Origin of the sequence: Acinetobacter sp. Ac_3412 (genome assembly GCF_013072675.1) — a bacterium.
Taxonomy (GTDB): domain Bacteria; phylum Pseudomonadota; class Gammaproteobacteria; order Pseudomonadales; family Moraxellaceae; genus Acinetobacter; species Acinetobacter higginsii.
On record NZ_LXUJ01000007.1, the window covers coordinates 748,028 to 805,698 of the forward strand.

Genomic DNA, 57,671 nt, shown 5'->3' on the forward strand with positions numbered 1-57,671 from the left:
TGATTATATTAACTATGCTGTAGATTTGTTTTTAAAAGCCCACCAAAAGGTCTAATTCTTTTGCTTTTTTTTGCGCGTATAGTATAGTATTCAATTCCTTTTTTTCTACACCCATTAATCATCACTTAATTATTGTTTTTATTCAATAATTATTGGGGGAGCAAATATGGCGCTTCGGCATTTTCTTACTTTACGAGACCTATCCTCTTTAGAATTGCAGCGTATTTTAGATCGCGCACAAGAACTTAAACGCATGCAACATAGCAATACGGTCTATCAACCTTTTGCTGGTAAAGTTTTGGGAATGATTTTCGAGAAATCGAGCACACGTACGCGTATTTCTTTTGAAGCAGGTATTTGCCAATTTGGTGGTAACGCAATTTTTCTTTCACCACGCGACACGCAATTAGGCCGTGGTGAACCAATTGAAGATTCTGCACGTGTCATTTCGAGCATGCTGGATATCGTGATGATCCGTACTTTCGGTCACGATATTGTAGAGCGTTTTGCATCTTACTCGACGGTACCTGTCATCAATGGTCTGACTGATGATCACCACCCTTGCCAGTTACTTGCTGATTTGCAAACATTCCAAGAACACCGTGGCAGCATTGAAGGTAAAACTGTTGCATGGATTGGTGATGGCAACAATATGTGTAACTCATATATTGAAGCGGCACATATGATGGGCTTTAAACTTAAAATCGCATCACCTGAAGGTTATGAACCACAAGCAAGATTCCTCACCGAGTTTGCTGATTGCGTAGAAGTCTTTAATAAAGCTGAAGATGCAGCTGTCAATGCAGATCTCATCGTTACTGATGTCTGGGCTAGCATGGGTCAGGAAGAAGAACAGAAGTTACGTGAAAAAGCATTCTCAGATTTCCAAGTCAATGAAAAACTTATGGACTTGGCACACCCTGATTGCTTATTCATGCACTGCTTGCCTGCACACCGTGGTGAAGAAATTTCTGAACACATGTTAGACCACAAAAATGCTGTGGTTTGGGATGAGGCAGAAAACCGTTTGCATGCACAAAAAGCGTTGATGGAATTCTTACTGAATGAGAATCTGAAAAAAGACTAAGTTTAAAAAAACAGCATCATTCGATGCTGTTTTTATTTGTGCGTTCTAAATTGAACACTGAAATAAAAACACTTATAGTAAGACAAGCCCATTAGATTAAGTTTCTCATGATATGAGAACTTCACTCAATACACAGCGGACGTTATGACTTCACTTGAACAAGCCCTATCTCAAATACCAAGCTTTTCTTTGGTGCATGAACATCTGTTTAGCTCTGCTCAACCGACTGCTGAGCAACTGCAACAGATCAAAGAATATGGTTGCAGTACTGTCATTAATCTTGCGACCAGCAAATCAGATAACCATCTATCTGAGCAAGATCAAATTTGTTTAGACTTGGGTTTAAACTACATTCACATTCCAATCGGTTGGGATGTACCTTGCTCTGAACAATGTCTTTTTGTTTTGGATCTCATTGATCATCTAGTGCAAAACGAGATCCTTTGGTTACATTGTGACGACAATATGCGTGTCAGTAGCTTGATGTACCTCTATCGCCAATTCTATATGAATATTGACCTACCAATTGCCCAAGAACTTTTACACCAAATTTGGGAACCGAACGAAACTTGGACAGGCTTAATTCATAGCATTACTTTACAACTGCAAGGCCGTAAAGCAACACAAGAACTAGAACAATCATTAATTAACAGCAATCACTTTGCTTGATGCGAAATTAACACCGTTGCCGTTGCCAAGATACCTTCTTGGCGACCAGTAAATCCCAATTTCTCAGTTGTTGTGGCTTTAATACTGATTTGAGTCACATCAACATCTAAAACATCTGCAATGCTTTGGCGCATCTCTAGATTATGCTTCGCTAATTTAGGACGTTCGCAAGCAACCGTGATGTCTGCATTATTAAGCTGATAACCACGATCCAAAATCAATTGATAAACATGTTTGAGTAACAAACGACTATCTGCACCTTTATATTCAGGGTCTGTATCTGGAAAATGCTGACCAATATCACCGAGTGCCAACGCGCCCAACAAGGCATCACTCAGCGCATGTAATACCACATCCCCATCCGAATGTGCCTTTAAACCATGCGTATGTGGAATTTGAACACCCGCCAAAGTAACAAAATCACCTTCTTCGAACGCATGTACATCCATCCCTTGTCCAATCCGAATTTGAGCAACCATATGATTTTCCTTTTACAATATACCGAACAAATCTTGTATTCAGGCTTTCTATTTCGCTATAGTACGTTGAGCAAATTAGACTGAAAGTATAAGTGATTATGCTGTTTAACACTGTAAGAAATCAATTAAAGAAATCTGGCTACATCATCACATTGAGTTGTTTTTGCTCAACATTTGCCTATGCGGAATCAATTGACTGTACGAGCAAGGATTTGGAAGCGCAAAAAATCTGCGCTAAGCAATATAAAGAGCAGCGTCTGAAGCTCAATGCCAAGTTTTTAACCGCTTATTTGGTGACCGATGCTCCATTACAGTTATTACATGACACCCAAACCTTGTGGCTGAATCAAGTACAGCAATGCAAAAGCAAAAGCTGTTATCAGCAGCAATTTGATGCACGTTTGGATGATTTGAATTTTTATACCTCAATGAACCAAACCTTGACACAGCATTATTTGAAATATGAACACGGTAAACTAGCAACTCAACCGGTGCATTTACAGATCCATCAGCTGGATAAGGATAAACTCAAAATAGAAGGCACTGCATACCGCAATCCCAATAATCGTCTAGAAACTCAAACCCTATCTTTATTGGCATATAGTACGCCTGAACAAAAAGGCCAAATCATTGATAATGAAAAAAAATGCCAGTATCAGCTTGATTTTCAAAAGGCCTTATTGATTATTAAATCTACGCAGAAAGATTGCGGCAGATTTACTGGGATCTATCGTTTGTACGATTAATGCTCTTAAGATTTAAAAGCCGATGTTTTTACATCGGCTTTTTTGATTCAGCTTGGGAATTTTTCTGCAATCTCTTGGCTAATCAATACCGCTGTTGCCGCAGACAAAGTCCAGCCTAAATGCCCATGACCAGTGTTATAAAACACTCGTGGTTGCTTACCCTGTTTTACCACAGGTAGCATATTCGGCATCATTGGACGCAAACCTGCCCATGGCACAACATGCTCAGTTGAAATCTCAAAGTTTTGGTTGACCCAATTAATTAAAGGCTGAATACGATCTGCACGAATATCACGATTATATCCATTAAATTCAGCCGTACCCGCGATACGTAGACGATCAGCGCCGAGGCGAGACGTCACAATTTTGGCACTTTCATCCAGCAAACTCACCCACGGCGCATTTTTTACACTACGCTCATCTTTAAGCTGCACCGTAATTGAATAGCCTTTGACGGGATAGACATTCACACTATCACCGAGCATGTCGGCTAATTGGTAGCTTCCTACACCACCACAAACCAAAATTAAATCGGCAATAATTTCCGTGATTCCATCCGCACTTGGATTGACATTTTCGGAACTGTTTTTACAGTGGACAATCGCTTTGTCTTGCGTAAATTTGACATCAACAACATCTAAGCCAAAACGATATTTCACACCATTTTGCTGAGTTTTTTCAGCCAAGCCAACAGAGAATTTATGAATATCTCCTGTTGCATCCCCAGCCGTGTAATATCCCCCAAAATAATCACCTGTTAGCGTAGGTTCAATGGCTCTCATTTCGTCAGGTGTGATCGCATTTCGTTCAAGTTTTCCTTCAACCAACACATCATTGACCTTTTTGGCAATCTCATAGTCTTCCTTGGTGTGATACATATGTAAAATGCCACGCTTTTCCAAGTCAAACGAGATACTTTCTTTTTCTGCAATATCAAACAAGCGTTGTCTTGCCAAAAGTGCCAAACGTACGGTCTCAATGGTATTGGCTTTATAATTTTTAATATGTGTTAAGAATTCGATCAACCAGCGATATTTGTGTGCGCTAAAGGATGGATTGAGCAATAAAGGTGCATCCTTTTTACTCATCCATTTAATACCTTTAAGTACGGTTGCCTTTTGATTCCAAACCTCGGCGTTACAGGCAGACAACTGTCCGCCATTGGCAAAAGAGGTTTCCATGGCTGGAAAGAGATGGCGATCGATCACCGTCACTTCATAGCCTAATTTATTTAATTCATAAGCAGACGTTACACCCGTAATCCCCGCACCAATGACAACAACATGTGGCATAGCAAACTCCTAGAAATGCATAACATTTCTTAATGCATAGCCCCATCTGTCATGGTACCTGAGAGTTTCGGCAGATGATTACCAATTAATCATTGAGCCTTCCCCTTCGGTGAGTGTTTATCATAGAAGAAAAAAGTTGTTAATTTCTACAAGTTGAGCACTGCTCTCCAGATTGTATTTCTATTATTACAGTCCTTCTGCCTGAGAGTTTCCGGGGTCGTTGCTCCTTCGGCGAGTTCATTGAAGAACTTCTCTCCCGCAATAATATTTATATCCTTATATGCAATATATATGCCGCCTAAAAATACCGACACTAAATTCTTGTAATTGTTTGTAGGCGAAGAAGTGTTCTATTTCAAGTTACTTAAGCCATAAAAAAGCAGACTCAAAGTCTGCTTTCAAATATTAAAATTTACATTGCAAAATCTGATCTGAGAACTGACCTTTCCAGAGTTCGCGTAATGTTGGTAAATAGAATTTTTCACCAATCATCACCAACTCTGCATCAATCTGTGCATGAATTTCATGCATCAACACATAATCTAAAGCAATGAGTGATAATTGCGGCTGACTTTGGGTAATTTGCTTACGTCTAACTTGTGCTTTTTTTACCAGTTCATTGGCAAAATTTTTGTCTTTATAGGTGGTGATCGCACTTAAACGCAGCTCGATAATGCCCCAACCTTCCAATAATTTTTTAAATGTCTCAAAGTCTTTTGATGTTGCTTCCCATGTCACATTTTCTAAATTACTGTCTTCAGGTAATATGGGCAATAATAAATCTGCAGTGCTAGGAAAGATTTTCTTTAAATTCAACAGAAACTTAACAGGATTTTCATTCGGAAGATCAGAAAATTGGATGTTGGTTTGGGTATCTGTTAAATAGATAGAGAGCATCAAAAAAATCCTAAGGTAAAATACTGTTTTATATAAACTTAATTTCAGCTCTGCGCAGTGTTGGCAAAACAAAAAAGATAAAAACAGAAGAAGTTGATCATTCTAACAATTATGACAATTTATTCAATGTTAGTTTCGCAAAGACTTTCCTCTACATATTAAGTAGCTCCCACAAAATCAGAATCTCAAGCGTAAAACATAGTCAAAGAGAGATCTCTGACCTTAACCAACTGCCTAACACATCATGGAGAATAATTATTTACATCATCATCGTGTAGCAGATACATAAAAGTTTGCTATCCGTTCTCTACCTTTGGAATAATAGAACTGACCATGCAGGTCAGTTCAAAATTACTCATTTCACAGCTTTTTGAAGATTAAAAAACATGTGAAATATCTATTAATTCAATAGGCTTTAAAACAACGGACATCATTTACTGATTATCTTATGTCCGTTCTGAATAGGCTTTGTAGGAGTTAATCAAAGTGATTAAGATCAAAGAATTGATAATGTCTGAACGTATAGTCTTAGATAAATCAAAACTATTAGATACATTAGACAGCACATCCATTTCATTAAAAAATAAACTTGTATTTCTACCTTTTATCGCCCATTTCGTTATGAACTTTGGTGACTTTAATAAATATGTATTGCCATTTAAAGCACCAACAAATGAATTGGAAAATCTCGTAAACATACATGCAGCAGAAGATGCCGAACATTGGATTTGGTATGTGCATGATTTAGAAAAACTAAGCTATGATCTTCCTGAAAAATTTACGACAACTTTAAAAAAATTATGGTCAAAAGAAAATGAAGAAAACCAAATCCTTTTTTTCGAGTTAGTCCATTTAGTTCACAACCAACCAGCCAATATTCGACTTGCAATTATCGAAGCAATCGAGATTACAGGTCATATCATCTTTTCAAAATTGAGAGATATCACCCAACATTCTAATTACCAGTTAAGTTATTGTGGAGACATCCATTATCATAAAGAAACAGGTCATACCATTGGAGCTGAAGAAAAAATCATTGATCAGCTAACCTTCTCAACATATGAAAGTGAGATTGCAACTCAATCCATAAAACAAGTCTTTAAAGCATTTAATCGCTGGTATCAGTACTTGGATTTCCTTATTTGTACGCATCATAGATCCTGACCAACTATAGTACTTGATATCTCTATTTTATAAAGAAATCCCTCTATTAAAGAGGGATTTTTTATTCACGAATCAAGCTTACTTACTATTTGGAGAAACCATATTTTCAGGCTTAACCACTTCATCAAATTGTTCAGCAGTCACTAAACCAAGTTCAACCGCGACTTGCTTTAAGGTTTTATTTTCCTTATAAGCCGTTTTCGCAACTTTGGCAGAGTTTTCATAGCCAATCACAGGATTCAATGCAGTGACCAACATCAATGAGTTATGCAAGAAATGATCGATCTTGTCACGATTTGGTTCAATACCCACTGCACAATGATCGTTAAAGCTATTACAAGCATCGCCCAACAACTGAATCGATTGCAGTAAGTTATAAGCAATCACGGGCATAAATACATTGAGCTCAAAGTTACCTGAAGCACCCGCTACATTAATTGTGGTGTCATTCCCTAAAACTTGAGCAACAACCATGGTCATCGCTTCGCTTTGGGTCGGATTAACTTTACCTGGCATGATACTTGAACCAGGTTCATTTTCTGGAATACGAATTTCACCAAATCCGCAGCGAGGGCCACTTGCCAACCAACGAATATCATTGGCGATTTTATTTAAGCTTGCAGCAAGTGTTTTTAATGCACCAGATGCAAACACAGCGGCATCACGCCCAGCTAATGCTTCAAATTTATTCGGTGCGGTCACAAATGGTAGGCCTGTTAATTCAGCTAATTGCTCCGCTGCTTTAACCGCATAATCTGGATGTGCATTTAATCCAGTACCAACCGCTGTCCCACCTAAAGGCAATTCATATAAACCAGACAGTGCTTGTTGTAAACGCTTCAAGCCATGCTCTAATTGTGAAACATAACCACTAAATTCTTGGCCCAAGGTCAAAGGTGTCGCATCTTGTAAATGGGTACGGCCAATTTTGACGATATCATCAAATTCTTCTGACTTACGCTGTAAAGTCTCTTTCAGCTTCGCAACGGCTGGAATAAGTAATTCATTAATTTGAATACTTGCAGCCACATGGATTGCGGTTGGAAACGAGTCATTAGTTGATTGTGCACGATTGACATGATCATTCGGATGAACTGGTTTTTGTGCACCCAATACTTGGCCTAATTTCTGATTGGCGATATTGGCAATCACTTCATTACAGTTCATATTACTTTGCGTACCTGAACCAGTTTGCCAAACCACCAATGGAAATTGTGCATCCCATTGTCCAGCAATTACCTCTTCAGCAGCACCAACGATATATTGGCTTAAATCTTCAGGAAGTTGTTTTAATTCAGCATTGGTAATGGCAGCAGCTTTTTTCACCAAACCCATTGCTCGAATCATGGCTCGTGGCAAGCGTTCTTGACCAATCTTAAAGTTTTGTAAACTTCGTTGCGTTTGCGCACCCCATAAGGCTTCATTCGGGACCTCAATGTCACCCATTGTGTCGTGTTCAATTCGCATTTGCATAAACAACCTCTACTCTATTTGGTTAAAGTTCTCACGGGCTGAAGCAAAGTGATGCTTTGGCTAGTTGCCGTTATCCTAATCAAAGCAGATATAATTGTAAATAAGAATCATTATCTCAATTACCTTTTAAGGTATTCAGATAAAAGCGCCATTCATCTTCAATCATCTGAGCTAAAGGTCGTTTTGGTGACCAGTTAAGAATCTTCCCTGCCTTGTCAATTATTGCACCTAATTGTGCAATCTCATCATGCTGAAATACTGCGGGCTGCACATGCACTTTCGCCTGAGTCACTTTCTCAATTTCATTTAATAAGTTTTGAATTGAGGTCAATTGTGAATGTGCGATGTTGAATGACTCCATACAGTTGTTCTGCGTACTTAACCAATTTAGAGTCATTAAAATGGCATCACATGCATCTAAAACATGCAGAAAGCTTCTCTCAACAGTTCCATCAGCAGTTGCGGCCTGATTCTGCAATTCAATACATTCACGCTGCATAGCAGCAACTTGTAAAGCTAATGGCACGATATTCTTAGGCAGCTGAGTGACAAACTCACCTAACACACCATGCTCAAATGCACCAACAATATTAGACAACCGCAGATTTACAATCCTCCACTCAGGATCGACACGATAAGTATCTGCAATAATATCTTCAACCATTTGCTGAGATCGAACATAAGGATTCGAATATTTATAATTAAATTCAGTCTCTTCCTTAAGCTCAGTACTTGATTGGCCATAAACCGCCAGACTGGACAAATTGATTAACTGTCTCACCCCCATGCGTTGCATGGCTCTTAACAGGCTCATGATGCTGCTAACATTGTCATTATAATATTCAAGAGGTTTTAAAGTAGATTCTTCTAATGATTTAAAACTGGCAGTATGAATCACAGTGTCGATGGAATATTGTTCAAAAACTTTATTAAGTGCTGGTGTATTTCGAACATCAAGTTTCGCAAATGGAATATACATTCCTGAGATATATTCTAAACGTTCTAAAGTTTGTAAGGTCGAATTGGCTAAATTATCCACAATGACGATTTCTTGCCCGTGAGCCAAAAGGCTCAAAGCAATATGTGAACCAATAAAGCCTAAACCACCTGTCAGCAAAATCATTGTATACTTACCTTCCTTTATATCTGTCCATCATTTTTTTGCCAATTATGACCATAGTGAATATTCCATGAGCACACTATTGCTAATTACTTCCTCTCCTACGTCGATTATGGCTTGGCATGCTTTTGGTCTAGCTCAAGCGCTTCAAAATAAGGATGAAGAAGTTCGTGTCTTCTTTTACCAAGATGGTGTTCTGGTTGCGAATGACTTACAGTGGTTTCCCGATGATCAACGCAACTTAAAACAAGAATGGCAAAAGCTTGGCATCCGACTCCCTGTCTGTGTCAGTGCTGCCCTTGCTCGGGGTATCACTGATGCGGACAATGCAAAACGTCATTCACTTCAACATCACAACTTAGCCAATGGCTTTGAACTTGTGGGTCTCGGAGAACTTGCTGACGCAGTACAAAGCTGTTCTCGTTTAATTCAATTTTAATTAAAGTTCTTTACTAGAGTGTTGCTTTGAAAAGGTAAATTGTGTGAAATCTGTACTCGTCATTCTAACTCAACCTAACTTAACAAGTTTGCAAATCAATGAAAGCTTGTCCGCTACTATGGTTTTAGCAACCTTTGGTATTTCTGTCAAAGTATTATTAAAATGTGCAGCAATTAACTTATTGGATAATAAATTAGAATTTGATCAACTTTTACACGAGTTTAAAATTGCATCCAACTTGGTTGAAAGTTTTGAGTTCTATGATTTAACCCCAATTTTAATTGAATCAAAAAATCAAGAACTTAACGCTGTTAAAAATACAGAACAGGAAATTGAATTTGTTGATCTCTGTCCTGAATTTACTCAATCATTTGATCATATAATGTACTGGTAAGGCCACTCCATGCAAGCAACAACACTGTTCCTCGTGCAATCTAATGCTGATCAAATTTGGTCGGATTTAATTAAAATGGCACAATCTGATGACTATATTGTGATTATGGGTAATGCGGCAATTCAAATACCGAGCGCGATTACAGCAACTTATTACAACATTTATTGTTTAACAAATGAGCACAACTTACTTGATGATGAAATTAAATCTCGGATTCAAGCGATCGATTATGCACAATTTGCGGATTTAACTCTAAAATTCAAACGTTGCGTTTCTTTGAAATAAGACATCTTCAATTCATTTTAAATTTGTTAGGCTATTTTATGCAGTTAGAGTTAGACCAAGACGGCCATTTAGTTGATTACACCATTTGGAATCAAGACGTTGCACAAGAATTAGCGAAGTCTTTAGATTTGCAGTTAACCGACTGGCATTTTGAGATTCTTTATGCAGTACGCCAGTTTTATCAGCAATTTGGACATTCACCCGCAACACGTCCGCTGATTAAGTTTTTAATGAAAACCGTCAGTCCTGAAATTGATAATGCAGCATTGCAGCAGAAATTTAATACAGGTTTAGTCGCTCGACATTTAAGTCGTTTAGCTGGCGTACCTAAACCTGCAAATTGTTTATAATTTTTTATTTAGGCAAATTTCTTGGCACAAGCAACACAGGCAATTACTGCAATCGTGACGCCAAACATGGTTGGACTTACTTGTTCATGTAATAAGACTGCAGCAATCGCCAAACCAAAGATCGGTTGCAATAGCTGGAGTTGCCCAACAGTTGCAATCCCACCTTGTGCCAAGCCCTTATACCAAAAGAAAAAACCAATCAGCATACTAAATAAAGACACATAGGCCAGACCAAGTTTTGCCGATGTTGAAATTTGTGCAAAGCTCACAGGCATATACAGATATGAAATGAGTAGCATGATCGGCAATGTAATAATCAATGCCCAGCAAATCACCTGCCAACCTCCCAAATGTTTAGAGAGTTTTCCGCCTTCGGCATAACCAAAACCACAGAATATAATTGCCAATAACATGAAAATATCACCATAGTTAAAGGCCCAACTCCCTGTTTGGACTAACATATACCCAAAAACCAGTGAAGCACCTAAAACTGCGAATAACCAAAATACGAAATTCGGTCTTTCTCCACCTCGTAGCACACCAAAAATAGCAGTCGCCAAAGGCAATAAGCCTACAAAGACAATCGTATGTGCAGCACTGACATATTGAAGTGCTAATGCTGTAAATAACGGAAAGCCAACTACAACCCCAATCGCAACATAAAATAATGGCAACCAATCTTTTCGTGTTGGTAATTGCTGACGTGATAATAAAATCAAGGCCAAACCAAGAAGACCCGCGATTGCGGCACGAGCAGCAGTTAAAAAGGTAGGGCTAAAATCCATAACCGCAACGCGTGTGGCTGGTAGTGAACCGGCAAAAATAATCACACCGATCAGACCATTCATCCAACCACTACTGAAAGTTTTCATTTAAATTCTCCAAATCTATATGAAGAATTTAAACTGTGATATGGTTTAAGCACCATACACAGTACAGTACAATTCTAAATAACTGTATTGGCTTACTAACCCATACAGTTTAAAGATAGATCGAGATGAAAAGTACAAAAATTGATTTCGTGATCCAGCACATTCAGGAACAAATCAAGACCCGTTCATTGCTGCCAGGTTCACGTCTCCCCTCGGTACGAGCTTTAGCAGGTGTTCTCCATTTATCAGTTTCAACCATTGTTGAGGCCTATGAACGTCTTGCCTCTCAAGGGATTATTGAAGCCAAAACAGGTTCGGGCTTTTTTGTTGCAGGACCACTTGCACCTTTGTCTATCTCTGAAATCCACCCAAAGATTGATCGAAGTATTGATCCACTCTGGATTTCTAGACAAGCCTTGGAAGCAAAGCCAGATGTTTTAAAACCAGGATGTGGTTGGTTACCTGATGACTGGATGCCACACGAAAATATCCGCAAAGCCATCCGTAAAGTATCCAAAGCTCATGCTAGCATTTTGACTGATTATGCAACGCCTTTAGGCCTAGCACCTTTACGTGAATTACTTTCAAGAAGAATCTTGAGCAAAGGCATTGAAGCGCGTCCAAATCAGATCTTATTGACAGATTCAGGTACGCAGGCAATCGATTTAATTTGTCGTTATTTTCTCAAGCCGAATGATGTGGTTCTGGTTGATGATCCCTGTTATTTCAACTTTCATGCCCTACTCAAAGTTCATCAGATTCAAATCATCGGTGTGCCTTATACGCCGACTGGACCTGATCTTGAAGCATTTTCGCAGGCGATCCAAAACTACAATCCACGCCTCTACATTACCAACTCAGGCATTCATAATCCAACAGGTGCTGTGTTAACGGCATCAACGGCTTATCAGGTGTTAAAACTGGTTGAGCAATCTAATTTGATTGTCATTGAAGATGATATTTTTGCAGATTTAGAGCTGCATACCGCCCCTCGTCTCGCAGCTTTGGATGGCTTGTCTCGTGTCATTCATATCGGCAGTTTTTCAAAAACTTTATCTGGCTCAGTTCGTACAGGATATATTGCAACTAAAACGGAATGGATTGAGGATTTAACTGATATCAAAATCGCGACTTGCTTTGGAGGGAGTAATTTATCTTCAGAAATTTTGTATACAGCATTAACTGATGGAAATTATCGTAAATATCTTGAAGAATTGAAGGTTCGTTTGTCTAAAGCAATGGATGCAACAATCAAACAACTTGAGAAACTAGAAATCAAAATCTGGGTTAAACCCACTGCTGGGATATTTGTATGGTGTGAATTACCACACCACTTCGATACAGCACGTATTGCACAACGCTGCTTAGACAATGGCGTGATTTTGGCTCCAGGAAATGCATTTAGCCAGAGCCAAAATTTCAAAAACTTTATTCGTTTTAATGTGGCGCAATCACTGCAACCCAAAGTTTTTGAGGTTCTATCTCATGCCATTCAACAAGAGACAGAACGACAAAATTTATAAATCAAGCACTTTGCTTTTTTTGCTCGATAAAAGCGAAATAACCAGGCCCAGCCGCGACACGAACATCTTTGGCTTGAATCGGTTCATCACATTCAGAACACACCACTTTGGGGTTGATTTTTCTGCCACAGGTTTTATGGGTAAATTCAACAGGTTTGCCCAGTCCCATATCCATCCATTTATCGGCCCACTGCACCATCGAGAGAATAATTGGATAAAGGTCTAAGCCCTTGTCTGTCAATTGATATTCAAAACGCTCTTGACGATCAACATACGGTACTTTAGTCAAAATCCCATGTTCGACCAAACGCTTTAAACGCTCTGAAAGCACATGACGTGTCAGTCCTAAACTACGCTGAAAATCATCAAAACGGCGTATACCCATAAATGCGTTACGTAAGATGAGCATTGTCCAACGATCACCCAATACTGAAAGCGTCCTCGCCACTGAACATGGCTGGTCGCCAATTTCGTCCCATTTCATTATTATCACCTAGTCATTTTTTTAAAGTTTTATTTAAAAGACATCTATGTCTTGAACCGTCATGTTTAGAAACTAAACAATATAAAATATACACTAAACCACCTTATCCATCAGATGCAATATTGGTACTTGGCTAAAAATACCAATATTCAGTCATTTTACATAAATTCATCAAAACAATTTAGTTGTAAATGAATAGCCCAGAAAGGATTTGTCCTGCTTCCAATTTCGTATTGGCTGGGATACGTACCAGACTATTTGCTTGCATTAAGTTGCTCAGCATATGCGATTGCTGCTTCGCCAAGCTTTGTAGCTTAAGCTGCCCTTGATCAAAATAAGCATGCATTCTTAAAAAACGTTCTCGTGCGTCTGACTTCAAATCATGGGTCAGTACACCACTTAACCATTGCAAAGGTTGACGTTGGTTTTGCAGAGCATCTAGCAAAGCTTTGCCATAGACTTGCATACACACATACACGGCGGCAGGATTGCCGGGTAAACCTAACAAATAGCAACGATGATCTTGCTGTGTGTATTCGGCAAAGAATAATGGCTTGCCTGGTTTTTGTTTTACCTTCCAAAAGATTTGTTCAAAACCTGTTTCAAACGCGCATGGGCGAACAAAATCATAATCGCCAACGGAAACACCACCCGTGGTTATGATCAGATTATATTGTTGTTTTAAGCGCTCAAAACACTGTGTCACTTCTGCCGCTTCATCTACAATATGTAAGATTTCTGCATCTATCCCATAGTCTTGCAACCAAGCTTTCAGTAATGGGCCATTGGCATCAAAAACTTTCCCTGCCTGCAAGTCCTCAGGGGTTTCAGCAACTTCATCCCCTGTAATGACCACAACCACTTTAGGTGATTGAAAAACATCAATGCTGTGTACACCCGCCATACTTAGTGCTGCCAGTGCACCAATATTGATTCGTTGTCCAACATCCGCCAATTGCTGACCCCGTTGCACTTCTTCACCGACAAAACGAATATCCGCTTGAGGCTGAATGTGCTCAGTCAAGCGAATGCTTTGATTGGCTTCAACGACGACAATTTCTTGTCGAGCAACATGCGTTGTGCCCTCAGGTATTTTTCCACCTGTAAAAATACGAATCGCTTGCCCATCTTTGAGCTGATAATCAGATTCACTACCTGCTTTAATTTCACCAATCACGTCAAAGACTAAATCTTGCAGATGATCCGCAGCACTATTCAATGCATAACCATCGACTGCACTTTGTGAGAAACTCGGTAGATCGACATTTGAACAGACAGCTTTGGCTAAATAGCGATTCATACTATCGGCTAAAGCCAATGTCTCAACTTTTAAAGCTTTCGGTTGGGTTTGCACCAACGCTAATGCCTCATCAATACTGATCAAACCCTTTTCAGCACCACATCCTGACATTATTCATAACCTCCCGGATGTGGTAAGTCCCGACATACATCAAAAATATGGACGAGCGCTGGTAAAATGGCAGCCATCGATTCACTCGCCCCGCCACGACTTCCCGGTAGAGTCACCAACAATGAGCGATCAATAAAGCCTGCAACACCACGCGACATAGCTGCATATGGCGTGCGCTTCTGTCCAAATGAACGTGCCGCTTCCATTAAGCCGTCGAGTTTGCGTTCTAATAGTGGTTCTAAAGTATCCACGGTGATATCGCGCTTACCAATACCAGTACCTCCGACCGTCATAATGCATGCATAAGATTTGGTCAGTTCTAACACTAAATCTTTGAGCTGATCTGCTTCATCAGGCAAAATTTGATAATGAATCGGATCAAATCCTGCTTCAGTCAAAGTCTCAACCACCGACTTACCTGCAGTATCGGGTTTACGGCCCGCTGCAACCGTATCTGACAGTACAATTACAGCCGCTGAAACAGATTGGCGTAAAGTACGTTTAAAGTGTGATTTCCCACCCTTTTTCTTCAGCAATTTACACTGATCTAAACACAGCTCTTCAGGCTCACAATGCGGTTTAAGCATGTCATATAAGGTTAAGCCCGCTAAGCTCGCAGCCGTTAGAGCTTCCATTTCCACGCCTGTTGGGCCAATGGTTTCAACTGTGGTCAGAATCACCACATGGTCGTCATGTAGATCATAATCGACATCGGCACGATAAATTGGTAATGGATGACAGAGTGGAATCAGCTCGTCCGTACGTTTAGCTGCCAAAATACCTGCGATACGTGCAGTTTTTAAAGCATCACCTTTTTCGGTATTACCGTCTCGCAATAACTGAATACAATGTGCTGGTGCATGTAAAATCGCTTGCGCTTCTGCAACACGATAACTCTCGGGTTTCATCCCAACATTTTTCATTTTAACTTCCTGACGCTTTATTCGCGTGTATGCTCATGGCTACAATTTTCATGGTGATGCTCGGGTAAATCCCTCTTTAATAAAGGGGGACTTAGGGGGATTTTCGCTTGAACATTATCGGTTTGATCTTTACGAATACAACAGCCTTCTACATATTGACTGGTGCCATCCATAAAAAATTCTTCTTTCCAGATCGGCACTTCATGTTTGACCCGCTCGACTGCCTCTTCACAGGCTTGAAAGGCTTCACGGCGGTGTGCTGCATAGGCAATCGCAATAATCGCGGTTTCACTCACATCCAAATAACCGATCCGATGCATGACACGTACATAAGAAACCTGATATTTATCTTTGATTTCCTGTTCAATTGCGCGAATCATCTTTTCTGCGACAGGTGTATAAGAGGTATATTTCAGTGCTTTAACCGCTTTTCCTTCATGGTGATTACGCACAGTTCCAATAAAAATATCAACCCCGCCGCATTCAGGAAATGATTGAATCGGATCAAAGTAATCGAGGCTTAAAGCCTGATCTTGGACGCGGGCAAATTCACGCATATTTATCCTCCCGCCACTGGCGACAACAAAACTAAAGTACAGGATCTATCTAATGCGGTTTGACGTGTCACGATATCTTCACCAATCGCACAGGCACATTTTTCCATCGCTGGGCTGGCATCTGGATAAAGATTGGTAATATGTGACAGTACATCTTTGACCATTTGATCTTTTGCAAACTCAAATGCCAGCACTTTGGGTAATAACCGTTCAATTGCGCCAAAGGCTTCTATTTTTATCTCAATGGTTTGCATATCTTCTCCAAACAACTTTCCTCACTATCCACCAAGCATGTGCATACTAATTTTACGCGCTTGTTGATGTTGTATTGCATGATAACCCTGCGCTTTCTTCCAAATATAAGGCTTAATTTTTTGATCAAGTTGATGAAATGCTAACGGCTTGAGTTCAGCTTTTTGTTTGATTACTTGTAGTAGATCGGGTTTTATATTTAAGCCTTGTCTTGCAAATAAACAATTATATAATTCACCTTGAGCCGTCAGTCGAATTCGATCACAGTCCCCACAAAATGAATGGGTAATGGTTGAAATAATACCGAGTTTATATTGGCCATCAAGCTGATAGAGGCGTGCAGGTTCATGCTGTTGTTCTAAGACCTGAATGTCATAATGCGCTGAGAGCTGCTTTAAGATTTCCGCTTCACTGACCACGGCTTGATCTGTCCAGTGCTGATCACCATCCAGCGGCATAAACTCGATAAAACGCAACGGAATATTATGCTGTTTGGCCCATTTCACCATCGGCACAATTTGGTCATCATTCTGGCCTTGCATCAATACACAATTAATTTTGAATGGCAGACCAACTTTTGTTGCGGCTTCAATACCTGCAAATACAGGGGTAAGTTCTTTTTTAGTCAGTTGTTTAAATTGAAGCGGATCAAGGCTATCCAAACTAATATTGAGATCGTCCAAACCTACCTGCTTCAATGGCTCAGCATACTTCGCCAAATAATGACCATTGGTTGTGATTGAAATACGTTTTAGCCCCAAAGCTCTTAAACTTTGCAAATCACGGATAAAATGCACCACACCTTGACGCATCAACGGTTCACCACCAGTAATACGAATATTCTCAATGCCCTGTCCAACCATGTATTGACAGAAAATAAACAATGCCTCGAAACTGAGTAGATCTTGTTTTTTCATCCATTCGGGATGTTCAGGCATACAGTAAATGCATTTGAAATTGCAACGGTCTGTCACGGAAATCCGTAACTTGCGCTTAATACGACCATACTGATCTTGAAGGATCGGTATACTCGTGTCGTCTATTTCATGCTTCATCATATGCACTCATATTGTGAATCTTTGAACTGGGTTTAGCACAAGTTCTGTGCGTCCTTGTTTTACTCATCACAGTGAATTGTTTTTATTACAGCAATAATTATTCCAGTTTTACCCTATTCGTGTTGCCGATGCTGCTTATTCATTCAAACGAGCAACTCTTTCAATCTATAAACAAAAATAGGTTTTGTCCTGAGTATTTTTGTTCAAATTACTTTGCACCATCCCACGGCATGTTTTATTTAATATGCAATAAGATGGTGCAAATATCTGATTAAATCAACTCACCGATCGTCTAAGTACTTAAGCGTTCCAATCGAACGGGTACATATTTATGATATGGCGTCTTTGACAAAGGATCACAATGCTGGGTAGAGGTCAGACGATTCAATTGCGGCCCTATTGGCTCGCCACCGCGATAACGTAAGCCATAACCATGTGGTAAAGACACCACGCCCTTGCGCATTCCTTCATCAAGTTCAACTATGACCTGAATCTTGCCATGCTCAGAAATACATTGCAGCGCATGACCTGTTTCAACGCCAAAACTCAATGCATCTTCAGGATTCATTCTCAAGCGACCTTCGGCATCAACTTTACGCCATGCAGGATCACGATAAATTTGATTGGCGTTATAACTACGGCGTTCACCCGCAAGCAAAATGAAGGGATATGCATCGTTTAAAGTCAAAGATTGCTGTTTTAACTGGGCTAACTCGATAAACATCTCAGGAATTGCCAATCGAATTTTCTTGTCTTTATAGGCAATCAAGCTCCACACATCAGCATAGTCATGTTGTGATAACACCACACCCGACCGTTGCTGCAAAATGGTCTGGAATAATTTTACCCCCAGATTAAATCGATTACCTTCGTATCCTGCTTGCTTAACCGCTTTATAGTGCTGAGCCGCATATTGCATACATAATGGAAGTAATAAGGCTGTAGAGGCGGCATCATTTGGCAAAGTCTTACCCAAGGTGCGATATACAATCGATGCCGCAAATGGAATCTGCTTCTTATTTTTCGCAAAGTTTGCACCAAGTGCAGCAAAATAAGCGAGATAAGCCGTATGTGCAGAATCCTTTTTCGCAATTTTACTTAGAATAGGAAACTGTTTCGGCATCACTTGCATAGCTTCCAGCAAACGTGTGTAGATCTCGGCTTCAGGCAGGCTATTACCTTGTGCTTTAAAAAGTGGATGGCGTAAATGAAAGCCATTCTTCGGAAATTCCAGATTAAAGCCTGTGAATTCCCACTTTTCAAATTGGCTATGCGCAGGCAACACATAATGCGCCATGCGTGCTGTTTCAGTCATGGCCACATCGACCACCACCAATAGCTCAAGTGACTGGAATGCTTGCTCATATGCTGCGGTATCAGGATAGGTCAACAAAGGATTACAGCTGTCCACAAACACCGCACGAACCCGTTTCTCGCCTGCTTTTAAGATTTCATCGGGCAATATATTCGGTGGAAAGAAACCTGAAATCGGGAACATTTTATGATGTACGGTACGGCGATATTTAGGATTACGCTCATCTGTATTACTTAGGATCGGAATAAACATGGTATGTAGATTATTAGCACCTTGTTTACCAAAATTTCCTGTGAGTAAATATAAAAGCTTTTCCAAATAACCATTTAAAGTAGTATTTAAGGTGTGTTGAATACCAAGGTCAATCCGGACACAAGCACGTTGCGCTTTAGCAAAATCACGGACAATCTGGTAAATCAGTTCAACTGGAACATCGGCTTTTTGGATATATTCTTCAATCGGAACAGCCAAGAAAGCTTGTTTAACCTGATCGAAACCATGGGTATGCTGCTGAATAAATTGCTGATCGTATAACTCTTCTTGCAGCATGATCGCGATCATAGCCGACATCAGATAAGCATCGGTACCTGGCTTTAATTGCACATGAATATCAGCTTGTTTAGCCGTTTCCGTCACGCGTGGATCAAACACCACCATGGTTCGGTTTGGATCTTTTTTGATATGTTTTAAGGTATCTCTTGCATTTGGAATGCCATGCGCCTGAAAAGGATTGGTTCCGATAAACAGCACATAATCTGCATATTCCACATCTTCGGTGGTATGACAAACTTGACTCCCAAATAGACGTCCATTCACCCAGAAATCACCTGTTTTTTCCTGCGCCAAAGAGTTGTAGGCATAGAAGCTTTTCATGGCGTAAAGCAACTGACGGCCATAGGCTGCACCCAAGTGATTGCCCTGTCCACCACCACCAACCGATGCAAATGCAGTTCCACCATGGGTATTTCGAATTTGTACAAGCTGCTCAGCAATTTCCTGAATAGCTTGATCCCAACTAATCTCTTGATAGGAACCGTCTGACTGACGTTTTAACGGAGTGGTTAAACGATCAGCATGTTGTTGATAATGCTGTAAACGTGCGGCTTTTTGACAGATATAACCTTGCGAGAAAGGATGGTCATCATCGCCTTTGATTTTCTTGAACTGATTATCTTCAATTTCTACGCTTAAGCCGCAATTACGTGAACATAAAATACAAGCGGTTACATCCTGTTTGATTGCTGTGGCAGTCGTCATTTTTCTCACCTTATTATTTTATGAATATTGACCCATTAAACAGATTTGCCCTGCCGAACCAACAACACGGACATACTTTTGCATCTGCTCAGAACTAATTTCCACTCGGTTATGTTCTGAAGGAAGTTTGACTGGTTTTAGAAATCGAATATCGATTTGCTGTATTGTTTCAGGCAACAATTCAAAGCTACGCGCAAACACACCAAAGCCATGCAGCACTTTTTGACCAAAGTTTGATAGTTTGGCTAATGGTGTAATCCAATGAATCGGATTAAAGTCGCCTGTTAATAAGGCAAATTTCAAACCATCATCTGCTGTCGCAGACCATTCACCTAAATGCTGCCAAGTTTTATGGTCAGCTATTTCTGTACGTTTAGTTTTCTCAAAATGCGGCAGAATAAATGCCATATGCAGCACTGTTTCGACTAATTCGGGTTGTGTAATCGTACCTGTAGTAATTTGCACAGAAACGCGCGCCAATCCATTACGTTCATCTACATTGGCAATCTTGGCTTGGATGAGCAGCTTTTGATCTCGTGGAAGCTTGCCATGAACCTTGAGACTTACGCCTTGATTGATGACTTGACTCAATGGATAGTTGGTTTGTAACAGCAAACGTGTTGCAAATGACAATCCCCATTGCGACACCATATGCGGTGGAATTGAAGTTTGATATTTACTCGGCTCAGCACCACTCCAACGTACATAGTGGTCTATCAATTCAAGGCTTGGTGGGTCAATCACTTCATTCATCGATGCTAATGACTGCCAGTCAACTGGAGCAATCTTTGTTTTTTTAAGACTACGTAAGCCTATTTTTCCAAGCCCTGTTAAAGTTGCCTGATGTTCAAATAAAAATTGCAATGGAATCTGTTGGTAACGAATCGCAAACATATGAAACTCCTGTTCCTTTTATTTTTCTCAGTTCTCAAACCATAGTTGGGTTAATTCTAGTCCTGATTAGACAAGCCTGATATGGTCAAAAATCAATTAAGTTCCAAAATAGAACTCATTTTAATAAAGGTCAAGCACATTGGTCAGAAATTAATAATAAATAATCGTTCGATACTACAATTTATTTTCCTAAACATTGATATGGAGTAGCATCTCATAAGCCACTGTTTTTTCATTTTCAATTATATTTTTATTTACTTTAAATTCATGTTTTTTATAAAAATTTACTGCCGTTAAAGTAGATTCCAAACATATCATATGAATATTATTCTTTTTGCAATATTCAATCAGATGCTTCAGAAGCTTTTCACCAACGCCCTGATTTTGGAACACTGGCAATATATAATTTAGAAATAAGTTCCCATGCCTAGACATACATATAAATCCAACCACTTTTCCTGAAAAACAGTATAAAAAACAAATATTATTTTTAATCCATTCGCTTACATTCTCTTCTGTTTTATTTTCTAACCAATCATGAATAATCGTGGTATCACCCTCATGATCAAGCGTGCACGATAAAATACTTTCTTTTATAACATTAAGAACTTCAAGTGAATGTTCAGCTTTAGCAGGTATAATCACTATTCACCCTCTTACTATCCTATCTATAATAAGATGTATGACTTTGACGAAATACATGAACAATACAACACCAAAAGTAAAGTTTTCTAGGCTGTACAAACCAACCTCAATTTAAACTTTTTGAGCACCTGTATGCAATCAGATCAAATCCAAAACCTTGTTACACACTATCCTATTGTTAAAGACCTGATTGAACTTAAAGAGACAATCTGGTTTAACCCGTCATTCACCATGCTTGAGCAAGGCTTGCCCTATGTTGGGTTGACGCAAGCTGATATTGATGATGCTCGTGACCGTTTACAGCGTTTTGCACCCTACCTTATGGCTGTTTTTCCAGAAACCCTTGCAGCTCAAGGCATCATTGAGTCTGAGCTAATTGATATCCCCAATATGCAGCAATCGCTTGAAATGCACTTCGAGCAAAAAATTGCAGGCAAACTATGGTTGAAAAAAGACAGTCATCTCCCTATTTCGGGATCAATTAAGGCGCGAGGTGGTATCTATGAGGTACTTTATCGAGCCGAGCAGCTTGCGCTACAAGCCAATTTGCTCGCTCTTGACGATGATTATACCAAACTGAATAGCCCAGAATTTAGAGCGTTTTTTAGCCAATACAGTATCGCAGTCGGCTCTACAGGCAATCTTGGCCTCTCGATTGGCATCATGAGTGCAAAGTTAGGCTTTGATGTGACCGTGCATATGTCAGCCGATGCACGACAATGGAAGAAAGACAAGTTGCGTGCTCATGGTGTAACCGTGATTGAGTACGAACAAGACTATGGTGTTGCAGTAGAAGCAGGCCGAAAAGCAGCATTAGAAAATCCAAATTGTTTTTTTATTGATGATGAAAATTCCAAAACATTATTCTTAGGTTATGCCGTTGCAGGTGAACGTTTAAAGAAACAGTTAGATCAACAGCGTATTGTTGTGGATCAAGCACATCCTTTATTTGTTTATTTGCCTTGTGGTGTCGGTGGCGGGCCTGGTGGCGTTGCATTTGGTCTAAAAATGGCATTTGGCGATCATGTACATTGTATCTTTGCCGAACCCACTCATTCCCCATGTATGTTACTTGGCGTATCAACTGGTTTACATGATGAAATTTCAGTTCAGGATATTGGCATTGACAATATTACGGCGGCAGATGGTCTCGCTGTAGGACGTGCTTCGGGCTTTGTTGGTCGTGCCATGCAACGATTATTAGATGGTTTTTATACATTGGATGACCCAACCATGTATCGCTTGCTCGGAATGCTCAACCAGTCTGAAAATCTGAAACTTGAGCCTTCTGCACTCGCAGGTATGCTGGGGCCAGTTTTAGTTAGCAAACATCAAGATTACAAGGATCTACATCAATTTACTGAACAGCAGTTACAGCAAGCGAATCATATTGTGTGGGGAACAGGTGGCGGGATGGTTCCCGCAGAAGAAATGCAAAATTATCTAGCACAAGCTTAAAGCCCTTTACTTAGGCTCAAACGGCGCGACAAAAGCCACGCTGTTTGAATACTTATATGATTTACTTAAACGAGTTAAAAACTATATTTAAAGGCAAGTGATATAAAGTCTCTGTCATCAATGGTACTAAAGTCATTTGAACCAAAAAAGTTCTGATAGATAAATTCTGCTGAATATTTTTGTTGAAAGTTAGCAAATACTGCGGCAGCCAGACTCATTTGCCCTTGCTGAAAATTTTGGCTATATCCAGATATATCATGGCGGAAAGTTAAACTGGGTGTAATCACCGTTGCTGGTAAAAGACCTTGATAACTTAGAGCAGCACGTAGCCGATAACCATATGACCATTCACTAAAAAAACCGGCTTTATTGCAATAACGCTCATTCAAACGATCAACAGCATCATTCGGAAGGTTTGCTGTGCCATACGGCGTACACTTAAACTCACCTGTTTCTGAATCATAAGCGCCTGTTGATAATTCACTGCGCCCAAAAACCCCAACTCGGCCAAAGCGATGATTGCCAATATTAGCGATATGATTCACAGCGAATTCAGCACCCCAAGACAAACCATCTGCTTTTAAAATGCCTGCAATGCTATCAGTGGCGCCAATGGAGAATTGTGTGACTGGCAAACGGACATATCCTTGCAGATACTCGCCAAAATCAGCAGCAACACCCGCAGGTTTAAGTGGTGTTTCTTTTGAGAGCACCTGAGCATAGACAATATCTGTTCCATTCAACTGTAAGGGTTGATTAGGTTTATAACTCAACTCACTGAACAGCTGGGTTGTGCCTACCTTTCCACTCAGGCTTAGACCGTACATTTTGATATTTTCAGGATAAATAGAGAAAAACCGTGCCGTTTTAAAGTTCTCAATGCCAGTTGCAGTCACGGCGGTCCCATCGAAGTTTGCATTACGATGATGATAATTGGCGAAATAAACACCTAATTCAGCTTGATTCAGGCTCGATAAATTTCGCTTTAGCGCAATACCATATTGCCCACTGTCTTTTGCATAATGACTGGCTGAGCGAGGGATATAGGTTTGTGCCTTGGCGGCAGTTTCTGTTAATTTATCACCCGGTGTCACCGTTAACATAATCGGGCCACAATTTTCCGGAACAAAATCCGAAATCGCAAAAAAGGTCCCGCAACCATCCACCACAGAAGGTCTAAACTTGAATTGATAGAATCCTTCTAATTTTAAGTTTGGTTGAATCGCGGCTTCAAAAGACAACATCTCGACCGGAATTGTCCGTTCTTTGGCTTCATTGGCAGGTCGATTGATGGCTGCAAAATCAAAGGCGCTGACCGAGTTGAGACCATTTTGGAAAAATTGGGATTTCCCCCAATTCAAGCGATGTTTACCCAATTTCAGGTTGAGAGACTGCTTGGAATCAAATTCGATATTTTTCCAGAGATAGGCATCCCATAACTCAATTCCTTTAAACTTCACTAAGTTTGGCCATTCAGAATCATCGAAAGGTTTTAAATCACCTTGCCCAGTTTCATAGGCATGGTCATACCAATACTTGGCACTCAACACTGCACCTTGTTGTGCTCCGTTTAAACTAAATTCGGTTAAACCTTTAACGATTTGTGAAATGGCATCCCCGCGATCAAAGTTGGCACGTCCATCATCACCGTTAATATCTACACTCATGCCATTCTTGCCAATATGATTGGCATCGGGTTTATATAACAATGCGGCTGATGGCGCTTGGGTACTCCAACTTGCCCCCAGCGCAATCGTGCTATTGCTCTCTAAACCCCAGTCTTTATTGATTTTATAACTGACCGCTGAAGCATCTGAAAGTGAACACAGCAGTCCCAACAGCACTGTTGTTTGAGCGAGGACACGAGCAATTATTTGTTCATTTGAATGTTTAACATGACAAACCATACCATCTCCATATCGATATGATGTAAGAATAATTAACACCTGACCCATTCAGCAAAATGCAATCATTTCAGGTCGTTCTATTTTTGTTTTAAGCAACTGGGCTCAAACCCTGCCTTCCGATGGGTCTTTATGCTTCAAGGCGTGTCGTACTTAAATGCGAAATCAAAGAAATCTAGCCAAACATGGCTCGGCATAAGACAATGTTTTAGGTTGGTTTGTAGCAAGATTAATTATGCAATCAGGCTCGGTTGATCGACCTTGCAATCCAATTGCTGAATCAATTGTTCTGCCTGAGGCCACGGACCAAACCCAGATACAGGATTGAGATGCCCGACAGCACCTAGATTAATCAATACACTGCCCCATGTTTTCGCCATTGCCGCCACGGCATTAAAATGCGCTAGTGGATCATTGACACTAGCAGCCACAATACTTGGAAATGGCAGCACTTGATTAGGCAATGGTGACCATCCTGCTTGTCTGAGCATTTTGGGTGAAGGATAATGTTCTGGCCAAACGTCATTCAAGTCAGGTGGTGTCACCAGCAATGCCCCTTGAATAGCGTGTTGATATCGCGCGGCCCAATGTATCGCCATCAGTACCCCTGCGCTATGCGCCACCAGAATCACTGGACCTTGTATTTTTTCCAGTTCAGCCTGTATCGCAGCAACACGTTTTGCACAGTTGAGCTTATCTTCTTGCAAAGGTGGTACTGAACGGACCTTGGCTAAGCGTGTTTCTAAAATGGTTTGCCAATGCGAAGCCACATGGTCCCGCAAACCTGGGATAATTAAAACTGTCGCCTCTGTTTGTATTTTTTCCATCTTTACACCAATCAACCCTTGTTTTGATAAAAATAACGGGGACGCATCGCGTCATATTCAACATAGAGGGTCAATAGAACGACGGATATACATGGCACGACAGGCACTTTTCATTTGATGACAGCACACTTCAAACGATCTCATATATATCAATATGCTTAGCAGAAAAAGTCGCTTCAAAAACAATAATCATCATGCCAACATTAATTTATATAAGCCTTAGTACTTTTCCAAACAGCATATTTTAGTTATAAATAAAGCATAACTAGGAAGGTTATTTTAAAAATCGGGAGATCAGCATGGTGCCACTCGCCCATACTGCTGTGCTTAAAAATTATTTAGCTGTCAGCCAGCAATTAGACCTGAATCCATACCAATTGTTGTCCGATGCAGGCATCTATCCTGCACAGCTACAAGATAGTGCACAGCGTATTCCCGTAGACAAAGCGGTGACGCTGCTGGAACAATCAGCCCAATTGAGTGGTTGTGAATACTTTGGTTTGCATATGGCAGAACAACGCCAACTCGCAGATTTTGGTGAGCTGAGTTTATTATTGAGTTATCAACATACCTTGCGTGATGGCTTATACACCCTTGTGCAGTATCGAAATCTAATCAATAACGCATTGGAAATGTATATTGAAGAAGTCGGTCATACCGTCATTATTCGAGTCGAGGTGATTACGACAGCAACAGAATACAGTCGTCAAGCCATCGAGCTTGCTTTAGGCATCACCCACCGCTTCTGTGCTGCTTTTTTGCAGAAATGGCATCCTTTGAGTATTCATTTTACCCATGATGCCCCGTATGATACGGCGATGCATCAACGTATGTTTGGTTGTTCGTTAGAGTTTGGCAGCGAATTTAACGGTATTGTTTGCAATGCAACAGAATTAGATAAAACCAATCCACATGCCAATACCACGATGCTGGCACATGCCAAACGTTTTCTTGAAACGGATCTATTACATCGAGAAAGTGAATCTTCGATTATTTTTGATATTCGTAAAAGTATTCATCTGCTATTGCCGATGGGACGGGCCACGATTGATCAAGTCGCCCATACTCATGGCATCAACGTCCGTACCCTACAACGCCGACTGGAAGCTGTGCATACCAACTTCAGTATGTTGATCAACGATGTGCGCCGCAATTTAGTTTTTCGCTATCTAAAAAACCTAAATTACTCTCTAGGACAGGTCTCGGATATTTTAGGTTATTCAATGCCAAGTTCATTTACCCGTTGGTTTAGCAGTGAATTTGGTATGTCACCCACCACTTGGCGGAATAACAACAAATCTCTTATGAAGTCCTAAACACAAGGTTTAGAGATCAAAGCCGACTACTTATCTTTGATCTCGACAGCATATGATGATGAGGTATTGCTCTCTAGAACATCCAATGCATCAATAGCAAGACCAATACCACCAAGAAAATGGTTTCACCCAGCATCAGTAAAATCGGCTTGATTCCAACAGAAGCCAGTTCCTTCAGTTGTGTTTTCATGCCTAAGGCACTAATTGCAATCACTAAACACCATTTCGATAATTCATTCACCCCTTGCTGTAGCATGCTTGGAACCCAACCCGTGCTATTAATACAGGCAAGAGCTAAAAAACCAACTGCAAACCAAGGCAATAAAGGTGGATGTTTGCCTGTAGCGTCTCCGCCTTGCATACGCGTGATCATTGCCGCACAAATAATGACAGGCAATAACATGGCAACCCGCATCAATTTAACTACGGTTGCAGTATCACCTGTTTCTGGCGACATGCTATAACCCGCGCCGACCACTTGTGCGACGTCATGGATAGTTGCCCCTAAAAATACACCTGCCTGCTGTGGCGATAGTTCTAACCATCGTGCAATCATCGGATAAACAATCATAGCCAACGTGGACAGTGCAGAAACACCAATGACAGTGAATAGCGTGGCTTTTTCTTTTTGAGGATGTTGAGGAAATGCAGCGGAAAGCGCTAAGGCTGCTGATGCACCACAAATTGCAGTTGCACCGCCGGTCAACATCCCGAAAAGTTTTTTAAAACCCAGAATTTTAGCCGTGATCACTGAAACTGAAATCGTCACGATCACCAATGTGATCACCAGTACAATCGGTTGCCAACCCAACGCGGTAATTTGTCCTAGCGTAATCCGCATCCCCAACAAGGCAATCCCGATGCGTAACACTGTTCGTGCCGTAAATTCGATGCCTGCTTTACATTGACTTTCACTAGAAAGAAAGTTCAAACCCATTCCCAACAGCAAAGCAAATAACATCACAGGTGCACCATAATGCTCTGAAAGAAAACAGGCTGCTGCTGCAACAACGGTACTGACAATAAGGCCTGGCATCAACTCACGGGTACGCAGACGAAAATCCATGAATTTAGTCATTGTTTTCTCCTGTATCTATCAGGATGAATAGCTGCGCTGCATCGACTTCAACCGGATAGGTCGCCACTTTTAAATGCTTTGAATTCAACATATATCCCGTCGCCAGATCAAAAACCAAACCATGGGCACAACAACGAATCGCTTGTCCTTCTAATTTGCCGCTAAATAAAGATGCACCTTGATGCGGACAGCGATCTTCAATCGCATAAAACTGTGTACCAATATGAAACAGTGCAATATTTTTCCCCTCAATTTGGAGAAAAGCTCTCGCACCTGATACTGGGATTTTTTCTTGTGGAACCTGAAAACGAATAGTCATTGTCCTTATCCTTGTACCACCAAGGCTTCTAACATAGCTTGATAGAGCACATCGACTGAATGCACACCAGCCAAGGTCAGGTAACCATCAAAAATAAAATAGGGTACGCCGTTTGCCCCTGTATAAGTCGACTGAAAAGACGGATTGACTTCCGACCAACCACGGCCCTGTTCATTCACCGAGTAACCACATTGCTTGAGAATTCTTTTCAGCACAGCACTATCTCCTAGGTTTTCACCTGCTTCAAAATAGGCAGCAAAGAGCTGTTCCAATAAATGCTCTGCTTGCTGCGCTGTTCCCAGTTTTAAAACGCTTTGAAACAGATGATGCGCTTGAGCCGTATTTGGCATCCATTTGATTTTTTCAAAATGTAGCTCGACGCCAACTGTCTTGGCTGCCTGACGCACTTGGGTTTGGCGCTGTTTTACAGCATCTAAACTGCCCAATCGTTTTTGATAGAACTGTTTGAAATCGACACCCGCTATCGGAATCTCAGGAAGTAACTGCATACCATGCCAATGTACAATGACTTCAACCTCAGGATCACTTTGCTTTAATTGCGCAATTGCAGCCAGTAACTGACGTTTACCGATTAGGCACCAAGGACAAATAAAATCAAAAAAGACATCAATATTTAATTCACGCATCATCATTTTTCTTCCGCACCACATGAACGAGTGCTGTCTAGATTGGGTAAAACTGCTTGCTCAGTCAGTCGTGCAATATCTTGGTGGTAGTAATTTTTGGCATAGAGAAACACGGCTGCTGCGACCATGCTGACCAAAGGCATTAATTGAAAGGCATGATCTAAACCAATCACATCGGAGAGCTTGCCTATAACTAGAGGGCCAAGTGCCAATCCCAACAAATTATTGGCTAAGGTTAAGGTCGCGAAAGCTGTACTGTGTACACTGTTATGGGTGAGATTAGCCACCATTGCACTGGATGGGCCATTGGTTCCTAACGCAATAAACATCCCCATACATAACATCAGCAATTGCAATTTTCCTGCTGGCATTGCAAACGCAATCGAAAGCAGTAAACAGCTCCCGATACAATAGCCAATTGCTAAACTCACCTTACGGTCTGGAAAGTTTTGGCCAAAGCGATCACTGAGCATGCCACATAGAATGCTCCCGACCGCACTACACAGTACAATCACGGCGGCCAGTACACCTGCAGAATCGGTATTCATGCCGTAATAACGATTTAAATAACTCGGCATCCACACAATGACGGTGCCGCCAACAAACAGTTGAAAGCCACTACCGATATAGGTTGCGACCACTGATCGACTTGAATAAATCGTGCTTAAGCATTGTTTACTCTGTTGCTGTTTCTGAGTGTTGTGGGATGTTTTTCTGCTTAGATTGACTCTTTTTTCTTTAACCACCATTGGATAGAGCAAGGCCAAGATCAAACCAAACAATGCCATACCACCAAATGCCCAGCGCCAGCCAAAATGCTCCGCCATCACACCGCCCAGTGCCATCCCGAGAAATGAGCCGAATACCCCACCTGCCATAAATGCACTGGCCAGCGTAGCTCGCATTTCGCGTGGAAAAATCGCCACTACCACTGCAATGCCAACACTGCCATAAGCAGCCTCACCCACACCGACCATAAAACGGGCCACAAACATTTGCTGATAGTTTTCAGCAACAGCACAACCCAAGGTTGCCAAACTCCAAAGCACCGCCATAATGACCAAGCTTTTCACGCGTCCAAAACGGTCCGCCAGTAAGGATAAGGGCAAAGTTAAGATCCCGACCATCAGCGCGACAATACCGCTTAATAAGCCAAGCTGGCTATCGGTCAAGGCCCATTCAGTTTTAATCAATGGAAATACGGCATTTAGCACTTGCCGAGACATATAGTCTGAAATCAACAAGCCAAATGTCAGTGCGAATACCAGCCACGCATAACGGCGCGGGACATTCATTGAGGTATCAACATGATCCGTATGTACGGTATATGGATGAGCACCCATAGGAACCTCCTTGTCATTGTTATGATTTATATTTTTGATTGCAGTACGTGGCTTGCTATTTGAATACGCTTGCTGCGTACTGCATTTATTGTGACATTCAATCCATTGCTGCTCAGGCTTAATGGCGCTGAGGTACACCTTTTTGTTTTGGTTGGCGGTTTGGTGACATACCATTGGCCTGCAACGTTTCTTCAATACTTTGATATTGCACACCAATCCGATAGATTTCTCGTGCCTCTGGGCCTGTTGCCACTTCACGACCTAATTCATGTGCAATACGTACAGTTTGCTGAATTTGTTGTACAGATGAGAAGCGCTGACCACGATGATCGATAATGGTATCTTCATTACCAACCCGTGCATGAAAACCCATCGCCATCGACATGGTATTGAATGGCAATACATTTTTAAGCAATGATTCCGAAGTCAGGGTGCAACCATCTGGTACACGATGAATAAAATTAAAAAAGTTAAATGGATTTGGCCCATCGAATCCGCCGCCAATTCCAATCCAAGTCAAATTCAATGGCCCCATGTATAGGCCTTTACGTACCATCCGTTCTAGGGTCTCTAGGCCATGCATTCCAGTCAGTTGAAAATGCGGTTGAATATTATTTTGGCAAAGACGTTTTAAATGCTCTGTAACCCACGCAGGTCCTGCCGGAACGGTCATTTCAGCATAAGCTTCCTGAATTGCAGGATGTGCCAAAGATGTGCCTTCCAAATATTCTGGATAGAGCAACTCCATAATATTCATTTGTGTGGTGTTAATTGCGACCGTGACCTGATCAGGTTTTGGTGTTAATTCAGCCAGCATATGACGGGTATCATCACTCAGCCACAAAGCTGCCTCACCTTCGCTTTCAGGTGCAAAGGAGATCGAGCCACCGACTTGAATGATCATCTCGGGTACGGCTTCACGCACCCCTGCAATCAGTTCATTAAACTTGGACAAACGTTTAGAGCCCTTACCATCCAGTTCACGCACATGCAAATGCAGCACTGTCGCGCCTGCCTCATAGCATTCCACCGCTTTCTGAATCTGCTCATCCATGGTCACTGGAATGTCTTCGGGAAAGTCCTCTGGCATCCACTCTGGGCCATAGGGCGCAACGGTAATAACCACTTTTTCCATATTTTCTGGGTGCAAAGAATCGTCAAAGAATTGCATGTGCATCTCCTGTTTATAGTTTATAAAACGGTATTGAATTAAAAAGTTTGGATTTGGAATTTAATAAGTTACATCACCGACGATACCTGCCCGCTCCATTTTGCGATGGCATGGCGGGTAATCCATCACTGCATAATGTTGGGTACTTCGATTATCCCAAATAGCGATGCTATTCGGCTCCCAACTCCAACGCACCTGATATTCAGGAATTGCCGCTTGGGTGATTAAGTAACGCAGTAGATCTCCTGCACCTGGATTGGCATCTTGCCCAAACCGTACGCGGTCTTTGGTGTGGTAATTACTAAAATGGGTAGTGAATGCATTGACGTAGAGAATCTGCTCACCTGTCTCTGGATGTGTTCGTACGACAGGATGTTCAGCATCTGGAAACTGTGCCTTCAATGCCAAACGTTTTTCGATAGGCATGGCGGCGCCAAAACTGGCTTCGATACTGTGATAGGCACGTAAAGGCGCAATCTTTTCCTTGATATCTTCAGGCAGATTTTCATAGGCCATGACCATATTGGTCCACATGGTATCGCCGCCAACAGGTGGACATTCCACACAACGCAGTACACATCCCATCGGTGGAATTTTGCGCCAGCTGGCATCGCTATGCCACGCATTTTCATACCGGTCAATCGGGCTGTCAGGATGTTTATAAATTTGCACCAAGCCTGGATAATCTGGATGACTCCCCACCGCAGGATGATCCTCCAACGGCCCAAAGCGTTCGGCAAAAGCCACATGTTCAGCCCGCGTCATCTGCTGATTACGCAAGAACACCACGCGGTGCTTAAGCAATTGCGTCCGAATTTCCGCGAATAACCCGTCATCATGAATCGCATCGGCTAAGTGGACACCACGTAGTTCTGCACCAATATTGCAAGTTAACTGTTCAATTTGCATCAGAAATCCCTTCAAATCACAAAAATGGATGAACCTATGGTTTTACGTGCTTCCAGATCACGATGTGCTTGTACGGCATCTTCAAGTGCATAGCGATGATTGATCTCGATCTTGATGCGTCCACTGCTGACATGATCAAACAGTTCCTTGGCTAAGGCTCTTTTTTCTTCTGGATCGGCAATATAATCGGCTAAAGCTGGACGGGTGATAAACAACGAACCTTTCATTGCCAGTAACACAGGGTTAAAGTCAGGAATTGGCCCTGATGCGGTACCTACGCAAACCAATAAACCACGGCGTTTGAGCGAGTCTAATGAGGCCATAAAGGTATTTTTGCCCACACTATCAAAGACCACATTGACCCCCATGCCATCGGTCAACTCACGCACCCGTTCAGCCACATTCTCATGGCTATAATTAATCACATGATCACAGCCATAGGCACGTGCTACTGCTGCTTTTTCATCCGTCGAGGTGGTCCCAATCACGGTTAGCCCCAACAGTTTGGCCCATTGCGATACAATCAGCCCCACACCACCTGCAGCAGCATGTAATAAAATACAATCGCCTGCTTTAAAGTCATAGATACGACGCATCAGATACGCTGCAGTTAAACCACGCATGGTCATTGCTGCCGCAGTTTCACAGGAAATATCGTCAGGGAGTTTGATTAATGCATCTGCGGCAATAAGGCGTTCGGTGCTATAAGCGCCAAGCGTATTCAGAAACCCTGTATAGGTGACGCGATCACCCACCACAAAATCGGTTACACCGTCACCCACCGCTTCGATAATGCCAGAGGCTTCGACGCCCATACCATTCGGTAAGGGAATCGGATAAGTCCCATCGCGGAAATAGGTATCTGCATAATTGAGACCCACTGCTACGTGGCGTAGACGTACTTGTCCAACCGCAGGTGCACCGACTTCGATGTCCTCATAGCGCATCACCTCTGGAGTCCCTGTTCCGTAGAACCGTATCGCTTTATTCAACGTCATTTTCCTGTCCATCTTGTATTTTTATTTAGTGCCGAAGCAATATGACTAAAAAATACAATACTCAGGAGAGCGTCGACTTTACTTAACACGACACGCACATCACCTTTGACGACAAATACTCAATCGATAGGATTCTTTTATAGGACGGCGCAAAGCTTAGGGGGTTATTTCTCAAGCTGCTGATTCATACCTTTCACATGCTCAACAAAATGATGCATATTGGTTGCCCATGTGCTCATATCACGATGTGCAATCAGGTAGGTATTGATCTGCGCTGTAGCCGAGTCAATGGGATGAATCTTCACACTTTGGGCAAAATGAGATTGCTGCACATAGCTGATCGGTAAAATTGCAAGGCCAACATCGAGACTGACACAGCTGATAATGCCATCTAGGCTGCCCATTTCAATCACATTGGCTGCGGGTAAATGATGGGAAGATAAGAACTGATCAATGGCTTTGCGGTAACTACAACCTTGCTTAAAGGCAATAAATTTCTTTTGAATCAGATCGTCATTTGTAAATCGTTCAGGTCCATGCTTTGAAGAAATAAGCACCAACTGCTCAGTCCAGACATGTAAATTAAACATCCCATCAATCGGTGCATGATGTGCTACAAATGCACAATCCAGCTTGGATGCATGGACTAAATCAATCAAATCTCGTGTGGGTGCGGTCGATAACGCAAAAGGAAAATCTGGGCTGTGCTGTTGTAAATCGCAGATCAACGCTGGCAGTCGAACCGCAGCCGTGGTTTCCATACTCCCAATCGCTAAAGGAAAATTGGCTGTCAGCTGACTATGGGAGAACGTGTCCAACAGCTCTTTTTGCAGATGCAACATTTTTTCAGCATAACCATACAATTGTACCCCAGCTCTGGTCGGTTGAATGGGGTTCTGCCGATGTAGCAACTCGACATTCAACTCTGTTTCCAGTTTTTTGATATGACTGGTGACATTGGATTGTACGGTATAGAGCGTTTTTGCCGCCTCGGAAAAACTGCCTAACTTCACCACCATCATAAAAATTTCTAAAGACTTAATCTGCATCGCCATCACTATTAGAGATAGTTTGTATCAATTCAAATCATTTTACATGATTGATAGTGCTTGCTTAAATACTTATTCATATTTCAACACCCAAAGATGGTTTAAACAATGTCTGGTACTAAGCTGTTATTTTTAATCTGTATTTTAAGCTTCTTCAGCTATGCACTCTATGTATTTGACTACAAATTTCTTGCCAAAGCACAACCTCTCTCGCACATCAGTCATAGCGACTAATTGTTGGAGTGAACCGGCCATGACTGAGCCAGCAAAAAACAGCAACAACGCCATGCAATCAGCAATCAGTGCCGCCTTGATTATGGCAATTGGCATGGGTTTCGGGCGCTTTGCGTTTACTGCAGTCTACCCGCATATGATTGATGAAGGCATCATTAATCTACAGCATGCCAGTTTGGCTGCTTCTGCAAACTATGCGGGCTATCTGTTGGGTGCTTTATTTGCGATCAAGATGAAATCCCAGCAGAGTTATCTCGGTAGTATTGTTGCGACAGTGGGTACCGTCCTTTGTCTGATCCTACTCAGCTGTATTAACACGATTGGCCTGATAATCTTGATTCGTGGTTTGGCTGGCGTTTTTAGCGCTTTTGCCATGGTATCTGCTTCATTATGGCTGCTTGAACAGCAGAAACAAACTCAACAAGCCCCTATCTTGTATGCAGGAGTTGGTCTCGGTATTGCACTCTCTGCCGAGCTTTTATTTTTCGGCACACATCTCAGTTGGCACAGTAAAATACTGTGGTTATTGCTCGGCCTATCCAGTCTGATACTTGGTTGCATTGCAATGTTTGGTTTATCGCGGGCTCAACCGAATACTGTTTCAACTCAGCAGATATCGAGCACAAATCGCAAAGCACCCCATACCTACGCTCTGATTTTGATTTATGCCTTGGCGGGTTTTGGCTACATCATTACCGCAACCTATTTACCTTTATTGGTGAAACAGGCCTTACCGAATATTGATGCGGCACAGATCTGGGCAATCTTTGGTTTAGGTGCGATTCCTTCGTGTTTTTTCTGGCATCGTATCCACCATAACTTCGGCACACAAGTCGCCTTATCCTCTAATTTAGGATTACAGGCTTTTGGTGTTGTATTGCCGATCATATTACCCACCGCTTTGGGTTATCTGTTAAGTGCATTACTGGTGGGAGCAACCTTTATGGGAACGGTGACCATTGCCATGCCTGTGGCACAGGATATCACTCGCCAAGCACAAAATAATTTAATTGCCTTAATGACCGTCGTCTATGGCTTGGGTCAGATCATAGGCCCAATCGTAGTGAATGCCCTATTCACGATCTATCATACGCTCAATAGCTCACTGATTACCGCGGCTGCGGCACTATTAATTGCAGCAGTAATTAGTCTGAAATCAGCTGAGGCGATCCATTAACCAGAAATAGATTGCTTAAAAACCTTCATCTGCTTGTATTGTTGCAGTTCATCTAATGAGTTAATGCTATGACAAAACAGGCCTTGCTTTTGAAATACCACCACCTGTGCATCCAATTGTTTAAAACAATCTCGCAAACTCAGTTTATTCTCAGCAATCGCTTGCTCCAACACCAATAGACTTTCTCGCTTAAGTAAACAAAATGGATATAAGGCATCTCCATTGATATTGACATAAGTCACTTGCGCCAGCGGTTGCTTTTGTAAAGCACGATGCAGTTTAAGCACAACCTGACTAGGAATATAAGTCACATCACAGGGAATAAATAAAGCATAGTCAGCTTGCAGATGTGACCAAGCACTCTTCATCCCCATCAACGGGCCAAGGAAACCATTTTGATCATCTGCATAGCATCGAATATCAGGTTCAATCTGTTTATATATCGAGTTATCACGGTGGCTATTCACCCAAATGTGTTGAACCTGAGTCTTAAAACTTTCACATATTTTTGACAGCTGAATCTGGTCATCAAACTGTTGTAGCAGTTTGTTGGTCCCGTTCATACGACGCGCTTGCCCTCCCGCCAAGATCACTAGATCTGTAGCGGGATATTCTGTATTCATGCTTCTGCCTCCAATTGACAGGTTTTAATCAGACCACGAATCTCAGGTAAACAAGAACCACAATTGCCACCTGCTTTTAAACAAGCCGTGACTTGTTTTTCATGGGTGATGTTTTGCGTTTTGATGGCTTCGATAATCTTATTTTTACCCACTTTAAAACAACTACAAACCAATGGTCCATCGTTATTTGCCGCAGACATCGGCATTCCCGCCAGCAAAGCTTTACGATGCAAAGCACTTAATCGTTCACGTTTAAACAGACTCGCTACCCAATCCCGATTTGGCAATAAATCGACAGGTGCAATATATAAACTGGCAATCAGGATACCGTCTTTTAAAATCACACTATGGCTGAGCTGCGATGAAATATCCTCCAGACTTAACCATTCATAGGTTTCATCTACAAAAGGCAGGAAGCTTTTTAAATTCTTTTGAGTCTCATCAATACTATGACGATCGGCAATTTCATAACGCATCGCTTTCGCTGTTTTGATCTTGGTCCACCATGCACAACTTTGTAAAGATGCTTTAATCTGATGCTCAAAGCCTTCACGGACATAGAGTACCCCTTGCCAAGTGGTATGGAACGGCTGAATCGCAACGGGTGTATGTTTAAATTCAGGTTCGCCTGAGATCGCATCCACCACTGGATTGACCACTTTACCTATTCTCGCATCAGAAGCGACTTGCTCAGTCCAGTGAATCGGGGCGAAGATTTGGCCACGGCGTACACCTTGTGCTAGCGTCACTCGCAATACACAACGCCCCCATTGTGAGCGGACTTCCACCAAAGCTTTATCTCGGATACCAAATTTTAACGCATCATTCGGGTGAATCTCGCAAAATGGTTCAGCACGATGCGTGGTGAGGTTTGCCGATAAACCGGTACGGGTCATGGTATGCCATTGGTCACGGATACGTCCTGTATTCAACACCAATGGATAATCTTCGGAGATAGCATGCACTGGATCAATTGCAACAGTAGGAATCAGTTTGGCTTTTTTGTTTTTATGGCTAAAATTGCCACGATCAAATAACTGTTCAACAGCAATACTTTGCCCTTTCTCCCACACAGGCCATTGGGTTGGGCGTAAATGGTTATATTCATCCAGACTTAAATTCATTAGCCCTTTTAAATTGAAATAACGAAAATTTTCAACATGATCACATTGATCAACACTGGCATTTTGATAAGCTGATAAAGCCGCATGTTCATTAAAAATGTCACAGGCGTTGCTAAACTCAAAACCAGTAAAACCGAGTTTTTTTGCAACCTCTGCCACCGCCCACCAATCCGCTTTGGCTTGCTTTGGTGGATTTAAAAAGGCACGTTGCCTTGAGATACGGCGTTCAGAATTGGTGACTGTACCATCTTTCTCTCCCCAACCTAATGCAGGTAACAACACATCTGCATAGGCTGTGGTATCGGTATCCGCACAAATATCAGAAACCACCACAAATTCACATTTTTCCAAGGCGCGTTTGACTTGATCTGCATCGGGTAAGCTCACCACAGGATTGGTTGCCATAATCCAGATCGCTTTGATTTTGCCACTCTCTACCGCTTGGAATAAATCCACTGCTTTTAAGCCTGCTTGCTTGGCAATCACAGGACTGTTCCAAAAGCTTTGCACCAGATTTTGATGTGAGGGATTGTCCAAATCCAGATGCGCTGCCAACATATTTGCCAATCCACCCACCTCACGACCGCCCATGGCATTGGGTTGGCCCGTCATTGAAAATGGGGCTGCACCTAATTTGCCAATTTTTCCAGTGAGTAAATGACAGTTGATAATACTATTGGCTTTATTTACACCTTGAGAAGACTGATTAACCCCCATCGAAAATAAAGTAATCACTTTTTCTGTTTGAGCAAATTTATCAAAAAACAGCTGTAATTTTTCTACAGAAATTCCTGTACGTTTTACCAAAGCATTAAAATCTTGTTCACTTTCACTCGCAGCTAACAGTGCTGCTAACCCTTCGGTATAGGTCTCTACAAAATGATGGTCGATATAATCATGATGGTAAAGATGCTGAAACAGGCCATTAAATAAAGCCACATCCTGACCGGGTAAGATCGGCAAGTGTAAATCCGCTTGCTCGCAGGTACTGGTAAAACGAGGGTCAACCACCACCACAAATAAGTCTGGATTCTTGCTCTTGGCCTGCATAATACGTTGATACAGTACGGGATGACACCACGCTGTATTAGAGCCAACTAAAACCACCATGTCAGTATGTTCAAAGTCTTCATAACTGGCAGGTACAATGTCCTCGCCAAAGGCACGTTTATGCGCTGCAACCGCAGACGACATACATAGGCGTGAATTGGTATCAATGTTGGCAGTGCCTAAATAGCCTTTTACAAACTTATTCACCACATAATAGTCTTCAGTCAGCAACTGTCCTGAAACATAAAATGCAACGCTGTCTGCTCCATATTGATCAATACACGCTTGGAACTGGTCTGCAATTTTCTCAATCGCCTGATCCCATGTCGTGACTTGTCGATGGTTTTTACGGCCAAACATGGGATGCAAGACACGAGTTTCCAAACCTAGTGTATCGGCTAAATTACTGCCTTTAATGCAGAGCCGTCCAAAGTTTGAAGGATGCTCTAGATCACCCGCAACTTGTACTGTCGTGCCATGCGATTTATGTTGAACACTGACATCAACACCACAACCCACGCCACAATAGGGACATGTTGTTTTTGTAATGATTGTTTCTGCTTGATCGGAGCGACTGTGTTCTAAATTTTGAATACTGTTCATGACTGCCCCTTTGAATCCCACCCAGCCTCCCTTTATCAAGGGAGGAGTACCGCGAATTCATATCTTAAATATAATTGAAAAACAGTCCCTCTTTCATGTAGAGAAGGAAGCCACGAACCATCGTCATTGCTTAAATTCGTGGCATTCCCCCGCTTTCATAAAGAGGGGGTTAGGGGGAGATTCATCACCCTGCCTTTTTCATTGCAAAATCCTTACCAAATAACAGCTTGTTTCTAAAAGTAGAAACAGGTGTTTGATCAGCAATCAACTCGGCATACCACATCCCATCTTCAGTATCACCAAACAGAACCGCACCAATCACTTTGTCCTTTTGGATAATGATACGTTTGTAAATCTGACGTTTATCATCATTGAGAATGATGTCTTCATAATCTTCTTTCGGTTCAAAGTTTCCAGCCGAGAATACGTCAACACCACTGACTTTTAACTGCGTTGGTACTGTCGGTGATTTAAAGGTTAAGCTGCCATGTTCAGCTAAATGCGTTGCACAGATAAAGGCTTGTCCCCATAACGGCTCAACTAAACCAAAGGTTTGGTTACGATGCTCGATGCATTCACCCACAGCATAGATACTTGGATCAAAAGTTTGCATGGTGTCATTGACCAAAATGCCTCGATTACAACGCAGTCCTGCACTTTGAGCCAAGGCAATATTCGGGCGAATCCCAACCGCAAAAATGACTAAATCTGCGTCCAGTACCGTTCCATCTTTAAGACGGATTTGACTGACATGACCATCTTCACCAATCAATGCTTCGGTATTGGCCTCGGTAATGATATTGATACCCTTTTGCTCAATACTATGGCGCAACATACGGCTGGCACGGCCATCCAACTGACGTTCCATAATTCGATCCATCAGGTGCAGAACTGTTACATTCATACCACGTTGTTTCAAGCCATACGCTGCTTCCAGACCCAGCAAACCACCACCAATCACCACCGCATTCTTTTTGGTTTCGCAATATTTGATCATGGTGTTGACATCATAAATATCACGGAAGCTAATCACGCCTTTTAGATCTACACCTTGCACAGGTGGAACAAATGGTGATGAACCAGTGGCAATAATCAAACGATCATAATCAACACTTTCGCCTTTCTCGGTATGCACCACTTTACGGGTACGATCAATCTTGATCGCAGGATCATCCGCAATAAATTGAATCCCTTTGTCGCTGTACCACGCATGTGGATGCAGCATGATGTCATCAATGGTTTTTTCGCCTGAAAGCACTGGTGACAACATAATACGGTTGTAATTGCCCCAAGGTTCCTCACCAATCACGGTGATGTCATAACGATCTGGTGCCATATCCAGTAAATCTTCTAAGCAACGCATGCCCGCCAAACCATTGCCAATCAACACCAGTTTCAGCTTTTCTTGTGCAGCGCCATTGTTGGTAATATAAGTTTTTTGCGGAACAGACCTGACCCAAACACGACCATTTTCAATTTTGGTTGGGAACACCAAGAGCTTTTGATCTTTATCTTCCAAACAACGCCCCGTCGCTAAACTAAAATGTTGTTTATAAATCGGCGATGCAATCACGCGCTCGCCTTGTAAATCGCCAATGATGCCGCGACACATCACATTGGCTTGGCTAAATGGATCTTTATTGCTAAGCGCATAAATCCGCTTTTCGTGACCTACACGAAACAGTGCAACCGATTGACCTTCGATCAGTGCGCCCACACCCGTATTTGGTGTGATGTCATCCAAAGCACACACCTCGACCCATTGATTTTCTGGCAGCATATCGTTGTTCTTTAAACTGGTCATTTGAGTTCTCCTTATGCTTCAACCATTGGGATACGATCGACTGAACGTTCAGCGTCATTCAAAGGACGAATCTGATCACGTACTTGGGTAAACTGAATATGTGGGTCAGCTTGCTGTTCTGCACTGGCATTGATATAGGTTTGGAAACGTTTACGAATCTCTGGGTCTTCAACCGCAGTACGCCATTCATCTTGATAAGTCCCAATCACATGACTCATACGGCTTTCAAGCTCTTCAGCCAATCCTAAGGAATCATCAACAATCACTGATTTGAGATAATCCAAACCGCCTTCCATATTGTCACGCCATACGCTAGTACGTTGTAAACGATCTGCAGTTTGGATATAGAACATAAAGAAACGGTCGATATAACGAATCAAGGTTTCGGTATCAAGATCTGATGCCAATAGCTCGGCATGACGTGGTTTCATACCACCATTTCCACAGACATACAGATTCCAGCCTTTCTCAGTCGCGATCACCCCAACATCTTTACCTTGGGCTTCAGCGCACTCACGGGTACAGCCTGATACTGCCATTTTCAATTTATGCGGCGAACGTAGGCCTTTGTAACGATTCTCAAGTTCAATCGCCAAGCCCACAGAATCATCGACGCCATAACGGCACCATGTACTGCCGACACATGATTTCACGGTACGTAATGATTTACCGTAAGCATGACCTGATTCAAAACCTGCTGCATTGAGTTCTTCCCAAATAAACGGAAGTTGATGGATTTGTGCACCAAATAAATCGACACGTTGTCCACCGGTGATTTTGGTATACAGCTTATATTTTTTGGCAATTTGACCTACGGCGATTAAGCCATCTGGTGTAACTTCACCACCTGCCATACGTGGCACAACTGAGTAAGAACCATCTTTTTGAATGTTGCCTAGGTAGTAATCGTTACTGTCTTGTAGGCCCGCATGGCTTGGTTCAAGTACAAAATCATTCCAGCATGAGGCCAGAATGTTGGCCGCCATCGGCTTACAAATATCACAACCTAGACCATGACCATGTTGCTGAATCAAATCATCAAAGGTCTTGATTTCATTGACACGAACCAAGTGATAAATTTCTTGGCGTGAGTACGGGAAGTGCTCACACACATGGTTATTGACCGTTACGCCTTGCCGTTGTAGCTCAGACTTCAACACTTGCGTGACTAAAGGTGCACAACCACCACAGGCTGTCGCCGCTTTGGTACATTTTTTCAAAGCACCGAGCGAAGTTGAACCATCACAAATTGCTTGGCAAATATCGGCTTTGGACACGTTATTACAAGAACAAATGGTTGCGCTATCTGGCAATAAATCGACACCACTACCGCCTGCTTTGGCACCTGAATCGGCAAAACCTGGCATGATCAAGCTTTCAGGCGTTTCTGGTAGTGCCAGACCATTTAGCATCATTTGTAGCAGGTCATTATATTCTTTGGCATCACCGACCAAGACCGCACCAAGCAATTTGGTTTTGTCTGCATCGACCACAATCTTTTTATACACCAAGCTATCTTCATCGGCATAAAAATAGCTGAGCGAGTTTGGCGTCATACCATGCGCATCACCAACGGAGGCTACATCTACCCCCATCAATTTCAACTTAGTGCTCATATCTGCACCAGCAAAACAATGGGTTTCTTCGGCTAGGATATGTTTTGCAGCAATACGTGCCATGTCATAGCCCGGTGCGACCAAACCGTAGATTTTGTTATCCCACAGCGCACATTCACCAATCGCATAGATATGTTGATCTGAGGTTTGGCAATAATCATTGATTTTAATCCCGCCACGTTCACCCAACGCTAAACCACTCAAGCGCGCTAATTCATCACGTGGGCGAATTCCCGCTGAGAATAAAATGATATCTGTTTCCAGCTCGCTACCATCCGCAAACTTCATGATGTGTGTCGTGCTATCCCCCGCTTCAATACATTGCGTGGCTTTTTGGGTATGGACTTTTACCCCAAGATTTTCAATTTTACGGCGTAATACCTTGCCACCAAGATCATCAATTTGTACCGCCATCAAACGTGGTGCAAACTCCACCACATGCGTTTCTAGATTTAAATCTCGCAATGCTTTGGCAGCTTCCAGACCTAATAAACCACCACCAATCACCACACCTGTTTTGGCATTTAAGCTTGCAGCACGAATGGCATCTAAGTCTTCAATGGTACGATAGACAAAACAGTTTTCACGATCATTGCCTGAAATTGGTGGAACAAAGGCATATGACCCTGTTGCTAAGACCAATTTGTCATAATGAATGACATCGCCTAAATTGGTAGTTACCGTTTGCTCAGCTGCATTAATTTCCACCGCTTTGGTGTTGAGTCTTAAATCAATACCGTGTGCGTCTGCAAAATCAAAACGAGCCAGTGATAAGTCTTTGGCTGTTTTACCAGAGAAGTATTCAGTCAAATGTACGCGGTCATAGGCAATACGTGGTTCTTCTGCAAGGATGGTAATTTCTAATTCATCATCAGCTTTCTCTAAGATGGCTTCGATGAATTTATGTCCCACCATACCGTGACCAATCATCACTAATTTCATTGTATTTCTCCTCAAATCGAATCTTTGATTAAGCTGCGCTGCTTTGTTCTGAACGACGTTCCAACATGGCTTGTTCAAACAGCTGTTGTTCTTTTTGTTTATGCTCTACCGAGAATCGGATCAGCATCACCGAGCTTGCAGCAATTACCACCAAGCCACCCAAAACCATTAAACAGGTTTGAAAATCGACCATTCCTTTTAGCAAGAATCCTGCTGCGACTGCACCGACATTGCCACCTGCACCAATAATGCCTGCCACACCACCGAGTGCTTCACGATCAATAAATGGAACCAAGGCATAAGTCGCACCACATGCCATATGGGTAAACAGTGCGAAGATGGTCATACTGAGGATTGCAAGAACTGCACTATTCATATGCGCGAATAGCATCAGGAATATACCTTCACCCAAGATCAACAGGAACAAGATTTTGGTACGACCATCCAAACCTTTTTTCAGCGCGACTTTGTCTGAAACAATACCGCCAAGTGCACGGGCAAACAGTGCCAGCAAACCAAAAACCCCTGCTGCCAGTCCTGCTTCTTTTAAACCGAAGTTAAAGTGCTCGACGTAATACATCGCAATGATGTTGTGCATGAAGATTTCAATGCCGAAACATGCCGCATAAGAGCAGAATAGAATCCAGACCCGATAGTTACGCGCTGCGTGCATTAGGATGGCTAAACCACCTTTTTTGTCGCTTCCCACCACCACACCTTGCGCACGAAGTTCTTTGAAATCGCCTTGCGGGCAGTCTTGGGTCAGCTTCCAATAAAGCACACCTACGATCAGCATCATCACACCAGGTACAAGCAATGCAATTCTCCACCCCATGGCTTGTTCTACACCGAACATCACCAAGGCAGACAACAGTAAAGGCATCAAAGCTTGTGTTGCACCACCACCTGCATTCCCCCAACCCGCTGAAGCGGCATTTGCGGTACCTACAACATTTGGCGCAAACATAATGCTGGTATGGTATTGCGTGATCACAAAGCTGGCACCGATGGCACCAATCAATAAGCGGAAAAATAGGAAGGATTCATAGCTATTGGCTGCAGCGACACCAAATACAGGAATGCTGCCCAGCAATAACAATGCAGTATACGTTTTACGTGGGCCGTATTTGTCACACAGTGGACCAACGATTAATCGAACCACAATCGTGATTGCAACAGCAGCAATATTGATATTAGCGATCTGATCTTTGGTGAGATGGAACTCGCCTGCGATCACTGGCATTAACGGTGCACAAGCAAACCAAGCAAAGAAACAAACGAAGAAAGCAAGCCAACTCATGTGGAATGCCCGCATCGCTGGTGCAGAAAAGTTGAATAACTTAATTGATGTGGCTTTTTTCGCCGATAAATCTAAAGACATTGCCATCTCCCATACTGAACGTATCTTGTGTTGTTGACACATCACGCTGTATCAACAAACCGATCAGATCGGACATCGTTGGCCGTCTTACAATTTTGCAAGTCATCTTTGACTCAAGGAATAGTTAGCAAATGCTGTGCCAAGTTCTGACCACAACCAGACCAATAAAACATTAATCATTGTTTTATATAGACTTTATCCATTTATTCTTTGTTTTTAATGAATACCAATTCGGTTAAAGAGTGCAAGTTCAGTACAACGACCTGTTTTAAAGCATAATTCGCACTGCTTCAAAACAACTCTTTTTATGCACCTAAAAAGTGCAGTTTTTATTCTGGAGGATATAATTCAAATTTTTCATTTCTTCTACTTGGTCACAGCGATACAATAAAGCGCATAAACAATACGCCCTATGGAGCGATTGCACCGAATAAGAAATCAAAATAGCATCACTGGCACTAATTTTGCTTCAAAAACAATACGCACAGCACTTTAATATCTGTGCATAACCCCACCGTTTGACCTATATACTTATGCCGAAACTCAAGATCGCACTTATTGATGACGACCAGGCTCGGGCTGAATACATAAAAACCTGTTTGATTGAACATGACTTTGATGTAGTGGCTTGTTTTACCCTCGATCATCTCAATATTTTTAAACTCGAACATCTTCAAGCCGATGTCATTCTGCTTGATATGGATCACCCACATCGCGATGTGATCGAAAGTTGTGTCAGCAACTTTGATCTACCTACGGTACTTTTTACCAAGAACACCGATAAGGATATGATTAAACAAGCGATTGATGCAGGGATTACCGCCTATATCGTCGATGGTATCGATCCAAGCCGCCTGCATACTATTTTAGATATTTCGATTGAGCAGTATAAAAAGCATAAAAAACTCGAATGTGACCTGAAAGATGCCAAGACAAAACTTGCAGATCGTAAAGACGTCGAAAAAGCCAAAGTGTTGCTGATGCAACTACATGGCTTAACCGAAGACACCGCGTTTCAGTTACTCAGAAAAAATGCCATGAGCCACCGCATGACTATTGGCGAAATGGCACGGCGTTTACTCGATGCCCAACAACTTTTAAATAATCAACTAAAGGATGAATAGATGAGCCATTTAGTCGAATTAGCAAAAGTAGAAAAAACTGAATTACAACTGGGCTATATTCCCTTACTTGATTGTGTCGCATTACTCTGGGCAAAACAGCGTGGTTTTTTTGAAGAAGTCGGTTTAAATGTCAGTTTAGTCAAGGAAGCTTCTTGGGCCAGTTTACGTGATCGTCTTGCTTTTGGCCTACTCGATGCGGCACATTGCCTGTCTGCCATGCTGCCAGCAGCAGCGGTCGGCACAGATCAAATTGGCATTCCACTACAAACCCCTCTCGTGCTGAGTGAAAATCGAGCCTTTATTAGCTTAAGCCAAAAGCTCTGTTATGCACTAAATATTCAGAAACAAGATAGCGCAGAGAGCTCCGCACAGAAACTGACGGATTATATCCAGCAACATCAAAATGTCTCTTTGGCACATGTATTCCAACATTCGATTCATCACTATTGCTTAAGAGAATGGCTTGCTTTGGCTGACCCTCAACTAGCGCAAACCATTCAAATGAAAACCTTACCGCCACCTTATATGGTTGAAGCGATCAGTAATCATTTAATAGATGGGTTTTGTGTCGGTGAACCTTGGAATACTCAAGCTGAGTTACAAGGTCTAAGCCAAATTGTCTGTTCAAGTCAGCACATTATCCCGAATGTTGCCGACAAAGTCTTAGCAGTCACGCAAGAATGGGCGCAACAACATCCACACAGCTTGATTGCCTTAACCAGTGCCATTCTCAAAGCGCAACAAGAATTACGTCAACTCGAAGATTTTGCACCGGTATGGCAGCTTCTGATTGAGTTTGATGTGATTCAATTCCATTGCTCACCAGACGTTCATGTTGAAAAGTACTTTACCATCCAGAATATCATTCGTAACTTTGTACAAAACAGTGCTGAGCCAAAAGCCCAAGACTTCGAATGGCTATTTCAACAAATGCATAAATGGAATGCTGTAGAACTTGAACAAGACACCTATATGATTCAAGCACAGAATTGCCTACTACTTGAAACCTATAAAGCTGCTGCGAATCACTCATAAAATAAAGGACAAAAAAAAGCTGTCTTTAAATATCAAGACAGCTTTTGAAAGACCCAAAAGAGATTACACCAATCACAAGTAATCCCTTAAGTAGTCACTATCATATTGAAAGCAGAGATATCTTTTTCGGACATTTTTATGTCATTAACTGCCATCTAGAATGCGAATTTTTATCATTTCTGCCAACTGATTAAGCTACAATAGTGTTCAATCTCTAATCATCTTACATTGCAGTTATCAAGCGCTTCACAATGTCACGCAATCACCAAGTAGCATCAGAAAATGTTCAATATTTATATTTTAGCAACTACAGATTCACCATCTTCATAAATAATAATTTAAGCACATAAAAACAATATGTTAGTATAAAACTTTCATCCTATTGGATCACATAAAAATACACTTTACCCAATTCTTTTCTAAGGATTTAAGTCGCGCTAAAATACCCAAATATAAATAGCTTGACTGCTGAGTTACACAAATCCCATGAACGAAATGAGGTAATTCAGTTTAGAATGTTTAAAAATAAAATTACGCTAAATTTTGTCATATTTTAACATTGCCAATTCCTTGCAAAGTTTTCATTATATGCACCATGCTTGGCATGCAAATTTCTTCATCGATTAAAACAAATTATAAAAAAATTGCAGAATTTTGTGCCATAATAAGCAAACTTTGCAGACATCTTGCAAAAAACTTTTGCAGATTTAGAATTGGAGCAGGCTGAATGAGCTCAACCATTTTGGTAATTCATGGACCGAATTTGAACTTGCTAGGAAAACGCGAACCAGAGGTATATGGTTATCTCACGTTAGATGATGTTAACCAGCAACTCACCGCTCAAGCCCAACATGCATCACTTACACTAGATACTTTTCAAAGCAATTGGGAAGGTGCGATTGTCGATCGTATCCATCAAGCACAAAACGAGGGTGTGAAATTTATCATTATCAACCCTGCTGCCTTGACCCATACCTCAGTTGCTTTACGCGATGCCTTACTTGGCGTTGCGATACCATTTATTGAGGTTCATTTGTCAAATGTTCACGCCCGTGAATCATTCCGTCATCACTCATATTTATCAGATAAAGCCATTGGCGTAATTTGTGGCTTAGGTGCAAAGGGTTATTCCTTTGCTCTCGATTACGCTATCGAAAAAATTCAATCTTCTAACTAATTTAGACTTTTTAGGAATGCTCACTCATGGATATCCGTAAAATCAAGAAGCTCATCGACTTGATGATTGAATCTGACTTACAAGCGATTGAAGTTAAGGAAGGCGACCAATCCATCTCATTAACTCGCCCTACTCCTGTTTATGCCGCGGCTGCAGTAGCTGCAGCTCCAACAGTTGCTGCTCCAGCACCAGCAGCAAAAACACCACGTGGTGCAGTTGAATCATCACCAATGGTTGGTGTGTTCTATGCAGCACCAAGTCCAGGTGAGGCGCCATTTGTAAATGTAGGTCAAACAGTATCTGCGGGTGAAACATTAGGGATCATTGAAGCAATGAAAATCATGAACCCAATTGAAGCAACAAAAAGCGGCGTAATTGAAGAAATTCTAGTGAAAAATGGTGAAGTGATCCAATTCGGTCAACCACTTTTCCGCTACCGTGCTTAATCAGTTTGGGGATTCCTATGTTGCAAAAAGTATTAATTGCAAACCGTGGCGAAATCGCTTTACGAATTACTCGGGCTTGTAAAACTCTTGGCATTAAAACAGTTGGTATCTATTCAGATGCCGATAAAGATTTAATGCACTTACGCTTCGTTGATGAAGCAGTGTGTATCGGACCGGGTGCAAGTAGTGAAAGCTATTTAAATATTCCTGCAATTATTACTGCTGCAGAAATCACAGGTGCGGATGCAATCCATCCTGGTTATGGTTTTTTATCCGAGAATGCGGAATTTGCTGAAATCGTTGAAAGTTCTGGCTTTATTTTCATTGGCCCTCGCCCTGAACATATTCGTCTTATGGGGAATAAAGTATCAGCGATTATTGCCATGAAAAAATCAGGCGTACCAACTGTACCTGGCTGTGACCATGCCGTAACCATTAACAATGCACTTGCGGAAGCAAAAGAAATCGGCTTCCCATTGATCGTGAAAGCGGCTTCTGGTGGCGGCGGTCGTGGTATGCGTATCGTAGAACGTGTCGACACACTGCTTGAATCGGTTCAAGCGGCGCAACGTGATGCTGAAATGTGGTTCGGTGACGATACCGTCTATATGGAACGTTTCTTACAGAAACCGCGTCATGTCGAAGTACAGGTTCTCGGTGATGGTAATGGTCATGCGATTCACCTCTATGATCGTGACTGTTCTTTACAACGTCGTCATCAAAAAGTATTAGAAGAAGCACCTGCCCCAAACTTACCGGAACAAGCACGTGCCGATATTTTAGAAGCGTGTGTGAATGCATGTAAGTTGATGCAGTATCGTGGTGCAGGTACATTTGAATTTTTATTTGAAGATGGCGAATTCTTCTTCATTGAAATGAATACCCGTGTTCAAGTTGAACATCCTGTGACTGAAATGGTGACTGGGGTTGATATCATTGAACAGCAACTTCGTATTGCTGCAGGTTTAGGTCTTGAACTTGAACAAGAGCAAATCGAAGTTAAAGGTCATGCGATTGAATGTCGTATCAATGCTGAAGATCCAACTACGTTCCTTCCTTCTCCAGGTAAAATTGAAAGTTTCTATGCACCAGGTGGTGCTGGTATCCGTTTGGATTCACACATCTATCAGGGCTATAACATCCCGCCTTACTATGACTCAATGATTGCAAAATTGATTTCTCATGGTAAAGACCGTGAAACATCGTTAGCTCGTATGCGCCAAGCATTAGATGAAATGATTTTGACAGGAATTAAAACCAATATTCCTTTGCATAAAGATTTGATCTTACAAGACAAAAATTTCTGCGAACAGGCAATGGACATCCATTATCTTGAAAAACATTTGCTAAAACAGCTTGAACCAAAAGCTGAGAAAGCCTAAATAAAAAAGCCTCTTACTCAAGAGGCTTTTTTATGTCTAACTCAATCTTATTTATTAGGGTAAAACACGACGCAAGGTCGCAAAACACTTATCGCCTTTTTCACTGGCACAAAAATCAATGGTTGAATCATTGGCCCATTTTACAAAGTATTGCGAAACTTCACCCGTTTGATCTTGCTTTTGACCTGAACAGTCCATTTCATTATTGTCATATTTGATTTGCAGAACTAATGCAGGCAAGCGCTCTTTATGATCTTCGGATGGCTGATAATCATATAAGCCATACGACCATTCTTGACCACTTTTAATCACCACATCACTTGCACCACGGAAGTTATAGTATTCCACACACTTCTTATTGTTTGGAATTTCCATTCCCCACAACCCCATAATCTCAGGGCGAGTTGTGACCCGAATCGCATTTGCTTTAGCTATTTGTTGGGGTGTTACTGTTGCTTTGTCATTTACGACCGTCTCTGCCATAGTCCATGTTGAGCAAGCCCATAATAATCCAATAATATAAATATTTTTCATAGATTTAATTAAGTCGTCATCTTAACGGTGCATAGGCTTAAATTAGCATATTTTTTGATAAAAGCATGCATTCATAACCATATAAACACAATATTTTTACCATGTAATTTAGTTCATGGTTTTGTCGTTTTTTCAGGTATGCTATTTTGCAATTTGTGCTTAATTATTTACTTTATAAAGATTTAGCTTTAGGGATAAAAGCCATGAAATTTTCCGAGTACATACAATACGATGGTCTAGGATTAGCGCTGTTAGTCAAAAACAAAGAAATTCACCCATCAGAATTGCTTGAAATTGCAGTGCAACGAAGCAATCAAGTCAATCCGAAACTGAATGCCATCATTATCCCAATGTATGAGCAAGCCAAACAACGCGCACAACAAAACCTGAGTGGCGCTTTTGCAGGCGTTCCTTTTCTCGTCAAAGATCTATTCCAAGAGTACCAAGGTGTGCCAACCTCTTATGGCAGTCAAGCATTAAAAAAAATCAATTACACGCCAGACTTTAATGCAGAAATTGTCAATCGCTGGGAACAAACAGGCATCATTACCTTTGGTCGTACCAACACGCCTGAATTTGGTATTAAAGGGATTACAGAACCAGATGCTTGGGGTTCATGTCATAATCCTTGGAATTTAAAACATAATACGGGTGGCTCTTCAGGCGGTTCTGCTTCGGCTGTTGCAGGCGGCTTAGTCCCTATTGCGGGTGCGGGTGATGGCGGGGGATCAATTCGTATCCCTGCTTCGTATTGCGGTCTATTTGGACTTAAACCCAGTCGTGGACGTACGCCATGGGGACCACAATTTAGTGAAGCCATGCACGGTGCTGCCATGCAGCATGTACTCAGCAAAACCGTTCGAGATAGTGCGGCTATGCTTGATGCAGTGCAAGGTCCTGAACAAACTTCACTATTTCGTATTGAAGCACCGAAACAAAACTACTTAGATATCATTCAACAAAGTCCAAAAAAACTCCGCATTGCCTTTAATACCCAATCACCAATTGGCACCAAAATTTCGAAAGACGCAATCCAAGCGGTGCAACAAACCGCGAAGCTATTGGAATCATTGGGTCATATTGTGGTTGAAGACCGACCTAAAATTGATGGCCTCGAACTGGCCAAAGACTTCGTTACCACTTGGTTTAGCCAATTCTCCTATATGCAGGCCCAGATCAAGCAAATGGCAGGTGCTACCGATCGTGATTTTGAACTCGATTCGATTGCTTTGGCTGCCTTTGGTGCGAAGACTACGGCAACAGAATATATTCATACCCTCAATAATTGGGGACTGTACAGCACCCAGATGAATATTTTCTTTGAAAAATATGACTTATACCTCACCCCAACCACGGCCTCAGTCGCGCCTAAAAATGGTGAGGTTGCCACACCAGCTTGGCAGAAGCCAATCCTAAAAGGCTTGCTAAAAGTTGGTAAAGCGCATTATTTAGCACAGGGTAAACTGGTTGAAAAAATGGTACAGGACAATTTAAGCTGGGTACCATTTACCCAACTCGCCAATGTAACGGGTCTACCTGCCATGTCAGTCCCTTTGTATTGGAATAAACACGGTATGCCACTCGGTAGCCAGTTTATCGCGCCTTTTGGACGAGAAGACCGCTTGTTGCAACTGGCTGCTCAACTGGAACAAGCACAACCATGGTTGCCGCAATATAAGAATATCCAAATCTAGTCTAAGTTTTGGCTGCTGTTTCCACTTGATTCGGCAGCCATAGCACCAGCAATAAACCAAACAAGACCACCACACTGGCACAGTAGAAAATTGTCGCACCTGAAAAGATTTGCCAATAGTGCCCTGCCAACAAACTTCCAGATGCCACCCCTAAGCCCCACATGGTGCTATACAATGCCTGTCCTCGGCCTTGCTGCTCTGGTGTGAAATTTTGGAAAATCACTTTCATGGCAATCAGGTGGAACAGGCCAAAACTAAAAGCATGTAAACACTGAGCAAGCAACTGTCCAATATAATTGGTTTCTAAGATACCAACTAAGAACCAACGTAAACTGGTCAATATCAGGCAAATCGCGACCAATGCCCGCCATGAAAATCGGGTAAAGAAGAGCTTTTGTGCAACAGCAAACATGACGATTTCAGCAATCACCCCCATCGCCCATAAGCTGCCAATTTGTGTCGTGCTAAAACCAATCTCTTTTAGAAAATTACTATAAAAGCTATAAAACGGCGCCAGTGAAAACAGCAAAATAAATTCAATGCTGAAAAAAGCCGCGACGATGGGCCGTTTTAAAATCGGCAGCAGCGGTTCAAGCGTTTTCTGAGAGCTTGGCGCATGCTCTGGTTCTTTAATACTAAATGACCAGAGAAAAGCCAGGAATGAAACAGAGAGCAATAAAATAGGCAGCATTGATATTGGAATGACTTCCAGCAAAGCCCCTATTACAAATACGCCAACAATAAAACCAACAGATCCCCATTTACGCACTTTGCCATAGAGTTCCGCACGCTTTTCACCTAACCAAAATAAAGTCACCCCCTCAAATTGCGCCAAGATCGCATTTTGGAAGAAGCTAAAAATCAACATCAGTAACGCCACTGATTGGAAGCTATTCGGGATTACGAAGATGGCGAACCAGATACAGGCTTCCATCCATGTTGCAATACGCACCAAAAGCATTCGTTTACCTGATTTATCGGCAATCCCCCCCCAAATCAATGGTGCAAAAAAACGGGTAATAATCGCGATTGAAGCGAGAATTCCAATTTCCTGATAATTGAAACCTTGATCTTGCAGATACAGGTTCCAATACGGCATGAATGTACCGACTATGGCATAGTAGAAGAAGTAGAAACCTGCGAGTCTGGTATTGATGGTCAGTGATGGCATTGATTCATTTTATTCGTTGGCTAAGCCTAAAAATAACGGCTTATATCGTTCTATCTGAACCTTCAACTAGCATTCAAACATATACGCTTTCATCATTCATACGGGCTTGTATTCAAGCATCATACCTCTAAACCACCTCGAATAATTCATTTGATGAATATAAATCCGAATATAGAATCTAAGTTCATTTCTATATGAATAAAATCCAATCATCATTATTTATTTTCGTGACTCATAAAACCGCCCTTTGCGATGGCCCTAGCTCCAAAGTTTAAATTCTAAAAAACTTTTTAAATCATATATTCACCAGAGTAAATCATGGTCTACAGTGATCCCAAGCCATTATCGGGTAAGAAATCCATGACTCATGTAGCTTTTCTTCTTTCCAAACATTTAGCATTGCTTGCGATGCAGGAAATAAATTAGAGGGTAAGTCTGATAAGCTAAACCAAGCCCATTTATCAAAAATATCTGGTTCGGTGACCACAATTTGCGCTTTCATCTTATTATTGTGTAACTGGCACGACAGCCCTACCGTAGTATTTACAACGGGCGAAGACTGATTAATAAGTAGCGTAAATGGTTTAATATTCTGTTCTTCTAATTTTAAGCCTGTTTCTTCTAATACTTCTCTTAGTGCTGATTGTTCATACCTTTCACCAGCTTCAATTTTTCCACCTGGAAAACACCAAGAAGGTTCTTCACCAACTTTAATGCGCAGACCCAACAAGACCTGATCTGCATCATCTAATATCATCACACCAACTCCAAGAACTGGCGGTAAATTTAAAGTCTCAATCATCATATAATACCTTTGCAATACTTTTTATCTGGACTAAGTTATTTGAGATCCTATATAGAATATCAGCACTATTATGGCGACTTACGATTGCAATAATAATACCAACTGAAGAGAACACCTCAATATAATTTCTCATCATAAAAAATGGCATTCAGGCCAGATCTGCTAACCCGTTTTCATCACCAATCTAGTAACCCCATTCACAATCATATCAATTGCAATTGTGCCAATAAGCAATGCCGCCAACCGGCCAACAATATCGAAATAGCGATCAATATATTTGGCATGCTTATAACGTAAATGGTCATGCGAAAGTTTCATTACGATTAATACACTACATGTTAAAAATAGCGTACATGCAATCACGATTGCTGCCTCAGCAATTGACATACTCATGCCTGTTACAACAGCAGCACTGATTGTTCCAGGCCCAATCATAAAAGGCATAGCCACTGTACCCGCTAGATGTTCTGGAGCACCTCGCATTTCACCAATCGTATCTGCCCCTTGGAAAACATAGCGATAGCCAATGACCAAAAAAATAAGGCCACCAAATATCTGGAACGATTCAAACCGTACATTTAAGTACTTACTAAAAATTGCTTCGCCTCCCCAAGCAAAAAGTAAAAACACAACATAAGCAATCAGCCCACCTTGTATCAGAGCACGATTAAATATTCTGGTCTCTGTATGTCGAATTAACCCAATCATATAGACACTCATCAGAAATGGATTCAACAATGAGAAAAATAAGAGAAATGTGCTCAAATAAGAAGAAGTCATCGCCCCACACTCCAATGCGTCTTCAATACGTTAATCAACTTTCTACAAAAGATTGAGTTCATACGTTTTTTGCAAATGATTAAAAATTATAAACAAACATGACATTCAACAACTTGTTCCATTGACCATCATCACCGCTGGCCAAAGAATTTACGGTTCCTCCAATAAATGGGTCATTTTTACTGGTGATATATTCTGAATAAAGCGAGATCTGCTTATAGTTCCAAGCTGCGCCGATGATATTACGTTGAGAATTTTTATAATTCTGCTCATCTTTATTCAATCCACTTAAGACCACATAAGGCGTGACATTCAGGCCATTTATGACATCTTTAAAGCTATAGTTCATATCGACAGAATAAAAAGTTCCGCTATTTGCAATGTTGTAAGCAGTATCAAATGAACCAAATGTGGAGTAATTAGAAATCGGATCTTTATTGTCTATTTTGATCTGTCCTGCCGTCAGGGTTATGGCTAAGTTTTGATAATTAAGAGTATTAAATAATGACCAAGCTTTGCGATTGCCCTCTTTATGATTCTGTTGATTCTCAATCGTTGAATACCAGTAACTTCCGCCAACAGCCATATCTAAGTCATCATTATTGAAAAAGCTAAGCTCTTGTTTGGCTCTCATCACGAACATATTTTTTTCTTTTAAGCTCGTCATGGTTGGATCATTTGTTTTCACTGTATTGGCAGAATAACGAGCCGTATCATTATCTGCTGTACCTGTGTAATGACCGCCATCTCTGGCAAAGTAGGCCAAATCAATCTTGGTGGCCGAAGGTAATTCAGTATGATAATTAATCCCTAGATTGAGTACATCTTGGAGCCCCATTGTATAATTGAGACCTGCATAAAAGCTGCTATCCCAAAAACGGCTAGGACCAAAAGGTACAGGCTGTAAGCCAAGCGTAATGTGATCTGTACGATTTAAACGATAGCCTGCATATGCAGAAACTAAAGTTGAAAAATCACATAAATCAGACCATTGATAACAACGCCACTGTACATTTCCAAATACATTTGGTGACTCATATCCAATATTCACAATAGCGGCATCAAACTGAATACTATTATCTGAATCAGTATTTTGACCGTAATCTTTATAGTTGTATTTTGCACGTAGTGCACCAGAAACAGTAACGGCTCCTGTATCCATTTTTGGATCACCGAAAGTAATGCCGGCACATATAGGAAAAGCGATCCCAGCTGCCAACAATCCCATAATTAGCTTGATATTTATCTTATACACTGATATCTCCTTGTATCGGTATTAGAGAGAAATCCATTCCAATTTCTTCCTTGATTTTTAATAAAAGCATCTTATTCTGATCGGAAAATAGTCCTTTTAAATTAAGCACTCAGGATTGATTTAAAACTTGTAATGACCTGATCTAAAAGGGTTGACTCATCAAACTTTAAATTAAACCGTGTATTTCTTTCCAATTACCTGGGTGAACCACGTAACCAAATACAGCATGTCCAGCGTAAATTAGTTCGGTTCCCTCAGGTATCCACAGCATCTGCCCTGGTCGAACTTCGTACTTCTGCCCATTTGCAGTAAGTTCGAAACAGCCCTCAATAACAAAAATGACTTCGTCATAAAGTAATTTCCAACTCACTTCCGCACCTTCCCAACGTGCAAAGCCAATACCCATATTTGGAGAAACATCAGCTCCTAATGCTCTGGCAACATAAGCAGTACCTTGAGGTGTTTCACCACGGAGATTGAAAACTAATTGTTTACTATCAACTAAACGAACTTCATTCATAATTTTTTACCTTATAATTCACTACGGCTACGCCATTTTTCAAATCGAATACGAGTCTTCACGCCTAGACCTAAAAACGGTTCTGGCGGATTTAAACTTGGCATACCCGTCACGTACTGGATATCACGTAAAGCCTGAGAATCAGTTCCCACAACTAGATCGGCTAATAATGTTCCCGAAATTGTGCCCCAAGCTGCTCCAACCCCATTGTCACAAGCACTTGCATAAACACCCTCTTCTAATTCACCAAAAAAATTGGTGAAATTACGAGAAATCGCGTAAACACCACCCCATGTATGTGTAAATGGCACATCAGCTAACTCTGGATAACGTGCTAAAAAGGCTTTGCGATGATCAGCTTGTATCCAGTGACGATTCTCATCACTCACATTGGCACCATATTTCGGTACATGTTTATAAGTATTACGGATCAAGATACGACGATCTGCTGTCATCCGTAATGTTGTTCCAGCATGATCTGCTGGTGTTAATCCCCAATCCAACTCACCCAGATAAATATTCATTTCTTGGTCTGTCAGTGGACGTGTCCAACTCGCAAAGGTCATGACGGGTAATAAGCGATTTTTCA

General features: G+C 41.5%; 56 protein-coding genes and 1 riboswitch (2 of these 57 running past the window's edge). Of the genes, 19 read left to right on the plus strand and 37 right to left on the minus strand.

Going from position 1 to position 57,671, the window contains the following annotated elements:
* The 3 genes from A7P54_RS07130 to A7P54_RS07140 all read left to right on the plus strand — a co-directional run.
* Positions 1–55, plus strand: the 3' portion of a protein-coding gene (locus A7P54_RS07130) for a TetR/AcrR family transcriptional regulator (protein ID WP_004807428.1). Its footprint begins 587 nt before the window's first position; the window shows 55 of its 642 coding nt (coding positions 588–642); its start codon lies off the left edge, out of view; it ends in the stop codon at positions 53–55.
* Positions 56–166: 111 nt separating this feature from the next.
* Positions 167–1,087, plus strand: coding sequence for an ornithine carbamoyltransferase (gene argF / locus A7P54_RS07135; RefSeq protein WP_004807430.1), 921 nt, complete (start codon positions 167–169; stop codon positions 1,085–1,087).
* A gap of 144 nt (positions 1,088–1,231) precedes the next feature.
* Complete coding sequence (locus A7P54_RS07140; RefSeq protein ID WP_004807431.1) at positions 1,232–1,756, plus strand: protein tyrosine phosphatase family protein; 525 nt, start codon at positions 1,232–1,234, stop codon at positions 1,754–1,756.
* Here the strand turns inward: A7P54_RS07140 and ispF are convergent.
* Positions 1,744–2,235, minus strand: a complete 492-nt coding sequence (gene ispF / locus A7P54_RS07145; RefSeq protein WP_004807433.1) for a 2-C-methyl-D-erythritol 2,4-cyclodiphosphate synthase — start codon at positions 2,233–2,235, stop codon at positions 1,744–1,746. The two genes, A7P54_RS07140 and ispF, sit on opposite strands and share 13 nt — an antisense overlap.
* 98 nt (positions 2,236–2,333) lie before the next feature.
* Between ispF and A7P54_RS07150 the strand changes: the two genes are divergently transcribed.
* Positions 2,334–2,981, plus strand: coding sequence for a hypothetical protein (locus A7P54_RS07150; protein ID WP_171549127.1), 648 nt, complete (start codon positions 2,334–2,336; stop codon positions 2,979–2,981).
* A gap of 47 nt (positions 2,982–3,028) precedes the next feature.
* Here A7P54_RS07150 and A7P54_RS07155 read toward each other — a convergent pair whose 3' ends face one another.
* Together A7P54_RS07155 and A7P54_RS07160 are read right to left on the minus strand one after the other, a co-directional pair.
* Complete coding sequence (locus tag A7P54_RS07155) at positions 3,029–4,273, minus strand: D-amino acid dehydrogenase (protein WP_171549128.1); 1,245 nt, start codon at positions 4,271–4,273, stop codon at positions 3,029–3,031.
* Positions 4,274–4,452: 179 nt separating this feature from the next.
* A riboswitch (glycine riboswitch) is annotated at positions 4,453–4,542 on the minus strand.
* Between the two features lie 136 nt (positions 4,543–4,678).
* Positions 4,679–5,170 carry a hypothetical protein gene (locus tag A7P54_RS07160; protein ID WP_171549129.1) on the minus strand — a complete coding sequence of 164 codons (492 nt, stop codon included), beginning with the start codon at positions 5,168–5,170 and terminating at the stop codon, positions 4,679–4,681.
* Positions 5,171–5,680: 510 nt separating this feature from the next.
* Between A7P54_RS07160 and A7P54_RS07165 the strand changes: the two genes are divergently transcribed.
* Positions 5,681–6,334: a hypothetical protein gene (locus A7P54_RS07165; protein WP_216077038.1), complete on the plus strand. Its 654-nt coding sequence runs from the start codon at positions 5,681–5,683 to the stop codon at positions 6,332–6,334.
* A 78-nt stretch (positions 6,335–6,412) separates the two neighbouring features.
* Here the strand turns inward: A7P54_RS07165 and fumC are convergent, their stop codons facing one another.
* Positions 6,413–7,807 (minus strand): class II fumarate hydratase, encoded by a 1,395-nt coding sequence (gene fumC, locus A7P54_RS07170; RefSeq protein ID WP_171549131.1) that lies wholly within the window; start codon positions 7,805–7,807, stop codon positions 6,413–6,415.
* A 115-nt stretch (positions 7,808–7,922) separates the two neighbouring features.
* Positions 7,923–8,930, minus strand: a complete 1,008-nt coding sequence (locus tag A7P54_RS07175) for an NAD-dependent epimerase/dehydratase family protein (RefSeq protein ID WP_171549132.1) — start codon at positions 8,928–8,930, stop codon at positions 7,923–7,925.
* Between the two features lie 67 nt (positions 8,931–8,997).
* Between A7P54_RS07175 and tusD the strand changes: the two genes are divergently transcribed.
* From tusD to A7P54_RS07195, 4 genes are read left to right on the plus strand one after another with little or no spacing between them, the layout of a single operon-like run.
* Positions 8,998–9,366, plus strand: coding sequence for a sulfurtransferase complex subunit TusD (gene tusD / locus A7P54_RS07180; protein WP_171549133.1), 369 nt, complete (start codon positions 8,998–9,000; stop codon positions 9,364–9,366).
* Positions 9,367–9,409: 43 nt separating this feature from the next.
* The gene (locus tag A7P54_RS07185; protein ID WP_171549134.1) at positions 9,410–9,760 is read left to right on the plus strand and encodes a hypothetical protein; all 351 of its coding nucleotides are present in this window, start codon (positions 9,410–9,412) and stop codon (positions 9,758–9,760) included.
* A 9-nt stretch (positions 9,761–9,769) separates the two neighbouring features.
* Complete coding sequence (locus tag A7P54_RS07190) at positions 9,770–10,045, plus strand: hypothetical protein (RefSeq protein ID WP_033133054.1); 276 nt, start codon at positions 9,770–9,772, stop codon at positions 10,043–10,045.
* Positions 10,046–10,083: 38 nt separating this feature from the next.
* Positions 10,084–10,395: a TusE/DsrC/DsvC family sulfur relay protein gene (locus A7P54_RS07195; protein WP_004807454.1), complete on the plus strand. Its 312-nt coding sequence runs from the start codon at positions 10,084–10,086 to the stop codon at positions 10,393–10,395.
* Positions 10,396–10,403: 8 nt separating this feature from the next.
* Here A7P54_RS07195 and A7P54_RS07200 read toward each other — a convergent pair whose 3' ends face one another.
* Complete coding sequence (locus tag A7P54_RS07200) at positions 10,404–11,267, minus strand: DMT family transporter (protein ID WP_151716452.1); 864 nt, start codon at positions 11,265–11,267, stop codon at positions 10,404–10,406.
* A 125-nt stretch (positions 11,268–11,392) separates the two neighbouring features.
* On the opposite strand from A7P54_RS07200, the gene A7P54_RS07205 reads away from it, so the two are divergent.
* Positions 11,393–12,790, plus strand: a complete 1,398-nt coding sequence (locus A7P54_RS07205; protein WP_171549135.1) for a PLP-dependent aminotransferase family protein — start codon at positions 11,393–11,395, stop codon at positions 12,788–12,790.
* A gap of 1 nt (position 12,791) precedes the next feature.
* Here A7P54_RS07205 and A7P54_RS07210 read toward each other — a convergent pair whose 3' ends face one another.
* The 9 genes from A7P54_RS07210 to A7P54_RS18955 all read right to left on the minus strand — a co-directional run bounded on the left by A7P54_RS07210 (position 12,792) and on the right by A7P54_RS18955 (position 21,586).
* A complete protein-coding gene (locus A7P54_RS07210; RefSeq protein ID WP_005203362.1) occupies positions 12,792–13,274 on the minus strand; it encodes a helix-turn-helix domain-containing protein in 483 nt (160 codons plus the stop codon).
* Positions 13,275–13,455: 181 nt separating this feature from the next.
* Entirely contained in the window at positions 13,456–14,685 is a 1,230-nt protein-coding gene (locus A7P54_RS07215; protein ID WP_171549136.1) for a molybdopterin molybdotransferase MoeA, read from the minus strand.
* A complete protein-coding gene (gene moaCB, locus A7P54_RS07220) occupies positions 14,685–15,608 on the minus strand; it encodes a bifunctional molybdenum cofactor biosynthesis protein MoaC/MoaB (RefSeq protein WP_005212116.1) in 924 nt (307 codons plus the stop codon). The genes A7P54_RS07215 and moaCB overlap by 1 nt, the downstream gene beginning before the upstream one ends.
* A 17-nt stretch (positions 15,609–15,625) precedes the next feature.
* Entirely contained in the window at positions 15,626–16,165 is a 540-nt protein-coding gene (locus A7P54_RS07225) for a molybdenum cofactor biosynthesis protein MoaE (RefSeq protein WP_171549137.1), read from the minus strand.
* Positions 16,166–16,167: 2 nt separating this feature from the next.
* Positions 16,168–16,419, minus strand: coding sequence for a MoaD/ThiS family protein (locus tag A7P54_RS07230; protein WP_171549138.1), 252 nt, complete (start codon positions 16,417–16,419; stop codon positions 16,168–16,170).
* Positions 16,420–16,443: 24 nt separating this feature from the next.
* Positions 16,444–17,475: a GTP 3',8-cyclase MoaA gene (gene moaA, locus A7P54_RS07235; protein ID WP_171549139.1), complete on the minus strand. Its 1,032-nt coding sequence runs from the start codon at positions 17,473–17,475 to the stop codon at positions 16,444–16,446.
* A 292-nt stretch (positions 17,476–17,767) separates the two neighbouring features.
* The gene (locus A7P54_RS07240; protein ID WP_171549140.1) at positions 17,768–20,047 is read right to left on the minus strand and encodes a molybdopterin-dependent oxidoreductase; all 2,280 of its coding nucleotides are present in this window, start codon (positions 20,045–20,047) and stop codon (positions 17,768–17,770) included.
* 18 nt (positions 20,048–20,065) lie between these two features.
* Positions 20,066–20,941 (minus strand): MaoC/PaaZ C-terminal domain-containing protein, encoded by an 876-nt coding sequence (locus A7P54_RS07245; protein WP_171549141.1) that lies wholly within the window; start codon positions 20,939–20,941, stop codon positions 20,066–20,068.
* Positions 20,942–21,130: 189 nt separating this feature from the next.
* Positions 21,131–21,586 (minus strand): GNAT family N-acetyltransferase, encoded by a 456-nt coding sequence (locus tag A7P54_RS18955; RefSeq protein ID WP_005203350.1) that lies wholly within the window; start codon positions 21,584–21,586, stop codon positions 21,131–21,133.
* Positions 21,587–21,718: 132 nt separating this feature from the next.
* Between A7P54_RS18955 and dsdA the strand changes: the two genes are divergently transcribed.
* Positions 21,719–23,044: a D-serine ammonia-lyase gene (dsdA, locus tag A7P54_RS07255; RefSeq protein ID WP_171549142.1), complete on the plus strand. Its 1,326-nt coding sequence runs from the start codon at positions 21,719–21,721 to the stop codon at positions 23,042–23,044.
* A gap of 74 nt (positions 23,045–23,118) precedes the next feature.
* On the opposite strand, the gene A7P54_RS07260 is transcribed toward dsdA, so the two are convergent.
* Together A7P54_RS07260 and A7P54_RS07265 are read right to left on the minus strand one after the other, a co-directional pair.
* Complete coding sequence (locus tag A7P54_RS07260) at positions 23,119–24,951, minus strand: DUF1302 domain-containing protein (protein ID WP_171549143.1); 1,833 nt, start codon at positions 24,949–24,951, stop codon at positions 23,119–23,121.
* Positions 24,952–25,181: 230 nt separating this feature from the next.
* The gene (locus A7P54_RS07265; RefSeq protein ID WP_033133042.1) at positions 25,182–25,775 is read right to left on the minus strand and encodes an alpha/beta hydrolase; all 594 of its coding nucleotides are present in this window, start codon (positions 25,773–25,775) and stop codon (positions 25,182–25,184) included.
* A 299-nt stretch (positions 25,776–26,074) separates the two neighbouring features.
* On the opposite strand from A7P54_RS07265, the gene A7P54_RS07270 reads away from it, so the two are divergent.
* A complete protein-coding gene (locus tag A7P54_RS07270; protein ID WP_171549144.1) occupies positions 26,075–27,091 on the plus strand; it encodes an AraC family transcriptional regulator in 1,017 nt (338 codons plus the stop codon).
* Between the two features lie 73 nt (positions 27,092–27,164).
* Here the strand turns inward: A7P54_RS07270 and A7P54_RS07275 are convergent, their stop codons facing one another.
* The 8 genes from A7P54_RS07275 to A7P54_RS07310 form a co-directional block, all read right to left on the minus strand.
* On the minus strand, positions 27,165–28,169 hold the full coding sequence (locus A7P54_RS07275; protein ID WP_171549145.1) for a YeiH family protein: 1,005 nt from the start codon (positions 28,167–28,169) through the stop codon (positions 27,165–27,167).
* Positions 28,162–28,488: a Rieske 2Fe-2S domain-containing protein gene (locus A7P54_RS07280; RefSeq protein WP_005203339.1), complete on the minus strand. Its 327-nt coding sequence runs from the start codon at positions 28,486–28,488 to the stop codon at positions 28,162–28,164. Before A7P54_RS07280 ends, A7P54_RS07275 begins: the two co-directional genes overlap by 8 nt.
* Before the next feature lie 5 nt (positions 28,489–28,493).
* Positions 28,494–29,141 (minus strand): DsbA family oxidoreductase, encoded by a 648-nt coding sequence (locus tag A7P54_RS07285; protein WP_171549146.1) that lies wholly within the window; start codon positions 29,139–29,141, stop codon positions 28,494–28,496.
* Entirely contained in the window at positions 29,138–30,478 is a 1,341-nt protein-coding gene (locus tag A7P54_RS07290) for an MFS transporter (protein ID WP_171549147.1), read from the minus strand. The genes A7P54_RS07285 and A7P54_RS07290 overlap by 4 nt, the downstream gene beginning before the upstream one ends.
* A 118-nt stretch (positions 30,479–30,596) precedes the next feature.
* On the minus strand, positions 30,597–31,649 hold the full coding sequence (locus A7P54_RS07295) for a 3-keto-5-aminohexanoate cleavage protein (protein ID WP_159883994.1): 1,053 nt from the start codon (positions 31,647–31,649) through the stop codon (positions 30,597–30,599).
* Positions 31,650–31,709: 60 nt separating this feature from the next.
* Complete coding sequence (locus A7P54_RS07300; protein ID WP_171549148.1) at positions 31,710–32,558, minus strand: TauD/TfdA family dioxygenase; 849 nt, start codon at positions 32,556–32,558, stop codon at positions 31,710–31,712.
* An 11-nt stretch (positions 32,559–32,569) separates the two neighbouring features.
* Positions 32,570–33,556: a quinone oxidoreductase gene (locus tag A7P54_RS07305; protein ID WP_171549149.1), complete on the minus strand. Its 987-nt coding sequence runs from the start codon at positions 33,554–33,556 to the stop codon at positions 32,570–32,572.
* A gap of 164 nt (positions 33,557–33,720) precedes the next feature.
* Positions 33,721–34,611 (minus strand): LysR family transcriptional regulator, encoded by an 891-nt coding sequence (locus A7P54_RS07310; protein ID WP_171549150.1) that lies wholly within the window; start codon positions 34,609–34,611, stop codon positions 33,721–33,723.
* Positions 34,612–34,858: 247 nt separating this feature from the next.
* Here A7P54_RS07310 and A7P54_RS07315 point away from each other — a divergent pair, with 247 nt between their 5' ends.
* Positions 34,859–36,016, plus strand: a complete 1,158-nt coding sequence (locus A7P54_RS07315) for a YbfB/YjiJ family MFS transporter (RefSeq protein ID WP_171549151.1) — start codon at positions 34,859–34,861, stop codon at positions 36,014–36,016.
* On the opposite strand, the gene A7P54_RS07320 is transcribed toward A7P54_RS07315, so the two are convergent.
* The 5 genes from A7P54_RS07320 to A7P54_RS07340 all read right to left on the minus strand — a co-directional run bounded on the left by A7P54_RS07320 (position 36,013) and on the right by A7P54_RS07340 (position 45,165).
* Positions 36,013–36,639: an NTP transferase domain-containing protein gene (locus A7P54_RS07320; protein WP_171549152.1), complete on the minus strand. Its 627-nt coding sequence runs from the start codon at positions 36,637–36,639 to the stop codon at positions 36,013–36,015. The two genes, A7P54_RS07315 and A7P54_RS07320, sit on opposite strands and share 4 nt — an antisense overlap.
* Entirely contained in the window at positions 36,636–39,416 is a 2,781-nt protein-coding gene (locus A7P54_RS07325) for a nitrate reductase (RefSeq protein WP_171549153.1), read from the minus strand. The genes A7P54_RS07320 and A7P54_RS07325 overlap by 4 nt, the downstream gene beginning before the upstream one ends.
* A 184-nt stretch (positions 39,417–39,600) precedes the next feature.
* Positions 39,601–41,220 (minus strand): nitrite reductase small subunit NirD, encoded by a 1,620-nt coding sequence (nirD, locus tag A7P54_RS07330; protein WP_171549154.1) that lies wholly within the window; start codon positions 41,218–41,220, stop codon positions 39,601–39,603.
* 11 nt (positions 41,221–41,231) lie between these two features.
* The gene (gene nirB / locus A7P54_RS07335; protein WP_216077039.1) at positions 41,232–43,778 is read right to left on the minus strand and encodes a nitrite reductase large subunit NirB; all 2,547 of its coding nucleotides are present in this window, start codon (positions 43,776–43,778) and stop codon (positions 41,232–41,234) included.
* 28 nt (positions 43,779–43,806) lie between these two features.
* Positions 43,807–45,165, minus strand: coding sequence for an MFS transporter (locus A7P54_RS07340; protein ID WP_171549155.1), 1,359 nt, complete (start codon positions 45,163–45,165; stop codon positions 43,807–43,809).
* A gap of 527 nt (positions 45,166–45,692) precedes the next feature.
* Between A7P54_RS07340 and A7P54_RS07345 the strand changes: the two genes are divergently transcribed.
* The 5 genes from A7P54_RS07345 to accC all read left to right on the plus strand — a co-directional run bounded on the left by A7P54_RS07345 (position 45,693) and on the right by accC (position 50,323).
* Positions 45,693–46,283, plus strand: coding sequence for an ANTAR domain-containing protein (locus A7P54_RS07345; protein WP_004807526.1), 591 nt, complete (start codon positions 45,693–45,695; stop codon positions 46,281–46,283).
* Complete coding sequence (locus A7P54_RS07350; RefSeq protein ID WP_171549156.1) at positions 46,284–47,318, plus strand: ABC transporter substrate-binding protein; 1,035 nt, start codon at positions 46,284–46,286, stop codon at positions 47,316–47,318. It abuts the gene before it with no gap.
* A gap of 727 nt (positions 47,319–48,045) precedes the next feature.
* Positions 48,046–48,495 carry a type II 3-dehydroquinate dehydratase gene (gene aroQ, locus A7P54_RS07355; protein WP_004807530.1) on the plus strand — a complete coding sequence of 150 codons (450 nt, stop codon included), beginning with the start codon at positions 48,046–48,048 and terminating at the stop codon, positions 48,493–48,495.
* Between the two features lie 26 nt (positions 48,496–48,521).
* The gene (gene accB / locus A7P54_RS07360) at positions 48,522–48,941 is read left to right on the plus strand and encodes an acetyl-CoA carboxylase biotin carboxyl carrier protein (protein ID WP_004807532.1); all 420 of its coding nucleotides are present in this window, start codon (positions 48,522–48,524) and stop codon (positions 48,939–48,941) included.
* Between the two features lie 17 nt (positions 48,942–48,958).
* Positions 48,959–50,323, plus strand: a complete 1,365-nt coding sequence (gene accC / locus A7P54_RS07365) for an acetyl-CoA carboxylase biotin carboxylase subunit (protein WP_004807534.1) — start codon at positions 48,959–48,961, stop codon at positions 50,321–50,323.
* 54 nt (positions 50,324–50,377) lie between these two features.
* On the opposite strand, the gene A7P54_RS07370 is transcribed toward accC, so the two are convergent.
* Positions 50,378–50,857, minus strand: coding sequence for a hypothetical protein (locus A7P54_RS07370; protein WP_004807536.1), 480 nt, complete (start codon positions 50,855–50,857; stop codon positions 50,378–50,380).
* A gap of 203 nt (positions 50,858–51,060) precedes the next feature.
* Between A7P54_RS07370 and A7P54_RS07375 the strand changes: the two genes are divergently transcribed.
* Positions 51,061–52,551, plus strand: coding sequence for an amidase family protein (locus tag A7P54_RS07375; protein WP_171549157.1), 1,491 nt, complete (start codon positions 51,061–51,063; stop codon positions 52,549–52,551).
* Between the two features lies 1 nt (position 52,552).
* On the opposite strand, the gene A7P54_RS07380 is transcribed toward A7P54_RS07375, so the two are convergent.
* The 6 genes from A7P54_RS07380 to A7P54_RS07405 form a co-directional block, all read right to left on the minus strand.
* Positions 52,553–53,722, minus strand: coding sequence for an MFS transporter (locus tag A7P54_RS07380; protein WP_171549158.1), 1,170 nt, complete (start codon positions 53,720–53,722; stop codon positions 52,553–52,555).
* A 316-nt stretch (positions 53,723–54,038) separates the two neighbouring features.
* Positions 54,039–54,527, minus strand: coding sequence for an NUDIX domain-containing protein (locus tag A7P54_RS07385; protein ID WP_171549159.1), 489 nt, complete (start codon positions 54,525–54,527; stop codon positions 54,039–54,041).
* Positions 54,528–54,689: 162 nt separating this feature from the next.
* Positions 54,690–55,307: a MarC family protein gene (locus tag A7P54_RS07390; RefSeq protein WP_101235973.1), complete on the minus strand. Its 618-nt coding sequence runs from the start codon at positions 55,305–55,307 to the stop codon at positions 54,690–54,692.
* A gap of 79 nt (positions 55,308–55,386) precedes the next feature.
* On the minus strand, positions 55,387–56,562 hold the full coding sequence (locus tag A7P54_RS07395) for a hypothetical protein (protein WP_171549160.1): 1,176 nt from the start codon (positions 56,560–56,562) through the stop codon (positions 55,387–55,389).
* Between the two features lie 166 nt (positions 56,563–56,728).
* Positions 56,729–57,082 (minus strand): hypothetical protein, encoded by a 354-nt coding sequence (locus tag A7P54_RS07400; RefSeq protein WP_005203299.1) that lies wholly within the window; start codon positions 57,080–57,082, stop codon positions 56,729–56,731.
* An 11-nt stretch (positions 57,083–57,093) separates the two neighbouring features.
* On the minus strand, positions 57,094–57,671 hold the final stretch of the coding sequence (locus A7P54_RS07405) for an FAD-binding oxidoreductase (protein WP_171549161.1). The gene runs 739 nt beyond the window's last position; the window shows 578 of its 1,317 coding nt (coding positions 740–1,317); its start codon lies off the right edge, out of view; it ends in the stop codon at positions 57,094–57,096.

Excerpts from the sequence above, each read along its gene's own strand:
- argF (WP_004807430.1), top strand. The coding sequence starts at position 167 with ATGGCGCTTCGGCATTTTCTTACTTTACGAGACCTATCCTCTTTAGAA.
- A7P54_RS07140 (WP_004807431.1), top strand. The coding sequence starts at position 1,232 with ATGACTTCACTTGAACAAGCCCTATCTCAAATACCAAGCTTTTCTTTG.
- ispF (WP_004807433.1), bottom strand. The coding sequence starts at position 2,235 with ATGGTTGCTCAAATTCGGATTGGACAAGGGATGGATGTACATGCGTTC.
- A7P54_RS07150 (WP_171549127.1), top strand. The coding sequence starts at position 2,334 with ATGCTGTTTAACACTGTAAGAAATCAATTAAAGAAATCTGGCTACATC.
- A7P54_RS07155 (WP_171549128.1), bottom strand. The coding sequence starts at position 4,273 with ATGCCACATGTTGTTGTCATTGGTGCGGGGATTACGGGTGTAACGTCT.
- A7P54_RS07160 (WP_171549129.1), bottom strand. The coding sequence starts at position 5,170 with ATGCTCTCTATCTATTTAACAGATACCCAAACCAACATCCAATTTTCT.
- A7P54_RS07165 (WP_216077038.1), top strand. The coding sequence starts at position 5,681 with ATGTCTGAACGTATAGTCTTAGATAAATCAAAACTATTAGATACATTA.
- fumC (WP_171549131.1), bottom strand. The coding sequence starts at position 7,807 with ATGCAAATGCGAATTGAACACGACACAATGGGTGACATTGAGGTCCCG.
- A7P54_RS07175 (WP_171549132.1), bottom strand. The coding sequence starts at position 8,930 with ATGATTTTGCTGACAGGTGGTTTAGGCTTTATTGGTTCACATATTGCT.
- tusD (WP_171549133.1), top strand. The coding sequence starts at position 8,998 with ATGAGCACACTATTGCTAATTACTTCCTCTCCTACGTCGATTATGGCT.
- A7P54_RS07190 (WP_033133054.1), top strand. The coding sequence starts at position 9,770 with ATGCAAGCAACAACACTGTTCCTCGTGCAATCTAATGCTGATCAAATT.
- A7P54_RS07195 (WP_004807454.1), top strand. The coding sequence starts at position 10,084 with ATGCAGTTAGAGTTAGACCAAGACGGCCATTTAGTTGATTACACCATT.
- A7P54_RS07200 (WP_151716452.1), bottom strand. The coding sequence starts at position 11,267 with ATGAAAACTTTCAGTAGTGGTTGGATGAATGGTCTGATCGGTGTGATT.
- A7P54_RS07205 (WP_171549135.1), top strand. The coding sequence starts at position 11,393 with ATGAAAAGTACAAAAATTGATTTCGTGATCCAGCACATTCAGGAACAA.
- A7P54_RS07210 (WP_005203362.1), bottom strand. The coding sequence starts at position 13,274 with ATGAAATGGGACGAAATTGGCGACCAGCCATGTTCAGTGGCGAGGACG.
- A7P54_RS07215 (WP_171549136.1), bottom strand. The coding sequence starts at position 14,685 with ATGTCAGGATGTGGTGCTGAAAAGGGTTTGATCAGTATTGATGAGGCA.
- moaCB (WP_005212116.1), bottom strand. The coding sequence starts at position 15,608 with ATGAAAAATGTTGGGATGAAACCCGAGAGTTATCGTGTTGCAGAAGCG.
- A7P54_RS07225 (WP_171549137.1), bottom strand. The coding sequence starts at position 16,165 with ATGCGTGAATTTGCCCGCGTCCAAGATCAGGCTTTAAGCCTCGATTAC.
- A7P54_RS07230 (WP_171549138.1), bottom strand. The coding sequence starts at position 16,419 with ATGCAAACCATTGAGATAAAAATAGAAGCCTTTGGCGCAATTGAACGG.
- moaA (WP_171549139.1), bottom strand. The coding sequence starts at position 17,475 with ATGATGAAGCATGAAATAGACGACACGAGTATACCGATCCTTCAAGAT.
- A7P54_RS07240 (WP_171549140.1), bottom strand. The coding sequence starts at position 20,047 with ATGACGACTGCCACAGCAATCAAACAGGATGTAACCGCTTGTATTTTA.
- A7P54_RS07245 (WP_171549141.1), bottom strand. The coding sequence starts at position 20,941 with ATGTTTGCGATTCGTTACCAACAGATTCCATTGCAATTTTTATTTGAA.
- dsdA (WP_171549142.1), top strand. The coding sequence starts at position 21,719 with ATGCAATCAGATCAAATCCAAAACCTTGTTACACACTATCCTATTGTT.
- A7P54_RS07260 (WP_171549143.1), bottom strand. The coding sequence starts at position 24,951 with ATGGTTTGTCATGTTAAACATTCAAATGAACAAATAATTGCTCGTGTC.
- A7P54_RS07265 (WP_033133042.1), bottom strand. The coding sequence starts at position 25,775 with ATGGAAAAAATACAAACAGAGGCGACAGTTTTAATTATCCCAGGTTTG.
- A7P54_RS07270 (WP_171549144.1), top strand. The coding sequence starts at position 26,075 with ATGGTGCCACTCGCCCATACTGCTGTGCTTAAAAATTATTTAGCTGTC.
- A7P54_RS07275 (WP_171549145.1), bottom strand. The coding sequence starts at position 28,169 with ATGACTAAATTCATGGATTTTCGTCTGCGTACCCGTGAGTTGATGCCA.
- A7P54_RS07280 (WP_005203339.1), bottom strand. The coding sequence starts at position 28,488 with ATGACTATTCGTTTTCAGGTTCCACAAGAAAAAATCCCAGTATCAGGT.
- A7P54_RS07285 (WP_171549146.1), bottom strand. The coding sequence starts at position 29,141 with ATGATGATGCGTGAATTAAATATTGATGTCTTTTTTGATTTTATTTGT.
- A7P54_RS07290 (WP_171549147.1), bottom strand. The coding sequence starts at position 30,478 with ATGGGTGCTCATCCATATACCGTACATACGGATCATGTTGATACCTCA.
- A7P54_RS07295 (WP_159883994.1), bottom strand. The coding sequence starts at position 31,649 with ATGCAATTCTTTGACGATTCTTTGCACCCAGAAAATATGGAAAAAGTG.
- A7P54_RS07300 (WP_171549148.1), bottom strand. The coding sequence starts at position 32,558 with ATGCAAATTGAACAGTTAACTTGCAATATTGGTGCAGAACTACGTGGT.
- A7P54_RS07305 (WP_171549149.1), bottom strand. The coding sequence starts at position 33,556 with ATGACGTTGAATAAAGCGATACGGTTCTACGGAACAGGGACTCCAGAG.
- A7P54_RS07310 (WP_171549150.1), bottom strand. The coding sequence starts at position 34,611 with ATGGCGATGCAGATTAAGTCTTTAGAAATTTTTATGATGGTGGTGAAG.
- A7P54_RS07315 (WP_171549151.1), top strand. The coding sequence starts at position 34,859 with ATGACTGAGCCAGCAAAAAACAGCAACAACGCCATGCAATCAGCAATC.
- A7P54_RS07320 (WP_171549152.1), bottom strand. The coding sequence starts at position 36,639 with ATGAATACAGAATATCCCGCTACAGATCTAGTGATCTTGGCGGGAGGG.
- A7P54_RS07325 (WP_171549153.1), bottom strand. The coding sequence starts at position 39,416 with ATGAACAGTATTCAAAATTTAGAACACAGTCGCTCCGATCAAGCAGAA.
- nirD (WP_171549154.1), bottom strand. The coding sequence starts at position 41,220 with ATGACCAGTTTAAAGAACAACGATATGCTGCCAGAAAATCAATGGGTC.
- nirB (WP_216077039.1), bottom strand. The coding sequence starts at position 43,778 with ATGAAATTAGTGATGATTGGTCACGGTATGGTGGGACATAAATTCATC.
- A7P54_RS07340 (WP_171549155.1), bottom strand. The coding sequence starts at position 45,165 with ATGGCAATGTCTTTAGATTTATCGGCGAAAAAAGCCACATCAATTAAG.
- A7P54_RS07345 (WP_004807526.1), top strand. The coding sequence starts at position 45,693 with ATGCCGAAACTCAAGATCGCACTTATTGATGACGACCAGGCTCGGGCT.
- A7P54_RS07350 (WP_171549156.1), top strand. The coding sequence starts at position 46,284 with ATGAGCCATTTAGTCGAATTAGCAAAAGTAGAAAAAACTGAATTACAA.
- aroQ (WP_004807530.1), top strand. The coding sequence starts at position 48,046 with ATGAGCTCAACCATTTTGGTAATTCATGGACCGAATTTGAACTTGCTA.
- accB (WP_004807532.1), top strand. The coding sequence starts at position 48,522 with ATGGATATCCGTAAAATCAAGAAGCTCATCGACTTGATGATTGAATCT.
- accC (WP_004807534.1), top strand. The coding sequence starts at position 48,959 with ATGTTGCAAAAAGTATTAATTGCAAACCGTGGCGAAATCGCTTTACGA.
- A7P54_RS07370 (WP_004807536.1), bottom strand. The coding sequence starts at position 50,857 with ATGAAAAATATTTATATTATTGGATTATTATGGGCTTGCTCAACATGG.
- A7P54_RS07375 (WP_171549157.1), top strand. The coding sequence starts at position 51,061 with ATGAAATTTTCCGAGTACATACAATACGATGGTCTAGGATTAGCGCTG.
- A7P54_RS07380 (WP_171549158.1), bottom strand. The coding sequence starts at position 53,722 with ATGCCATCACTGACCATCAATACCAGACTCGCAGGTTTCTACTTCTTC.
- A7P54_RS07385 (WP_171549159.1), bottom strand. The coding sequence starts at position 54,527 with ATGATGATTGAGACTTTAAATTTACCGCCAGTTCTTGGAGTTGGTGTG.
- A7P54_RS07390 (WP_101235973.1), bottom strand. The coding sequence starts at position 55,307 with ATGACTTCTTCTTATTTGAGCACATTTCTCTTATTTTTCTCATTGTTG.
- A7P54_RS07400 (WP_005203299.1), bottom strand. The coding sequence starts at position 57,082 with ATGAATGAAGTTCGTTTAGTTGATAGTAAACAATTAGTTTTCAATCTC.